We start from the raw sequence: 57497 nt of genomic DNA on the forward strand, positions 1-57497 counted from the left end.
GTAGCCGAAGCCCGGCTCCAGCGGCTCGATCACGAACCGGGAGCGGAATTCGTCGACGACCTCTTCGGTCAACGAGGGACGCTGAGCGATCAGCACGAAGTATTGCCTCCAAAATGGGGCGCCCGTTATATGACGCCGTGGACACGAGCAAGGGTACGGGCGGTCCTGCCCGCCCACGAGGTCGAACCGCCCATTGAGCCCCCGGAAGCAATTTTTCGCTGCCCGAGACCGACCACCCAGGCATGTACAAGGGATGAGCGCCACCGGCATCCGGCTGACGCTTGTCGAGCCGTGCACCTCAGCCGCCGCCCTCCTCGGCCACACCTTTGTGACCGAAACCTGACCGGTACCGGGGAGATGTCGCCCCGCATCGATGCTGGTCAAGCCCTCGTGGCCTAGCCGCAAACGGCGGCGTAGGAGGCGCGGCAGCGCGCGGAGGGCTCCCCGCCGCTGGGGACTATCCGGTCGTCGATTGGCCGCCGCCCCGCCGCCCACAGCCGGCCTCATGACCAGCAGGTACGCCAGGGTCCAAATGAGTGTGCGCCGGGTGGGACCGAAGAGCGCCTGCGCACACCGATGTGCCTCATGAGCCGCAAAGGTGCCGGTCAAGATCGCCTGCGCGGCTGCCGATGGGGTGGGCAGGACTGTTCGTGCTGGTCAGGAAGGGGCTGGTTCCTGTGACGTCGGTGTCGGTACCGCGGCTGGACGCGGGATTGGACGCGGTGACGGCCGCCATCGAGGAGCTGAGGGCGGGACGGCCGGTGATCGTCGTCGACGACGCCGATCGTGAGGACGAGGGCGATCTCGTCATGGCGGCGCAGTTCGCGACCGCCGAGGCCCTCGCGTTCTTCGTGCGCCACACCAGCGGTCTGCTCTGCGCGCCCGTGGCGCCCGAGATCGCTGATCGTCTGCGGCTGCCGCTGATGGTTCCGGAGGCGGGCGGGGTGGAGGCGACCGCGTACACCGTGTCCGTGGACGCGGTCGGCACAGGCTCCGGCATCTCCGCCCACGACCGGGCGCTGACGGCCCGGACCCTGGCCGACCCCCACACCCGGCCCGACCAACTCATGCGCCCCGGGCACCTTTTCCCGCTGCGCGCCCGGCCCGGCGGGATCAGCGAACGCCGCGGGCACACCGAGGCCACCATCGACCTGCTCCGCCTGGCCGGGTTGTGTCCGGCCGGGGTGATCAGCGAGGTCTGCAACGACGACGGCTCCCTCACCCGCGGCGTGCCTCTGCGCTCCTTCGCCGACGAACACCGCCTCACCCTCATCTCGATCGAGCAGATCGCCCACCGACTGCGGCCCGAGGCGGCCACGGTGTGGACCGGCTGATGCCGGCAACCGTGTTCGACCTCGACGACACCCTCATCGACACCGCCGGCCATTGGCCCCGGGCCTGCGCGGCGATCACCGCACATCACGGCCATGACTGGCAGGACGAAGACTCCGCCGCGCTGCACGGCAACGGACACTGGGCCGCCTACGTCACCGGCCTGTGCCGGGGCGCGGTGAGCACCGCCGACGTCATCCACGCCTGCACCGCCGCCATAGTGGACACCTGCGCCGCGGGGCTGCTGCACGCGCTGCCCGGCGCGCTGGAACTAGTCGACGAGGCCGAGCGGCACGGGCCGATCGCCGTGGCGACGGCCAGTCCTCGCCGCTTCGTCGTGACAGTCCTTGAGCAACTCGGCCTGGCGAAGCGACTGAGCGCGGTGGTGTGCGGCGAGGATGTCGCGCGGGCCAAACCCGCCCCGGATCCCTACCTGCGGGCTGTCGCGACGATCGGCGTGCCGCCCCATCAGTGCGTCGCCGTCGAGGACTCCCCGAGCGGCATCCGCTCGGCAGCCGCCGCCGGATTGGCCGTCCTCGCCATCCCCCGCTCCGGCACGCTGCTGCCCGCCGACGTAGCCGATCTGCCGACCGCACAAGCGGCCGACGCTACAAACGCCCTGCCCTTGCTGACGCGGCTCCTGTCCTCCTACCCCGCACCCGTCGGCTGACCCCCACGCTTCAACGGGAGGAGGGTGAGCCAGATCGAAGGGCGCGACGCTGAACGGCGTACTCCAGCGCCTCGATTGTCGCCTCGTCCGCTTCGAGTGCCGTGCGGGGCACTCAACAGCGGTTTGAGTCGCAGGGCACCAGCGCCGCGGAGTTGTAGGCGCTCGGAACCGGCCGGGCTGTAGGAGCGCCCCGCACCAGAGCGGCGGGACCGTCTGAAGGCCTACCCGCCGGAGTGTCCCGACCTTCACGGGTGAATGGTGCACTCCTCAGGCACTGGAGCTCGGCAGGCGCGCCACGTCGCAGTCGACGATCGCCGTGAGGACGCCGGCCGCCTGGGCGGACATGCACTCAGGCAAAGTCGTATGGAGCCCAGTCGGCGATCCGGCGGTATCCGAGGCGTGCGTAGAGGGCGTTGCTGGTGGGATTGCCCGCGTCCGTGTAAAGCACGACCTCTGTCGCTCCTGCGGCGCGCGCGGCCCGGCTCACCTCTGTGGTGACGGCGGCTGCGTAGCCGTGTCCGCGGAGGTGAGCCGGGGTGTATACGGGGTCGACCCTGACCATGCCGGCGACCATCGGGTTCACGCCTGCCATGGAGACGGGGGTGCCGTCGGCGGTCTCCCAGAAGGTGTAGCTCTTCTCAGCGAAGCGGGTGCTGGCCCAGGAGGCGGCATCGATGGTCACGGTTTCGCGAAGGTCAACCGCTAGTTCACGGCACCAGCGCATGAGCTGATCGTGGTCCTGCCGGCCCACCGGGCGACTGTGGCCGTCCGGGTGCGGGTTCGGCGGAGTGAGGGTGCCGAGGCGGTAGAGGTGCATCCGGACGCGGAGTGTCGGCGTCACGCCGGTGTGCCGCTGCCAGGCTCCGGCGAACGCGGTGGCCGTGTCGTGGTCCGCGGTGACGCCTGCGAGGGAGTGGCCGAGGCCTGTCAGATGAACAGCAAGGGTGTCGGCTTGCTCGGCGGAGAGCGGAGTAAGGATCAGCCGGCGGGTCGGCGGGCGATAGAAGATGGCTCGAGTCTCGCCCGCTGACTCCAGTCGTCCGAAGAGGACGGAACCCGGGGTGAACGCGCCCGGCTGGCTCCGCCACTTGTGCAGTGTGGTGAGCGGCGTGTTGTGCAGCGCCGGTCGCGAGCGGAGAAAGTCTCCGGCGCGGGCGAGGAAGTCCTCGATGTCGTCGGTGAGGAACCAGGTGTCCGGGAGCATGCTTCATGATCCCGGATGTACTCGACCCGGTTCAACGATGCACTTGGCGATACACCGTAGCCATGACCGGGCCGATGCCTTTGAGTCTCGTGCCGGAGTGGCTCTGAGCTCCTCCCGAGCGGTGGCCGCCACGCCCTCCGAGGCTGTCGCGCCGCCGGGGGACGGTGACCGTGCTGTGCGGCGTCACGTCGCCGTTGCGAAGCGGCTTGGCCCTGCCCCCGGATCCCGGGCTCCTCGCGGTTTGGGCCTACTTCCCCACGGTGATCTTTTCGTTGTCCAGGAGCGCAGTGTGCGTCGCGGCGGTGATGATCAACAGCACCATCAGGAATCCGGGCACAGGACTGTCGTCCTTCGGGTCCGGGCTGATCGCGAACGCCGCGGAGAACACAGCGATCTCCCCGATGACGTAGGTGATGGCCAGCCAGGGTTTGACAACACCCTTGACCGCAGCGACCACGAACGGGACCGCAGCTGCCAGTCCAGCGGAGACGATTGGCACCAGCGTCCACACGATCTTCGCGATGACGCTGCGGAACATGCGCGGGCGAACAGGTGCCAAGGGCTGGTTGAAGTACGGGTTGGTGGCCAAAGTGCGCTCCTCTACGACTCCCGAGTGTCAGGGCAGTTTGCTGTGATTGGGCTGGTCTGTCAGCCGTTTCGGGGGAAAAGGTGGTGCGACATCAGACGGCGATGCGCTGCTCGGGTAGCTTCGCAGCTTCGGCGGGCACGGTGATCGTCCCGGTCGGGCCGTGACATGAGAAAGGTCGCACAGGTTGGGAAGTTGCGAAGCCGGCCTGGGTCCGTGCGGCCTTGCCGAACCTGCCCTGTCCGGCATCTCACGCGCACGTTTCGGCGCGTTTGTTCGCCGTGTTCATCAGGCCATGGGAAGCCACACGGCAGTCCGCGCTCCGCGAGGGCCGGGGGGGAACGTCGGCGGGCGGAGGGCGCCGGCCGAGAGCCCGACCTGGTCTTCTCAATTTCTCCCAAGACCGCTATGGCATTGCCCTACACACCGGATGCCCATGTGCTACCTCTTCCGGCCGCCGTCCAGACCGATGCGGTTGCCGTCATGATGCCGACTGTCAGACCTTGTCGCTCGGCGGCCAAGGGAAGCGAGGGCGAAGAGCAGTCCACCCGCCATGAAGAATGGCTCGTATAGGAGGGTCGAGAATTTACTCATCGCGTCGAAATCGGTGCTCGTTCGAGTACCAGCGACCAGGGCCGCCCAGTCCGGGATGGACGGTGCAGCGTGGAGGAGCAGCAGTGCGGCAACGCCGAAGAGACCGGCGGTGAGCGGTCTGGCCGGCAGCCGTGTGCCCCAGTCCAGGTGGAGTGCCAGGGCCAGCGCAGCAGCCAGGGCGCAGAAGGGGATGGCAAGGATGTCGATGACGAGGAGCGGCGTGTTGCCGCGTATGGAGAGCCCGGACGGCAGACCGAACCGGCCGCCGAACAGCCAGTACAGGTGGACCAGAGAGAAGACGGTGGCCCAGGTGGCCGCTGCATAGGCAGCGACGCGGAAGGTCGATCGGGAATGAGCGGCGGCACGGGAGTCCACAGCAGCACGGGGCTCGTTGTTCATATGGTTCACCCTCACCGATCGCGCGCGCCCCGCGCATCATCCGGTTGGGCGGTCCCGATCCCCTGTCAGGAGGAGTAGGACTCATTCTGGAGGTCCACAACTTCCGGCAGCGCGGGCGCACTCACCTAGCCGCGCAGGAATCTCCATGTGGGGTGATTGGTTCAGCTCACGGCGCCGGGAGTAGCTCAGGACCTGTGGATCGGCCTGACGGCAGGAGGAGCACCTTCCCGATGGATCAACCGATCGGTCATCGAGATCGCTCTGCCGCGAGATCATGGCAGGCGCCGGACTACAGGAGGCCGCACGCAGCGGTGGCGGCTTCAACCCTCCTGACCACCACCCGGCCCTGATCTGGATCCTGTTCCACATGCTGCAGGAGTACGCCCGCCATGTCGGCCAGCTCGACGTCGTCCGCGAACTCACCGACGGTGTCACCGGCGAGTAGAGCAGCACCGGCCGAAACAAACCACGTACTCCACATGGGTGGGGGCCGTACCGTCACGACCACCCGCTCCCCCAGCCGGTGAACGTTCCCGGTCGGAGCACTGGCGCCGCATCCTCCACGGCCCGTTGCCCCGCGCCGAGGACACCGTCATCGCCCTGCCTGGCATATCCGTGGCGCGGCCAGTCGCGTCGCTGAACCGCGTTGACCGCGCCACAGTCCGTCAATGCCGGCAGGACGGCCGGACGCTGAGCAGCTCGGTCCGCAGCACAGGCGTGCCGTCGACAGGCGCCGGGTCCTGGGCAGTTGGTTCGATACCGCCGGCAGCGATCTTGTCCAGCGTCTGCAGGCCGGCGGCCCCGACCGTACCGAAGACCGTGTAGTTCGGTCGCAGCGCGGAGTCGCCGTAGACGACGAAGAACTGCGAACCATTCGTGTCGGGCCCGGCGTTGGCCATTGCCAGCAAGCCGCGCCCGTAGAGGCGACGGACGCCGGTCGGATCGCTCGGTGCCGGCGGCAGGTCCACCGGCAGCTCGTCCCTGTACTTGTACCCCGGCCCCCCTTCGCCAGTGCCCGTCGGGTCGCCGCACTGCAGGACCTTCAGCGTCGGATACGCCGTCAGCCGATGGCACACCGTACGGTCGTAGAACCGATGCCGTGCCAGATGCACGAAGCTCTGGGCGGTGCACGGCGCCTTCGCCCGGTCCAGACGTAGTGGGAGCGAGCCCTGGCTGGTCCGGACAGTCACGTCGACCATGCCGTGGCTGGGGGTACGTCGCGGATCGGGCGGCAGGGGAACCGGTCGCGCCGCCGGCTCGTCCGGGGTCTGGGTGTACTGGCAAGGACCATGCGTGGTTCGTGGCGGAGCATCGGAAGCGGAGGCGGTGGTGCTGCCCCCGGACACGACCAACGCGGCCGCCGCCCATGCGGTTATGAGCGCTCGGTTCATCCTGCACACCCTCCAGAAGATCGCCAGATTTCGGAGCGGTCGCAGTCTAGGGCGCGGCCTGACCGGCGAGAACCCGCCCGCCAGCCACATCAAGCCAACGTAGGGGCAGTGGTGGCCATCAGGTCTTCGATCGCCTGATCCTTCTCCCCGACGAGGGCCAGGATGAGGATGATGACAAACGACCGGGGGGCCATCGCGGCGTCGCACGGTGGGTACTCTGCCCCCTGACCTGCCGCGCCTGCGTGCGCTGCGCATGCGGCATGCGATGTGGCCGGCGCGGAGTCGACGCCAGGATTCCCCGGCTGCGGAAGCGGGAGGAGCAGCAGGCACGGGCGGCCGCTACAGCCGTCGAGCGGACCTCGGACTGCTGCTGGAGTACGAGCCGAACCGAGACGCCCCGGCGGCCGCCGACAGCTCCCGGTGACGTTTCGCGCCGCCTGTGCGCTGGCCAAGTACCAGGTAGTACCGGGCAGACCAGGGCTCACACCCGCCGGCTCCCGGCACCGCTGGCTCCCTGGCCGTGCCGCTTGTCACTCCCCCCGAGGGCGGCACGTCGAAAAGGGTGGCGGTCGGGAACCCGTCCACTGCACGGGTTCCCGACCGCTCTGCACACATCAGGTCGCACCCTGCGAGCGGAGCCGGGATCGCGCGATTCTTCCCGACCTGACCGAGGACGGCCCAGTCCGTCCCCGCGGCGTCTGCTGGCCGCCCGCATGCCTCGAAAGACCCGAGGGAGGGGTGGGATTGATACCGCCCGCGTACCGCGTTCACGTACTGCTTGGGCGCGTCGGCGCGCTCCTCGACCTGAGGCATGAGGGGAAACCTTCATCTGCATGCTGTGCCGTCCCCAGCCTTGCGCAGCAGTGCGACTTGGCTGGAGCGTCAGTTCCTCGACAATGCCGTGGCTGCTCGATACCGGCTGGCAGCCCGCGCCGCACGAGACCCAGACCGACGTCGTCCACACCGGCAACGCGTCGTGGTACCCGTACGCGTCTCGCCGGGTAGGCGGTGGTGCCCGACAGGCGGCTGGTGCTCCCGGAAGACGGCAGCTCCGGACGCGCCCAGCGGCCGGAGCGGCAACAGTCCCCTCCCAGGTAGACCCAGGACCTGAGAACCATTTCCCCCGACCCGGCCCGCCTGCATGACGATCCGCCTCAGGGGCACTCCAGCAGTGCAGGCATCACGGCTGCCGAGCGGAGCCCGGTTCGGAAGGAAGCCGAGCCCCGCCCGGTTCTCAAGACCTTCGCCGGCAGGTATCCGGCGGCGGACGCCAAGCCCTGGGACCCCGGTGGGGTCGAGCCCGTCCGCGGCCCTCAGGACTTGCGGCTCTCGCTCTCCGCCTTCGCCATCGCCTCCGCGTCGGACTCCGCCACGGCGACGGCGAATCCCAGTGCCTCGGTGATGTGCCCGGCCGCGGCCATCACACGCGCCGTTCCGACCACTGGGGCGATCGCCACCAACACGTCCTGCACCTGCTCCACTGTCAGATTCGCCTTGATCGCCGGATCGACGTGGGCGAGATAGGAGATCGCCGGAGCGTCCATGGCCGCAAGCGCGGCAATACGCGTAAGGATCAACGTCGCCGCGTCCATCCCACAGTGCTCGAACGAGTCCATCGTCATCGCCGCGAGCGTCTCGAAGACCGGAGCTTCGGACGAGGTAGCCATAGAGAGACCGCCTTCCTACTCAGCAAGGCACACGGCTACCAGCAGCAACACAGCGAGCCACGCACCAGCTTCCCCCCTGGATTGCCCTTTCACCGTAGAGGCCAACCCGACCAGCCGCACCCTGACCGAACACCGTCCTGCGGGTCGGCCGGTCAGGCCCGATCAACCACTCCGGGCGCCTGTCAGCATCGCGGCAGCCGCCGGCTGCTCGCAGTCCGCGGCGAATCTTTCAGCCAGGGCCGCCGGCTCCTGGTCGTGGCATGGAGAAACGCCGTCTTAGCCTGATGCGCGAAGCCGGAGCAGATATTCGGTTGCTGATCTGTGAACGTGGTCGATGCAATGGCCGGCATGGTGACTGAGGTCCGCCCGCCGAGAAACGACGAGATGTTCGCCTACTACCGCGCGTTGCCCTTCGCGAACGGACTTCCGAACTGGGAGCCCGCGGACGCGGCGGGACACGGCGGCCCCGAGCCGTGGCCCCCGCAACGGAGGCCCGCGAGCGCGGAGCAGCTCCAGAAATGGGCCGCGGCCGACATCGAGGACGATTCCTTCCACCCGATCGCGACGTTCGTCGACGGCCGATGCGTCGGTGCATCGGCAACCATCTCGTTCGAGGTGACGGTTCCGGGCGGCGGCACGGCGAGAATGGCCGGCGTCACCGCCACCGGGGTGATCGCGACGCACCGCCGGCGCGGATACCTGCGGCAGATGATGCAGAGCATGTTCGATGGGGCCTTGGAGCGAGGCGAGCCGTTGGCGATGCTCAGCGCCAGCGAGGGCGGTATCTATGGGCGCTTCGGATTCTCGCCCGCGACCTACCGCACCCGGTGGGAGCTGGCCCGGCACGAAGCCGCCTTGCTTCCGGCCGAGCCCGACCCCGGGTCGCTGGAGCTGGTCGACGCCGCTCAGGCGAGACAGGCATGGCCCCGGGTTCATGCGCACATACGTGCCCACCGGATCGGGGAACTCAGCCCTCTCCCCGGTCACTGGGACGGCCTGTCCGACGACCCGGACGGCACCAACGGGCCGCTGCGCTATCTGATCCACCGCGACCGGCTCGGCAATGTGGACGGCATCGCCAACTTCCGTCTGCCATGGTCCCCGACCGCGGACCGTGCGGGAACGCTCGTGATCGAGGCCCTGGAGGCGTTGAATCCGATTGCATACCGTGCCCTGTGGGGACTGCTGATCGACTTCGACCTGACCAAGACCGTGGTGGCGGCCGGCCGTCCGCGCGACGAACCCCTGCGGTGGATGCTCACAAACCCGCGGGCGATGCGCATCACCCGCCAGTCCGACAATCTCTGGGCGCGCCTCCTCGACGTCCCCCGAGCCCTGACGTGCCGCTCGTACCCGACGCCCGGCGAGCTGAGGTTCACCATCGGTGACGACCGTATGTGCCCGGCGAACAACAGAACGTGGCTTTTGAGGTCGGACGGCCCCGCCACGACGTGCGTTCCCACCGACGAGAGGTCAGATCTGACCATCGCGCTCTCAGCACTCAGCTCGGTCTACCTCGGCGGCATGTCGGCGAGTCACCTGGCGTCTGCGGGCCACATCACTTCGCATACCGATGGCGCGATCGGACGGCTGGCCCGGATGTTCCGGACCGACCCCGAACCACACAACTCCTTTGGCTTCTGACGAGGCCACGTCCGACAGTGGGGAGCGGTGGGTCGCCAGATCGCCAAGTTCCCTGGCAGCCAGCCCCGTTCAGCAACTCGTGACACCCGCGGTCACGCGTGTACAGGCGGCGGAGTGGACGCATGACGCCGAGAGGAGATGCCGATCTATCGAAGTGGCGCCTCCGCCGACACCGCCGCGTCGGCTTGAGAACGGTCTCCTGAACCGCCGACTCGCCAATTGAAGCGGTGCCTTAGCGGTCGCCCCGGGAGGCCCTTCGGGAGATTGACGACGAAGACGGGGGCGACCGGGGCTGGTCGGAAATGTCGGGAGCGGCAAGGTAGAGAGCAGGCGCAGTCCAAGGGTGTACCGCCTACAGCGCCCGGCGTCCTCAGACGGGGCGCTTGGCCATGACGACGACGCCCGGTCCGCTCCACTCGTCCGCGGGGAGCCGGAGTTCGGCGACCGGGTGCAGGCCGGCCTGCTCGATCAGGCCTACGAGCTGCTCCGGTCGCCACTTGTGCGTGGTCCAGCGAACCGGCACTCCCCCGTAGGCCTCGGTGCGCACCACGTCCTCGTCGCCTACGTGTGTGCCGGTGATGAGGTGCCCGCCCGGCTTCAGGGCGTACGCGAAATGGGCGAGGACCTGAGGAAGGACGTCGCGGGGGAGGTTGAACAGTGACCACCACCCGAGTACGCCGCCGAGGGAGGCCTCGTCGAGGTCGAGTTCGGTGGCGGAGGCGACGCTGAAGCGGCAACGCGGATGCAGACGGCGAGCGTTCTCGATCATGCGGGGAGAGAGGTCCACCCCGGACACGTCGAGTCCGCGTTCGGCGAGGTAGCCGGTCACCGTGCCGGGGCCGCAACCGACGTCGAGGACGGGCCCGAGGTCGCCGACGGTGTCGGCGAAGGCGTCGATCGACGCCTTGAGCCAGGGATGGCGACGGATGTCTCCCATGCCCGTCGTGAGCACCATGTGGGCGTATTCGTCTGCCACGTGGTCGTAGGACTCACGGACGACGTCGAGATCGGCCGGCCGGTCGATATGGCGTGCGCGCATCAGCCCACAATAGAACGATGGCCCGAAGTGCCGTTTTGTGGGCTGCCCTTGAGGCGTGATCGGACCCCAGCCAACACCTGAGAGCGGAGCGCGCGGCCACGGCGCAGCAGCCGGCGCAAGCCCCTGACCGCTCGTACAAGTGTGAGGCGCAGTGCTGGTAGTTGTTCTCGTCCTCGTCGAAGACGATGTGCGCGTCGCCGTGTGTGCTTACTCCCGGGTCCTCGTCGGGGGTGCGGACGCGGTACCGCCAGCTCTCGGGAAGCCGCAGGCGTTCCCCGAGCGTCGGTGCGCCCGGACTGCGGCTCGTCGGCGGAGTTCGCCGGTCGGCCGTACGAGTGCGGGCTACACCCCGACAGCGAGAAGAGGCCGGCACACGCCACGGCCGTCCCCGGGAGGAGTGACGGGTGCTCCCAGGCTGCATTGACCGGCATGGCGAGGGAGAATGGTCGCGGGGAGACGGATTCGCGCCGTCGGCGCGCCGGAGTGCATGCCCGCGATGCTCTTGAGCGAAATGGTGATGCTGACATGGCCGAGCCATCACAGACTCCTGCCTGGCGGCGGATCCCAGAAGACGCGGTCGGCGCGGCCGCCGCCGTGGCACGCGCCGCCGCGCATGCCACGCTGCACCCACGGTCCACGCTCGATCGCGCGCGCCGCCTGCCCGAGATCGTGCCGGCGCTGGGTCAGGCGGTGAAGACGCTGACCGGGCGAACGGACGACTGGCGTGTCGAATACGCCTACACCCTCGGTGAGCAGGCGTTCGTCTACGGGTTCCCGTACATCTACTACGCCCAGCTGAGACACGCCTGGGTGACGCAGCCGCGGAATCCCGCGACGATTCCGTACGCCCCGGTCAATCACTTCTGGCACGCGGAGCAGTTGCTCGACGCGACCTACCGCGACGGCGGGTGCCCCAACAATGACACGATGTACTCGGTGGCATGGGTGAACCTCGGCAGTGAGCCGGTGATCCTCTCGCATCCGGACATGGGTGATCGCTACTTCACCTTCGAACTGGTCGGTATGACGTCCGACAACTTCGCATACGTCGGTCAACGCACCACCGGCTCCGACGCGGGCAACTTCGCACTCGTGGGCCCGAACTGGAAGGGCAAGCCACCGCAGGGGGTCCGTCGCCTGAAGAAGGCGCCCAGTCCCTGGATCCTCATCCTCGGCCGCACCCTTGTGAACGGCCCCGACGACGTGCCACGGGTCCGGGAACTCCAGGAGCAGTACCGCCTCACCCCGCTCAGCCTGTACGGCCAACCGGAGGCGAAAGTCCCCGAAAGCCGTGACGTCCTCACGCCGATCCCCGTTGAAGAAGATCCCCTCGGGCCGTGGAAGACCCTGAACGCGATGCTGGCCGAGAACCCGCCACCGTCGCACCACCAACTCCTCCTCGAACAGTTCGCCCAGATCGCCGTAGGCCCCGGCCTCGACGTGGAAGCCCAGCCGGACGCCGTCAAGCAGAGCCTGATCCGGGCCGCCGCCGTCGGTCTGCCGCTGCTCAGACAGCAGATCCTCAGCGGCGACTGGGCCCATCTCGTCAACGGCTGGCGCTATCCGCCCACGCAGATGGGACGCTTCGGCGACGACTTCCTCAAACGCGCCGCCGACCAGGCGCTGCTCGGGGTCGCCGCCAACGACCCCGCCGAGGCCGTCTACCTGCTCAACTTCGATGACGCCGACGGCAACAAACTAGTGTCCGACGGCCGGTACGAACTGCATTTCCGGGCCGGCGCCCTGCCACCCGTCGATGCCTTCTGGTCGCTGAGCGCCTACCAGGAGGACATGAACCTCATCCCCAACGAAGCGGACCGCTACTCGATCGGAGACCGCACCACCGGCCTGCAGAGGGACGAGGACGGCGGCCTGACCATTCATCTGCAGACGGAGCCACCCGACCGGGGTCGGGAAAGCAACTGGCTGCCCACCGCGAAAAGCGGTACCTGGTTCGTGGCCCTTCGTATGTACCGGCCGCACGCCGAAGTGATCGACGCTGTTTGGGAGTGCCCTCCGCTGACCCGTGTCGCCTGAGTCTCGCTCCGGCGCTTCTCGTCATGGATGCCCTGCGTGACGGCGGCGGGACCATCTTCGCGGGCCCGTGGGGCACATGAGACCGGCACGATGATCTCCATGGGTTCCTCGCGCCTGTTGGTCGTCATCTGGTCTGTATCCCGGAGATTCACGACCTGGAGATTCACGACCTCGAAATCCTGTAATAGTCACCTCTGATGGAGCGCGGCGGGTTAGGTTCGGCCGAATAAGAATGGCCGGCGGCTGCGGATCACTTCGGTGGCGACCGGCTGGTCGTTGCCGGGCGCGATTCGCACCATGGGGACCTGATGAAGCTTCTCCTCACCGACTCCGGTATCAAGAACCCGAGCATCCGGGAGGCACTGGTCGACCTTCTGGGTAAGCCCATCGACGAGTCCAGTGCCCTGTGCATTCCCACTGCGGGGTACGGAGCACCCGACGCCGATCCGGGCGGACCGTGGCGCTTCATCAGCGGATCGTCTCCCCTTCTCATGACCGGGCTGGGATGGAAGTCGGTGGGTGTGCTGGAACTCACCGCGCTGCCCAGCATCGACGAAGCACACTGGGTCTCCTGGGTGAGGGAGGCCGATGTCCTGCTGGTCAATGGCGGTGACGCGCTGTACCTGTGCCACTGGATGCGCGCTTCCGGGCTGGCCGACCTCCTGCCGTCGCTGCCCGACACGGTCTATGTGGGACTCAGTGCCGGGAGCATGGTGATGACGCCTCGCATCGGGGAGGAATTCGTGGGCTGGAAGCCGCCGGCCGGTGGCGACGACACGCTTGGCGTTGTCGATTTCTCGATCTTCCCGCACCTGGATCATCCGGCGTGCCCGGACAACAGCATGGCCGCCGCGGAACGATGGGCGGCCCGGATCGCGGGTCCGGCATACGCGATTGATGAGCAGACCGCCATCAAGGTGACCGACGGCACCGTCGAAGTGATCTCCGAGGGGCATTGGAAGGCGTTCTGAGAAGCCCCGAGATACGCCGTTGGCGCTGACCGCCGAGGCCGGCTGAGCGTCGGACACGTGGGTGCCGCCAATGCGGCGAAGTTCTCGGCGGCGCGCGCAGCCTCGGCCACGACGCGTGAAAACCGGAAGCCCGCGGGGTGCGGCCGGTCGGCCGCGAACCCGCCCTGCACCCGCGGCGGCATCACTGCCGCCACACGTGCCCTCCCGACGCGGACGAGCGGCCGGTCAGCCGACCCAGGAACCGGTGAGGGCCTGCACGGCGGAGCCGTCCGCGTCGGCCAGCTTGGTGCTCACGAAGGCGCGGGCCCAGTCGGTGGTCTGGATGCGGAACGCGGGCCGCTCGGCGTCCAGGGCCTCGATGACCGCCTCCGCGGCACTGGCCGGGGTCTGCGCGGTGCCGTCCAGGAACTGCTCCACGGTGCGGTCGATGTAGTGGCGCAGCGGGTCGGTGTACGCGCCGGCGTCGATACCGGCTTCGAGGTCGACTCCGATGTTGTTGACGAACTCGGTCGCCACGGCGCCGGGTTCCACGACGGAGACGCTCACACCGAGCTTCTTGGCCACGGGGGCAAGACTCTCCATGTAGCCCTCGACGGCGAACTTGGCGGCACAGTAGGCCTCGTTGAACGGCTGGCCGATGACCCCGCCGACGCTGGTGACGGTGATCAGGCGACCGCCGACGGCGCGCAGGTGCGGCAGCGCGACCTTGGAGACGCCGAGCACGCCGAAGAAGTTGACCTCCATCACCTTGCGAATGTCCGCGAGGGAGTCGTTCTCCAAGGTGCCCAGGTGGCCGGCACCGGCGTTGTTGACGACGGCGTCCAGGCGACCGTAGTCGGCGATCACGCCCTCGATCGCCGCGGTGACGGAGTCCTCGTCGGTGACGTCGAGCCGGCGGATGTCGAGCTCGACGCCTGCCTCCACGGCGGCCTTGCGGAGCGCGTCGGCGCGCGTGGTGTCACGGAGGGTGGCGACCGTGCGCCACCCTGCGCGGGCTGCGGCAACGGCGGCGGCGAGGCCGATACCGGAGGAGGTACCGGTGATGAGGACGGTTCGGGGGGTGGCGGACATGGCGGGGCCTCTCTGACGGTGGACCGACTTTTATGTGCGTGCACACACAACATAGCGTTATGTGTGTGCGCACGCAACCCGCCTATACTCCGTCGCATGCCGAAGAAGCTGCCACAGGCCGAGATGCCCGCCGCCGACTACGCCTTCTACGGGCTTGTCTGGGCCGGCACCGTGATGACCGAACGCGTCGACCGGGCACTCGTCAAGGCGCACGATCTCCCGGTGTCCTGGTTCGAGGTCTTGCTCTGGCTGGCCTCCAGCCCCGATCCGGTGCCCGCGTCCATCCTCGGCAACAGCACCATGCTCAGTCGTAGCCAGGTCTCGCGGGTGGTCGACGCCCTGCAGGCCCGGGGTCTCGTCAGCCGCACCCCGTCCGTACGCGACGCGCGGTCGGTCGAGATTTCACTGACCGAGGACGGCCGCCGCCTCTTCGAACGAGCCGACACCACCCGCCGTGAGGCCCTGGCACCCGTGTTCACCGACCTCCTCGACGAGGACGATCTCGAGGCACTCGGCACGGTGTGGCGAAAGCTCAAGGCGGAGAAGGAACGGCTGACGCTGGAGCCGCCAAGCGGATCCGCCGGATCCCGGCGGTGAGCCGCACCGAAACGGGAGACGCCCCGCCAGGCCGACGCGCACTGAGGACGCCATCACGGAGGCTCTTCCGCTGTGGGGGCGGAACGAGCGCGCCGTCCTGCCACGCGAGGTGAGGCAGCGGTAAAGGCGTGAAGATGGGCGAGGACGTCGCCCGCTCCTCCCCCATCTGTACGCGTCCGGGTGCCAAGCCGCTCTGCCGAGATCGAGCCCAGTGGAGAGCCGGGTATCGGCGACGGCATCGACCACAGGGCCGGGCAGGCCTTGGGAGCGGCCTGACAGCCTCGCGGGGGACCTCGGGCAGCGGGGTTGCCGGCGGGCCCTGACCGCGTCGGCGAGGAGAGCACGCGTCGGCGGGCGGGGGCGGGCCGGGCCGCAAGGACGGTCAGGCCGTAGCGGGGCCAGTCGTCGCCGTGCACGTCGTAGCCGGGGTTGACGGTGATGGCGACGAGGCGTCCGCCGGGCTTGAGGGCTATGGACCGCTACTGATCCGGTCGTTCCGGTTGGCGCAGTCGGCACGGTGCTTTCGCGCCGGAGCGGCGCCCCTCTGGTCAACTCGACAGGCAAGCCCGGGCGAAATGCATTCGATGCAATATCGGTGCAAGTTGTTTCGGATAGCAGGAGCCGGTGACTGTGGACCTGCACGATCCACCAGCCGTGGATGGTGCGGGCGCCCCCGGCCGGGGGACGCCCGTGACCCAGAACGGGAGTGAGCGACCATGGCGCCCACGCACACAGTCCGCGAACGCCCCGCCGGTACGCGCGTGCACCCTCCTTGCGGTGACGCGGTGGATCTCCCGGACCGGTTCGCGGCCGGTGACGAGGCCGCACTGGCCGAGGTGTACCGGACATGGGGCGGGATGGTGCAGACACTGGCGCGCCGTGTGCTGGGTGATACCCAGGAAGCGGAGGACGTGACGCAGACCGTGTTCCTGGCGGCCTGGCGCGGCCGCGCCGGCTTCCGTCCTGACCGTGGCACCTTGTCGGCCTGGCTGGTCGGTATCACCCGGCGCAAGATCGCCGATGCGCTGCAGGCCCGCACGCGGCGAGCCGATCTCGTCGCTGTAGCCGGTTCTGCGCTCGCCGCGGACGGGGGACGCGGCGGGTCCGAACCGCAAGCGGTGCTCGACCGCGTTCTGGTGAGTCAGTCGCTGGCTCGGCTCAGCGGGCCGCAGCGCACTGTTCTGACGCTCTCCTTCTTCGAGGACCTCACGCAGACGCAGATCGCCCAGGTGACAGGCTGGCCCCTGGGGACGGTCAAGAGCCACGCACGACGGGGTCTGCAGCGCCTCGGTGACGCGTTGGAAAGCGCTCGGCCAGACGCCGTCTCGGCCTGAGCGCGCACTAACGCTGCAAGTCCGCTTGACGTGTCGCGGACGGGTCGCTCCCAGGCGGCACCGCATCCGCGCGCCTCACGACGTCCGAATCACCTGCATGACGAACGGTCGGGTCATACCCACGATGCAGCACGGTGATCTCGCCCCGGAGGCGCGGATGACCACTGGTCAGCTCGCCCGTCTGCTCGGGGTCTCCCCGACGACCTTGCGATCCTGGGACCGTCGTTACGGACTCGGGCCGGCGGTGCGGGCGGACGGCCACCATCGGCGCTGGTCGACCGACGACGTGGCGATGATGCGGGAGATGTGCCAGCTCACCGCCACCGGCATGTCACCGGCGGCAGCCGCCCGCGTGGCACAGCGACACGCACACCGCACGGACACGACCCAAGCACCGGCCGGAGGGGTCCCCCTCACTGCACATGACGACGAGGCCGAGGCCATGGTCCGTCACGAGCAGGCAGGAAGCGGGCTGCCGCTCGGACGTGTGCGGCGCGAATGCAGAGGTCTGGCACGAGCCGCGATGCGGATGGACGCCTTCGAGGTGCAGCAACGGCTGCGCGAGGCGGTGACCGCCCACGGGCCCGCTGTGGCCTGGGAGGAGGTGATGGCGCCCGCGCTGCGTGCGGTCGGCCGCAAGTGGCAGTCGTCCGGCGAGCGGTACGTCGAGGTCGAGCACCTGCTGTCCTGGCACATCTCGTCGACGTTGCGGCACCGGTACGTCGAATCCGCGGCTCGTGACGATCAGCGTGCCCTCGCCCTTCCCGTCGTACTGTCCTGTCCGGCCGGGGAGTACCACACCCTCCCTTTCGAGGTGCTGGCCGCAGTGCTGGCCGACGACGGGCTGACCGTGCTCATGCTGGGGACCGCCGTGCCTCCCGACGCGCTGATGAGTACGGTCCAGCGTGTCGCGCCTGCCGGAGTGGCCCTGTGGTCCCAGACCCGCCCCACGGCGGACCTCCGCCTGGCACGTCGCGTCGCAGCGGCCCGGTGGGGTGTCCACGGCGCGCGTACCAACTCCCCCGTGCTGCTGTGCGGCCCCGGGTGGCCCTCCCTGGCGGACGATTCGCTGGACCTGAGGCAGGTGACGAACCTGCGTGACGCCGTTCGTGTGCTGACCGAGCTCCACCGGGGCGCCATGCCAATGCGATGAGACCTGTGCTCGCTGCCTGGTCTCGCGGCGTCCTCGCTCCTGGAGTGATCATCGCCCGTTCCGACGACGGCACCGACGTCGGAACGGGCATGGAAGGCCGAAGGGTTCGCCGGAGTTACTGGACGGTTGAGTCGGGCGTTCGCCCTGTCCGGGCATACTCGTGGACCAGGGCGTCCGCCATGTCGGTCACCGCGAAGCGCGCCGTCGCCGTCTGGCGCGCGGCCCGGGCCAGACGCCGGCGTCGGCTTTCGGGCACGGCGGTGAGTCGGCGCAGCCCCTGGGCCAGTCCGGCCGGGGAAGCGGTGTCCATCAGCATCCCGTTGATGCCGTCGGCCAGGTAGTGGCCCACTCCCCCACGACGCGGGGCTGCCGCGGGCAGGCCGGCTTCCATGGCCTCGAGGATGGCGATGCCGAACTCCTCCTTGCTGCTGGGGCACACGTACCACGTCCGGATTCCTTCGGCCGGATCGGCCAGCGCCCGCTCCAGGCGGCGTACCCGGTCGTTGGGCATGGCCGGCAGGAGGGCCAGACGGCGTGCCGCCGCAGGGTGATCTTCGATGAGTTCGCGCAGGACGGTGCGCATCTGCTGTTCGGCCGGGGTGGGCCGGTCGGTGGCGCCGCCCACCAGGACCAGCGTCGTTCGGCGCCACAGCCCGGTGGCGAGCCAGGTCCGCAGCAACAAATCCTGCTGCTTCACGGGATGCAGGCGGCCCACGCAGAGCAGCAGGGGCAGCTTGCGGTCCCCCGGTGCCAAGGCGTCGCCCCGGTCACCGTCGCTGAACAGCTCGGCCAGCATCTCTCTCCGCAGCGTCGACTCGTGCGCGGCCGGGACGTAGGGGGCGATTCCCTCGGGTGGCGCGGCGGGGCCGGCCACCCCGTAGCGGGTGCCGAGGACGGGAAAGTACCGAACCAGCTCCTGAATGCCCTCGCGGCCGGGGATGCCGATCACGGTGTCGGCGTGGTCGACGAGGCGGTCGGCGAGGAAGACCCGGTGCAGATCGTGCCGGAGCGGTTCGGCTGCCTCCGCGTCGGACCGGCCGGCCCGGGCGTATTTCGCCGAGATCTCGCGGTGGGGATCCGGCGCGGCGGTGAAGACAAGGCGTGTGCCGATGCGGCGAGCCGCTTGGGCGAGGGCCAGGCTGCCGTCGTCCGCGTACCGCAGGTGCAGCACGTCCACCGGCCGCCGCAGGGCCCGCAGGAGCCGCGTGGCCCACCATGCGAGTGCCGCGCGGTGCTCGTGCATCCGGTGCTGCTGGGGCGCGGCCGGCGCGTCGACCGGTAGGTGCAGTACCAGGTGTCCTGGTCGGCGTTCGCGCAGCAGGCGGGGGTCGGCTATGAGTGCCTCGTGCCCGGCGGGCACCACGGTGATGACGGCCGCTACGTCCTGGTGTGCCGCGATGTGGTCGCCCAGGCCGCCCAGCAGGACGGACAGCCCGCCGCTTTGTCCTTGGCCCGGCGTGTCGAGTCCACCGACGAGCATGGCCTGAGCGATCACGAGGCCAGGCCGGGCCGGTTCTGCCGCGCGCACGGGAGGGAGGGGGCCGAGGAGGAGGCGTTCATAGACGTCGGCCGCTGCCCCGACGTCGGGCAGATATGCCGCCCCGTCGGGGTGCCGATGCAGGTAGCGCCATGCGGCGTGCCGCACGCCGCGGTCCCCGTCCGCGGCCAGGGCCGCCGCGTCGGCCGCGGTGACCGGGCACAGTCCGGTCGTCTCGGCGAGATCGAGCAGCAGGGCAGTGCGTTCGGCGCCGGACGAGGACGCCCGCAGCTCGCGGTGCAGGGCCTCTTCGGCCCACTCGGTCCCGTACCGCTGCACCGTCTGCGGCCACATCTCGCTGAGGACCGCGGTCGTACGAGGGCCTCCCCGGGCCTGGGTCAGCACCGCGTCGGGGGTGAGGGGGACGGCGAGGCGGCATGCCTGCCGCAGGGCCGCGGTGACGACGTCCTCGCGGCTGAGCCCCGAGTCCAGGTCCGTCGTCACGCTGCGGGGCCCGCAGGAGTACTCGGCCTCCAGCAGACGGCCGAGGTCACCCGGTGCCGCTTCCTCACCGTTCTGCGGGAGGGAGGGCTGGTGCGGGGTGCTCGCGCGGGGAGCTGTGTAGAACGCGTGGCGTGCGGCGATCAGCGGGTCCGCGTCCGCACAGCGCGTGGCACCATGCCGCGAAGGTGGTGCGGATACGGCTACGGCCACCGTCTCTCCTTGGTTGCTCGGGGGGTTCGCGGATGGTTTCGCCCGCCGCGCGTCGGGCGGATGCACCATCCGGACCAGACGGTGTGCCGGATGCCGGCCGACGGGCGGGACAGGGTGCCGGGCCCGTGCGCTGCGGGCAGAACACCGAGGTGCATCCGCAGGGGCGTCGGCCGGGGAAGCCGCGGTTATGCCACGTATCGTCGTCGTCAGCCCGCCCTTCGCCTCTCACGCCGCCCCCCTGTCCGTGCTGGCGGCGGCGCTCGGTGCGCGAGGTGCGGAGGTGTATTTCGCCTGCGCTCCCGCTTTCGAAGAGCTCGCGGTGCGTGCCGGCGTCGGCTTCGTGCCGCTGACCGTGACGCGCAACGCCAACACCGGTGTGGCGGAGGCCACCGAGCAGGCAGCGGACGAGGCCGCCCGGTTGTCCGAGTTCGTGCAGGCCACCGGGAAGGGTGCGGTCGAGGCGCTGGTCACCCAGGCGCGGCACCGGCAAGCGGACATGCTCGCCGACCCCGAGGAGGTTCACGCGGCACTGCGGGCTGTCGACGACCGGCTGCGGCCCGACTGGTACGTCGTCGACCAGCTCAGTTATCCAGTGACCCTGGCCTTGCACTGTATGGGACTGGCGTACGCGACGTTCTGCCCCGGACATCCGACCTACGTGCTGTCGGGACGGGACGCCTTGTTCGGCGTGCCCTACGACTGGCCGGGAGTCCTGCGTCCCCAGCCGTCGCAGCTGGCCGAGCTGCGGGCGGTCGCCGGGGCGAACGACCGTCTGTTCACCGAACTGTTCGCCGCCTTCGTCAACGACAAGGCGCCACATGCACCGGTCCCGCGTCGCGCTTTCGCTCTGACCTCACCCTGGGCGGTCGTCTACGCCTACCCCGAAGTGCCGTGGTTGCCGGCCCCACCCAGCGGTCCCGAGCACTTCTTCGCGGGACACATGACAGGTCCGGCAGCACCCTTGTCCTCGGAATGGGCAGGGCAATTGGAACTGCTGCGCGCGCGCTCCGGGAAGATCGTGCTCGTCGCTCTGGGAACGTTTCTGTCGGCCCGCGCCGACGTGCTGCGCTCCGTGGTGTCGGATGTGCTGGAGGGTTGCGCCGACACGGCTGTCGTCGTCGCCGCGGGTGACCGTGCGGAGGCGCTCGCCGACCTGGCCGGAGAACGCGTCGTCGTGCGGTCCACGGTTCCGCAGCAGCAGTTGCTCGGGCACGTGGACGCCATGGTGCATCACGGTGGGGGCAACTCGTTCACCGAATGCCTGCGCGCCGGGGTGCCGGCTCTGGTCCTGCCTCTGTCCAGCGACCAGTTCGCCATCGCACGGGACGCGGAGCGGGCGGGCGTGGGGCTCGTGCTCGACCCCAACGCGCTGGCGCGCGGTGACGTGGCGACGACGCTCGGGCTACTGGCCGCCACCGTGCGGCCGCGTATGCCACATTGGGCCCGTGAACTCGGCCGACGCGGCCCCGACTGGGCGGCCCGGCACCTCATGGCGACGATGGCTGATCGGGCGTCCACTCAGTGAACCGCGCGCCGGCCTCACTTGTGGCGCTTCCGACGACGCCACTGCGGTCCATTGAACCCGCCATGGCCCGCTCGCCGGATGCCGCCGCAATCGCCGTTACGAGGTCGAGCGGCGCAGCAACAGTTGCATCACCCCCATCGGGCCGGCCGACAAGCGGGTGTTCGTCAACGCCAACGCCCACTCCAACACCGAGACGGACCCGACGAAGTTCGACTACGGGCCCGTCGGCGCCAACTGCATGGACCAGATCCAGTGGCGCGACACCCGCACCGGCAAGCTACTGGCCGCCTCCGACTTCCACCCACCGTCGAACCCGGCCGGCACCGTGCCCCCCGGATACGGCGGCCTGATCTACGACATCCTCGGCTACGGCCGTGCCGTCGTTCTCGCCGTCCGCCCAGCCGGCGCGGGCGAACAGCCCTGACAGCCCCGCTGCTGCCCGGGATGGAGGCATCGAAGTCCGTCCCGGCGAGTCGGAGCGTCACTTCGCGGGTCACGGCCCCGGGTTCTCCGGCCAGGTGCGGCCGCGGCGGGCTGATTGCAGGGCGAGAACGGTGGCACGTATGTCCTTCACGACGCCGTCGAGGCGGTCGACGGTCTCGAGGATGCGCTCATGGAGGTCACCGGGTGCACGGACAGCCAGGCTGTTGAGTGTGAGGCCGATGCCGAAGACGTCCGTGACGACACGGTCGTGCAGAGCCTGGGCGATGCGTTCGGGGTCCTGGAGTCGGGCGACGGACTGCGTGTCGTTGCGTTGCGCGGCCAGGTTCCAGGCGAAGGTTGTTTGAGCGGCGAAGCCGGCCAGTGCGCCGAGTTGGGGCTCGTCGAAAGCGGGCCGCCCGGGTCGCCGAGTGACAAGCAGAACCCCGGTTGATTCGCCGTCGGCAAGAGGGACGAGCATGGCCGGCCCGAGGTGCGCCGACCAGGAGGTGTGCGGGCCAAGGGCGCGCTCGTCCGCAGCCAGATGGGAGCTCAGCCGCGGTGTGCCGCTGGTCAACACGCGACCGCACAGCGATCCCTGCCTGGGCAGGCGCCGCCCTGCCACGCCCGGGGCGTTCTGGCCGGCTGCGAGTACGATCACGAGGCGGTCGTCGCTCTCGGGCACAGCGATGGCAGCGAGGTCTGCGTCGGCGGCGCACCGGGCCCGGTCCGTGATCCACGCGAGCGCCTGATTCGTGTCGGCACCGGTCAGCAGGATGGCGGTGGCCCCGGTCGCGGCATGCAGCCAGGCCGTTTCGCGCCAGGTCTGCTGGAACAGGCGGGCGTTGTCGATGATCAGCCCGGCAGCCCGGGCCAGCACTTGTACCTGTTCCTCGTCCTCGTCGCTGAACAGCTCCGGCGCCGCGCCCGGTCCGGTCTTGTCACCCAGGCACAGTGCGGCCATGGTCTTGCCGCGGACACGAATCGGCACGCCGAGGAAGGTCCGCAGCGGTGCCGGCCCAGGCATCCAGCCGATGGGGATCACGTGGGCGGCCGAGTCCTCGATGCGGAGGGGCTGATGAGCGTCGGCGAGCTGCCGTACAACGCTCCGACCTCCGGTACCGCATGCCCTGGAAGCCTCGGAGGCCGGGGAGCGGGCGCATTCCGGGCGGAACCGGGGCGGGCCGTCGGCCGCGTCGAACATCGCGAGGGCGGCATGGCGCGCGTGCGACAGATCGCGGGCCGCGGTCACCAGGCGATCCAGGACGACTGGGGAGGTGGCATCGGCGCCGACGAGCAGAACGGCGCGGAACACTTCCCGGAGCCGACCCTGTGTGCGCAGCGCCTCATCGGCGCGGTCGAGCAGGTCCTGTACGGCACGGTCCGGCTCCGTGCGCCCGGGATCCATGAAAAGCAGCAGGTCAGATGTGCCGTCGGGCGGGCCGCGTACGGAACCGGCAGCGTCTGCGTTCGGGAACCGCGCCATCGGTTTCTCCGGAGAGTCGATGTCACCCTGTTACGGCGACAACAGCACTTTATCCCCTGTGCCGCCTTACCGACGCTCGCCGAGGACGCCTGGGCCGCCGCTGCGCCAGGCCCGGGAAGCCGTCCGCCGAGAGCGGGGCCGGCAAGCGGGAGACGAGGCCGTCCGCCGACCAGGAACGCTGATTCGACCAGAGAAGCGGCTCCGCCAGATCGCCGGCGCACCCCTGAGGCGAGGCTTGCTCCCGCGAAGCTGCCGCCGCACCTGGAGCGGAGGTGGCGCGTGTGTCGGCGCTCGCTGCCCGCGAACTTTCACCGATGAGGCACCCCTGGTCACTCACCGTCATCGCCTGGGGTGCGAGACCGCACGACTACACCTAACGTCCGAGGTGGGGGCCCAGACAGGGAGTGAACATGAGCCCCACCAAGCGCGGCAGGATATTCAGCGTGACGCGTATGCGGACACCGAGGATCGCGTCCCGCATCGTGCCGGATCCGACGGCACGCGAAACCGAGTCGTCGCGGCAGGCGCAGGACCCTGATGAGGCACTCCCTCACCATCCACGGCGCTCGTCCACTCGCATACGCATATCCGAGACCAATCCCTGGTCGATCACGGTGATGAGCTTCCTCGTCCTGGGGGGCTTGGGGGTGTGCGTCCTCGGCGTCGTGTTCGTCGCGTCGCTGGTGTTGTACGTCGTGGCCCCTGACGCGGCGCCGTCGCTGTCGCAGACGCTGGTCATCGCCGTCGTGGTCGTTGCCCTGATGATCCTGCTGGGCACCGTCGTGGCATGCATGTGCGGCTTCATGCACAACTACTCCGCACGACTCGGCCGTGGCTTCGAAGTGGGCCTCACCGGCCTCCGCAGCGCTCCGTCACTGGCGGGAGACCCAGGAGAGGACGGCCACGAACCACAGGCCGCGCCAGATCGCGACGACATCCGCAGGTGACACCAACGGCACCGGACACGGGCGTTCATGCACCGCCCGGCTCGTCCAACCCGGCTCTTGTGGTCGCTCGTCCAGCCGTCCACGAGGCCGACTCCGGCTCAGCACGCCAGCGTTCGCCGGGCGGCTTGGAGGTCCGACGCAGTAGGAAACGGTGAACATAAGCCGGTCGGCGCAGAAGTGAATCGATTTGCCGGGTGAACGGTCCACTTGGAGACCAATGCGGCCCCCTCTGAGCTGCGAGGCTCGTGCCCAACGGATCGGCAGCCACTTGCGATACGAGCTGCCGTCACTCGACCGTTTGGAGCCCTTATGCGTCTTCGTCGTCTGGCCACCGGTGCCCTCGGTTCGGTCGCTCTCCTGCTCACCTCCGCCGGCGCGGTCACCCTGAGCGCCGGTGAAGCCGCAGCGACTCCTTGCGGCTTCTACGAGACCCACTCCGACGCCTACTACAACCACTGCACCTCGGACGGTTCACACATCGTCATCGAGATCGACGACTGGGGGCCGAACAGCGAGCGGTGTGTGGGGCCGGGTGTGACCTGGATCGGTTCCGCTTCCGGTATCGACGGTGCCTGGTATACCGGCCGCACATGCTGATCCAGGGAGCATGGAAGCGCTGAGCGGGTGTCGTTGGGGGAACGGGCGCGGTGACCGTTCCCCCAACACCTGCGCCCCTTGGAGTCGGTTGCTCGTGACCGATCCTGGACGAAGCCGCCGCCCGCTGTGGAGGGGGCCCTGACCTCAGGTCACGAGGGCTCGCGCTTGGGGACCAGCGTGTAGCTCGCGGCGATCAGCACGTTGATGCCGATCAGACACAACATCCGCGACTGCCAGGCCCGCAGCGGGCCGGTGGTCCCGCCGTCCCCGCCCACGTACCAGACCGCCCCCTGCAGCAGGGCCAGGGCGACCACCGAGGCGAGGATCCAGCGGCCCGCGACCTTCCATTCGTGGACGGCGCGGGCCATACCGTACTTCGGGGGCCGCTCGGGCGGCGGGCCGTCGGCGAAGCGGTGGGCGACGCGGGCGTCCGCCCATTTGATCGTCGAGTGACCGAGGCCGACGGTGAAGCCGATGTACACGGCGGCGAGTCCGTGCCGCCAGTCGGGCTCGGCTCCGTTCTTCAGGTCTATCGCGGTGACCACGAACAGCACGACCTCCAGCAGCGGTTCGCAGAGCAGCAGCGCGAGCCCGGTGCGGGGCATCCGCAGCGGGTAGCGGAAGGCCAGTCCGGCGGCCAGCAATACCCAGAAGGCCACCTCACAGGCGGCGATGAGTCCGACGATCACGGACCGCTCCCTTCACTCGGCTTCCAGCTTCGCGTGGCCCGGACGCTGGGCCGTCGCCGGTGGCGACGACTTCCGGGTAAGCGAAAGATGCAGTTCGGGACCCTTCCCGGGGTGCAGGCGCGGCAGTTGCGGGTCGTGTTGGATGGAGCCATGGCCCTCACACTCCCCCGCCCGCACCGCGACGACTGGCGCATCGCCGTAGGCGGCCTTCTCGGCGGGGTGCTGCTCTGGGTTCTCGGCATCCGTCCGCGCACGCCCTCGGACGGTCTCGTGCTCTGGGACGTCTCATGGGCGCCGCTGGTGCCGCTCGCGGTGACCGCCGCCTGCGAGCCGCTGCGCCGCACCGCGCCCCGCGCCGGTCTGCTGATCGGCACCGCCGCGCTGATCCTGGACACGGTGACCTGCGGCAGCATCGTCACCGTCGTGCTGTACACCGATCTGGTGTACGCGGCTGTCCTCTACGGCACCCCGGCCTCCGCCCGCCGCATCCCCTGGATCACCGGCATGCTGACGGTCGTCGGCGGGGTCCTGCCGGCCGCGCTGTGGCGCGATCCGCAGGCTCTGCTGATCGGCGTGGGCATCGGCGTGGTGGCGTTCGCGCCCGCCGCCACCGGCTGGGTGGTCCGCAACCATCGCGACGCGGCCGAGGCTGCGCGGCTGCGGGCCGAACAGATCGCGCTGCTGGCGGAGATGGACCGGGCCCAGGCGGTCACCGCCGAGCGGGCGCGGATGGCCCGGGAGCTGCACGACGTGATCGCCAACCACCTGTCCGCGATCGCCATCCACTCCACCGCCGCGCTCTCCCTCGGCGACCCGGAGACGTCGAAGGGCGCGCTGGGCGTGATCCGGGAGAACAGCGTGGCCGGACTGGCCGAGATGCGGCGGCTCATCGGGATCCTGCGGGACAACGACGGCGATCTCGAACCCGCGGCCACCCCGACCCTCGACGGCCTCGGGGGACTCGTCGGCGGGGCCCGCGCCAACGGCCTCGACGTGACCCTGGACGCCGGTCACGACGCGGTGCCCGCCCCCGTGGAACTGGCCGCGTACCGGGTCGTGCAGGAGTCCCTCACCAATGCCCTCAAGCACGCGGCGAAGGGGCGCGTCCACATCGGCCTCCGGCAGCGAAGCGGCACCTTGGACGTGCGCGTGACCAGCCCCTACCGGTCCGGTGATACGGCCCGCGCACCCGGATCGGGTGCCGGTCTGACGGGGATGCGGGAGCGGGCGACGCTGCTCGGCGGCACCTTCGCCGCCGGGCCCGACGGCGACGTGTGGACCGTACACGCCACCTTTCCACTCACCGAGGGAGACGCCGCATGATCCGAGTACTCGTCGCCGAGGACCAGGCAGCCGTCCGCGCCGGACTCGTCCTGATCCTGCGCAGCGCGCCGGACATCGAGGTGGCCGGCGAGGCGGCGGACGGCGAGCAGGCGGTGGAACTCGCGCGTGAGCTGCGCCCCGACCTGGTCCTGATGGACGTGTCGATGCCACGCCTGGACGGGGTGGCGGCGACCAGGCGTATCAGCGACGAGGGCCTCGCGGATGTACTGGTGCTGACCACGTTCGATCTCGACGAGTACGTCTTCGGGGCGCTGCAGGCGGGGGCGGCCGGGTTCCTGCTGAAGAACACCGAGGCCGCGGACCTGCTGGCCGCTGTCCGTACGGTGGCGCGCGGGGAGGGGATCGTCGCCCCCGCGGTCACCCGGAGGCTGATCGCCGAGTTCGCCGCGAGGCCGGTGCGCGGGGCGAACGGTGACCCCGCCGTGCTGGACGGGCTCACCCGGCGCGAGCGGGAGGTGCTGTCCTGCGTCGGCGAGGGCTTGTCCAACGCCGAGATCGCCCGGCGCCTCTCGATGGCGGAGGGCACTGTGAAGACGCACGTCAGCCGTATGCTGGCGAAGCTCGAGCTGCGCAGCCGGGTGCAAGCGGCCGTGTTGGCGCAGGATTTGGGGATCTAGGCTCTACTGGGACGCGGCCGCTGCCGCGGTCACGCTCGCCGTCGTAACTCACGGCCGGTCCGCCGTCGTCCGCGCTCGAGGCGCAGGACGCCATCGCCGTCGTCCACCGCGGACGTCGACGTCACAGTCACCCTTGGCACCGGCACCGCCCTGCCCGGGAACACCGCCGAACACGCTGCCCACCGGCCGCCCCCTCCGTAATTCGTTTGCCATGGCTGCGGGGCAACGCTGCACTGGGGCCGGACACCGCGCAGTCGCGGTGCCGAAATCCGAGGAGGCCACGGCGGCAATGGAGATCCGTTCAACGACCGATGAGGACCTCGAGGGCTTCATCTCCACAGTCCATGCCGCGTTCGGGCGCTTTCCGGAAACCCCGATCGAAGGTGGTGGGCTCTGGTGGTCGGCGCTCGAGACGGACCGCTGTCTGCTCGCCGTGACGACCGACGGGCTGCCTGTCGGCACCGCCGCCGCTTACTCCTTCGAGCTCACCCTGCCCGGTGAGACCCTCGTCCCGGCCGCCGGGGTGACCGCCGTCGGCGTCCTGCCGTCGCATCGGCGCCAGGGCGTACTGACCGCGATGATGCGGCATCAGCTGGCCCAGTTGCGGGCCCGTGACGAATTCCTCGCCGTACTGCTGGCCTCTGAGGCCCCGATCTACGGCAGGTTCGGCTATGGGCCTGCTACCTACACGGCGCGGCTGACGGTACCGCGCCATGAGGCTGCCCTCGCCGTTCCGCGGGCGCGTGGCGGGGCCGGCGCTCCCGCGACCGGCTCGGACGGCGGCTCCATCGAGGTGCTCAGACGTGCCGAATGCGGACACATACTGGAAGAGGTCTACGACAGGTATCGCCGCTCACAGCCCGGCGCGCTGTCCCGACCGCACCGATGGTGGACCTTGCGAGCGGGGCAGCCCCCCCATCTCGCCGGCCCCACGATATGTGGTCGTTCACCGCGACGCCGAAGGGGTCCCCGACGGGTACGCCAGCTACGCGATCGAGTCCGGCACCCTCACGGTCGATGAGACCATCACCACTGGCGACGCAGTCTTCACAGCCATGGCCTGGTTCCTACTCGGACACGACCTCGTCTCTCGGGTGGTGTTCAAACACGTCCCGCCCGATCATCCACTTCGCTGGCAGCTCTTGGACTTCCGCGCCGGTGAGGTGAGCGGCGACACCGACTGGCTCTGGGTCCGGCTGCTGGACATTCCGCGTGCTCTGACGGCGCGCGGCTGGTTCGTGGACGGCGAGCTCGTCCTCGACGTGGAAGACCCCTTCCTTGGCGAGCACGGCCGCTACCTGCTGACCGTCCAGGACGGCAAGGCCGACTGCGTTCCCACGAATCGGGAGCCCGACCTGTCCCTGGACGTGAGCGACCTCGGTTCGGTGTACCTCGGCGGCGTCGCCCCGAGCACGCTTGTGCGGGCCGGACATATCCGGGCCCACAGCCTGGGCGCTGCCGCCCAGGCCGACGCACTCTTCCGCGCCGAGCGCTCCCCCCAGTGCCTGCACTGGTTCTGACCACGCCCCCGCCGGTCGCATGTGGGTCGATCCAGGCACGCCGCAGGTTGGCGTTGCTCTGCTCCGGGCGAGCGCCTGTCGGGCAGCCGTCCCCACAGTGGCCGGACGTCGGGGCATCGACTCAGTTCCACGCTTGGCGCGTCCGCTCTCGCCTCCCCTTGCGTGCGCAGGTCCCGCGCGAGTCCGTTCAGGGCCTGGGCGCGTCCAGCTTCGGCTTCCGCTTCACGTCGGTCACCTTCACGTCCTCCGCCTCCGGGACCCCGAACATTTCGACGATCGCCCCGCTGCTGGTGCCGGTGACCTCCAGAACCAAGTGGTCGCCCATGAAGCGCAGGTCGAGCCTTGCCCGTGGCGCGCCCGCGTGGTTCGGCATCTGGTGAATCCGCGACGCCGGGTAGTTCAGGCCCGTCAGCTGCTTCTGCATCGCCTGATAGCTGGTCGTCTCCGTGTTGTCGAACGCCTCACGGACCCGCCTTGCGTGCGCTCTACCGCTGCACTTCTCGGTGCCGGTCAGCGGCACCTCCCGGAGCGACGGCTTGGCGCTGGACGGGGTCGACTCCGGCGGCCCGGGAGCATCCGAAGGAAGTGGAACGCGAATGTCGCCGTCGGCGTTCGCGACCCCAGGCGGAGTCTCGCCCGGCCCGTATCTCGGTGCGGGCGCATTCTCCCAACCGGGCAGGTCCTCCGGCTCGGGCGGTGCACCATCACCCTTGTCGACGGCAGCGTCTGGGGCGCACTCCAGCGTGACGCGGTTGATCAGCCCGAGGAACCGCATCTCCGGACCGTTTCGCGGAGCATCCAGCGGGGTCGTCGTCGCCGCGACGGCGCTGCTCGCGGGAGTTCGACCAGCGGCGGCGTGCCGCGTTCCGCAGCCGGACAGGACGACGCAGCCGAGCGCGGCCACCAGAACAGGCTTCGAGAGGTATGTCGATCGCATGCACGCAACATGCAGGAAGCCGATCACTGCCCACATGAGTACCCATACTCACCTCCAGCCGGGTAACTCACGCCGTACTCAACTCTGCTGAGGGCCTCGCATCGCGATCGTGGGAGCCGTTTGGCGACGTGAGGGCGCTCGGCACCCTTGTACTGGTAGTACTGCCACTGCTGTGCGACGGTGGGATGCGGTTGGCCCGTAGAACGCGATTCACCCTCGGCGATATCCCGGGCATCTGCATGGGCGGGCACACCAACGTCCCCCAGTACGCCGGGGACGCCGCAGCTCACTTCTTCACTCGACACCTGAAGTGAGCCCGGGCCGCCGGGCATCGAAGGCAGGCCGGGGCTCGCTACGGTGCTGTTGCCGCCCCGGGCGGGGCGGCCCGCAGGGCAGGAACCCGCGCCGGCCGATGCGTGGACTGTCCGCTACAGGGGGTGGCGACCCGCGATGGCGCCGCCCGGATCGTCCATCAGGGCGATTCGGGCCGTGATGCGCTTGCCGACCGGCTCCCGCTGGGCTTCGAAGCCCTGGCAGACTGCCATGACGATCTCCAGGCCGTGCTGCCCGACACGGCCGACGTCCGCGGCCCGGGCGATGGGCAGCACCGGGTCGGAGTCCCACACCGCGACCTCGACGGTGTCTCCGGCGATCCGCAGGTCCAGGAGCACCGGTCCCGGAGCGTACTTGCGTGCGTTGGTGACCAGTTCGCTGACCACCAACTGGGTCAGATCCATGGCGCGCTCGGAGACCGGCAGTCCGTGGGAAGCCTGGACGCGGATGAGGAAGTCGGCAGCCAAGCGGCGCGCCTGAGCGATGACCGAGCCGTCCCCTTCCAGGGCCGCGGTGGCCTGCAAGGCCTGCTCGCCCGGCGTGCTGCCACTGGGACCCGCCGGCGCCGGCCGGATCGCGGTCATCTTCGATATCCCGTTCACAGTTCCGGCGAATACCCCCTCCGGCAGGAATGATGCCCGGTGGGCCGAATTACCCTGGGGCGGGTGAGCCCGCCGGGTGGTTGCTGACCTCTCACGCCGCGGTCACCGCCTTCGCTCCTACTCGTTCCGTCCAAGCGGTCAGCTCGGTATGTGCGGACCAACGCGCCGTTTGCGTACGTGAGGCGGTCCAGCCGCTCGGCGAAGCCTGTCCGCAAGTCGCGCCGACTGAGCGAATCAGCCTCTTGCCCTCGCTCGAATCACCGGCCGACGACGTTCCCGCTGTTGCCTCCCGGTGCTGGTGGCGGTGGCACCGCAGGGACGCGAGAGGGACCGCTCCGTGCAGCCCGTACCGGGCCCCTCAGAGCCTCCACGGAAGCGCGGACCCACCGGCCACGAACCCGCCGCAGGACCGGTGTCGCCGACCGGTGGCTGCCCGCTGCGATGCAGCAGGACGGAAGCAAGGGGCACGTGCAGAGAGCGCTTCCATGCCGTTGTCGCTCGTGAAGTAGGGTGACGACGCGAAAGGAGCGTGAGCAGTGCGAGAGCAGGTCACCATGGCGGACGTCGCACGGGTCGCCGGCGTATCGACCGCTACGGTTTCCTATGTCCTGTCCGGCAAGCGGCCTGTCTCCCCGGTGACGCGTGCGGCGGTCGAGGCCGCCATCGCCGACCTCGGGTTCGCCGTGAACACCGCGGCGCGCAGCCTGAGGACCGGACGGTCGAGCCTGGTGGCGCTGATCGTGCCCGACATCGCCAACCCGTTCTTCGCGCAGCTCGCGGCCACGCTCCAGGAAGAACTCCGCGGCCTGGGCATGCACGTCGTCGTCTGCAACACCCGGGCCGACCGCGAGGAGGAGCGGGCGCTGTTGGCGGAGGCCGTGCAGCAGCGCTTCGCCGGGGTGGTGATCACTCCGTTCCGGCTGCTGCCCAAGGATCTGGACACCCTGTCGAGGGCCGGCATCCCGACCGTCGTGAGCGCGGATGTGCCCTTCGGGGCCGTCGATCAGGTGACGCCCGACGCCAGGGCCGCGACCCGGCAGGCGCTGGAGGGGGTGACCGCCGCGAAACGCCGCCGCATAGCGGTGATCGCCGGGCCTCGGGACGCCACCGGCGGCGACCCGCGTCTGGAGCTTCTGCGTGCACTCGCCCGCCAGTTCGGCACCTCCCTGCCCGGAGCGCTCGTGGTGCGCGGCGAGCACACCCGGGAGGCGGGAGCCGCCGGGTTCGCCGAGCTGATGAGCCGGCGCTACCCGCCGGACGCGGTGTTCTGCTCCAACGACGTGATCGCGGTCGGTGCCCTGGACAAGGCGCACGAGCTCGGCATCGACGTACCCGGCGACGTGGCGCTCGTGGGTCACGACGACGCCTCCTTCGCCTCGTTGGTGCGGCCGCAGCTGACGACGATCCGCTATCCCGCGGAGGACGTCGGCCGCGCGGCCGCCCAGCTGCTCAGGGAGCGTTTCGAGGGGCGGCGCGTACCCAAGACCGTCCGGGTGAAGGCCGAGTTCGTCGCACGGGCCTCGGTCTGAGCGGTGCACGCCCGCCGAGGCGTCCCACCCACCCCGACACCACACCGCCGTGGCCCGGCGCCCACCGTAGCGTAATCGATTGCGCCTGACGAGAGTGATGTGCGACGCATGCTCATCGACACGGTGAATCGCAGGTCATGGCGTGTTTGAGGGCTCGTTCTCGATCCCGTCGAGTGCGTCACGAAGTGGACTCGTTGCAAGAAATTTTCGCTCGACCTGTTGACTTCTGTGGATTCCCGTTGTGAAGGTTGCCGCCATTGCTTGTCGGAGCGGGACAACCGGTGCAAGGAGCAACCTCATGGCGACACGCGAGCACACTTCATCCCTGATCAGACGGTCGCTGGTCAGGCGCTGCATGATCGGTGCGGCGGTCATGGCACTCGCCATGACGACCGGCTGCGGCAGCGGTGGCGGCGGAGAGGACGACGCCGCGGCAGGCTCGTCCTGCAAGCCGTCCTCCGGCAAGGTGACACTGCAGTACTGGTCGTGGGTCCCCGGCATGCAGAAGGCCGTGGACCTGTGGAACAGCGAGCACCCCGACGTGCAGGTCAAGCTGAAGACCACCCCGGCCGGCAACGCGGGCACCTACCAGAACATGTCCAACGCCCTGAAGGCCGGCAACGCCCCCGATCTCGGCCAGATCGAGTACGACTCACTGGCGAGCTTCCGTCTCAAGGACGGGCTGCGCGACATCGCCAAGTGTCCCGGAGTGGACGCCGCCCAGAGCAAGTTCGTCGACTGGACGTGGTCGCAGGTCGGCTTCGGAGCCAACGGCAAGGACGGCATCTGGGCGGTCCCCCAGGACACCGGCCCGATGGCGCTGTTCTACCGCAAGGACATCTTCGACAAGCTCGGCCTGAAGGCCCCCAAGACGTGGGACGAGTACGCGGCCGACGCGGTCAAGATCAAGAAGGCCGGCAAGTACATCACGCACTACTCGCAGACCGACCCGAACTGGTTCACCGGCCTGCTGTGGCAGAACAAGGCCAACATGTTCCAGCGCAGCGGCGACTCCTGGAAGGTCACGGTCGACCGGCCCGAGAGCCGGCAGGTGGCCGACTACTGGCAGAAGCTGATCGACGACAAGCTCGTCGCCACCGACCTGCAGGGCTTCTCGCCCGCGCTGTACAAGTCCTGGAACGACGGCGAGGTCGTCACCTGGATCAGCGCGGCCTGGGGCTACAGCACCATCCGCGACAACGCCAAGTCCACGGCGGGCAAGTGGGCGGTGGCCCCCATGCCGCAGTGGCACCCGGGCGACCAGCAGGCCGGCAACTGGGGCGGCTCGACCACGGCCGTGCTCTCCGGCAGCAAGCACCCCGCGGAGGCCGCCCAATTCGCGCTGTGGCTCAACAGTGACCCCAAGGCACTGGAGATCCTCAACCGTGAGGGTGGGCTCTATCCGGCCGCGAAGGGGGGCCTTGACCTCCCGGCGCTGAAGCAGCCGGTCGACTTCTACGGCAAGCAGCGGATCTTCGACGTCTTCGCCAAGGCATCGGCCAACGTGGACAACGGCTTCACCTGGGGGCCGACGATGACCGACACCTATCGCTTCATCAGCGACGGCACCGCGGGCGCCGTCGGCGGCAAGGGCACGCTGGCCGACGTACTGAAGCAGACCCAGTCCCAGAGCGTGGAGTCGCTGCGCAAGCAGTCCCTCGACGTGACCGGCTGACCCGGTCGTCCCCACCCCGGAGCGTCCCCGCCGCCCCCACCGCGGCGGGGGCGGTCCCCTCCCTGCCGAAGGCCCTCTCGTGACCACCACCGCCCCTCCCCGGGCGCGCCGCAGACCCGCGCGCCAGGCCCTCGCCCCCTACGCCTTCCTCCTGCCCTTCCTCATCCCGTTCGTCCTGTTCACCCTGGTGCCGGTCGGATACGCCTTCTGGCAGAGCCTGCACAAGACCGAGCGCACGGGCGGCACCTTCGGGCACACCCACTCGGTGTTCGCCGGCTTCGAGCAGTACGCCGACGTCGTGCACGAGCCCTTCTTCGGCGACAGCGTCGTGCGCGTCGGTGTGTTCGCACTGGTGCAGATACCGGTCATGCTGCTGCTCGCGCTGGTCCTGGCCCTGCTGCTGGACTCCACCGTGGCCCGGCTCAGGCGCTTCTTCCGCCTGGTGTACTTCGTCCCGTACGGCATTCCCGGCGTCGTCGCGGCAGTGATGTGGGCCTTCCTCTACGACCCCCGGCTCTCGCCGATCGTGGAGATGCTGAGGTCGGCCGGCGCGCAGGTCGACCTGCTCGGCTCCCACCTCATCCTGTTCTCCATCGGCAACGTGGTGACCTGGACCTACACCGGCTACAACATGCTCATCCTCTACTCGGCCCTGCAGGCCCTCCCGGCCGACATCGGCGAGGCGGCCCGCGTCGACGGAGCGGGCGGCTGGACGATCGTCACCCGGATCAAGATCCCGATGATCCGCCCGGCACTCGTGCTCACCGGGGTGTTCTCCATCATCGGCACCTTCCAGCTGTTCACCGAGCCCCAGGTCTTCCGGACCATCTCCACCAGCGTCACCAGTACCTACACGCCCAACCTGGCGGCCTACTCGCTGGCGTCGGGCGACAACTACAGCGAGGCGGCCGCCCTGTCGGTCCTGCTCGCCGTCGTGACCTTTCTGCTGTCGTTCGCGTTTCTGCGCCTGACCTCCAGGAGGCAGGGATGAGCATCCTCACCCGCGTCGAAGGAGCCCACGCCACCACCAAGCGGGGCCGGGGCGCTCCCGGGCGGCTCTCCGTAGTGGCCGCGGTGGCCTTCATGGTCCTGGCCGCCTGCTACATGCTGCTGCCGGTCTACTGGCTGCTCGTCTCCTCCACCAAGAGCCAGGGCGACCTCGTCTCCACCCCCGGACTGCTGCCCGCGCACTGGCACCTCGGTGACAACCTCGCCGCGCTGTTCGCGCAGCAGGACGGCGTCTTCGCCCGCTGGCTGCTCAACAGCCTGCTCTACGCCGGAGCTGGCTCGGCGGTCGCCACCACGCTGGCCGCGGCTGCCGGGTACGCCCTGGCCAAGTACGAGTTCCGGGGGCGCGAGGCGGTGTTCTCCGTCGTTCTCGGCGGGGTCCTGGTGCCCGCGAGCGCCCTCGCCCTGCCGCTGTTCCTGCTGTTCGCCCAGGTGAACGCCACCAACACCTTCTGGTCGGTGTTCCTCCCCAGCATCGTCAGCCCCTTCGGTGTCTACCTCGCCCGGATCTTCGCCACGGCCTCGGTGCCGGACGAGGTGATCGAGGCGGCCCGCATGGACGGCGCCGGCGAACTGCGCATCTTCCGCACCATCGCCCTGCGCCTGATGTCCCCGGCACTGGTGACCGTCTTCCTGTTCCAGTTCGTCGTCATCTGGAACAACTTCCTGCTGCCCCTGGTCATGCTCCAGGACGACGATCTCTACCCCGTGACCCTCGGCCTGTTCACGTGGCAGTCGCAGACCAGCCGGCTGCCCCAGCTCCAGACCCTGACCATCGTGGGTGCCCTGATCTCGGTCGTACCCATCGTGCTCACCTTCCTGCTCCTGCAGCGCTACTGGCGGGCCGGCCTCGCCGCAGGGGCGGTGAAGTCGTGACCCGCACCCCGGACCACCCGCCGACCGTCCACCCCCTGACCGCGCTCACCCGCAAGCTGGGCTCCATCGCCTACGGCGGGGACTACAACCCCGAACAATGGCCGAGGCACGTATGGCAGGAGGACGTCCGCCTCATGCGGGAAGCGGGCGTCAACCTCGTCACCGTCGGCGTCTTCTCCTGGTCGCGCATCCAGCCGCGCCCCGGCACCTACGACTTCGGTCTGCTGGACGAGGTGCTCGACCTGCTCCACGCCAACGGCATCGCCGTGGACCTCGCCACCGCGACCGCGGCCCCGCCCCCGTGGTTCACGCACCTGCACCCGGACGCCCGGCCGGTCACCGCCTCCGGCACCCGGCTCGCCCACGGCAGCCGCCAGGTCTTCTGCCCGAGCCACCCTGCCTACGCCGAGGCCGCCGACGCCCTCGTCACCGCGCTGGCCGAGCGGTACGCGAGCCACCCCGCCGTCGTCCTGTGGCACGTGCACAACGAGTTCGGCAACCACAACGCCCTGTGCTACTGCGACACCAGCGCCGCCGCGTTCCGGCGGTGGCTGCGGGAGCGCTACACCACCCTGGACACCCTCAACGAGGTGTGGGGCACCGACTTCTGGGGCCAACGCTACGGCGACTGGGAGGAGATCGACCCGCCGCGGGACACGACCGCCTTCCGCAATCCCGGGCAGGACCTGGACTACCGCCGCTTCTCCTCCGACGCGCTCCTGGCACGCCACCGTGCCGAGGCCGCCCTGCTGCGGCGCCTCGCGCCCGGCATCCCGCTGACCACCAATCACCTGGGTACGCTGGAGAAGAAGGTGGACGCCCACTCCTTCGCCGCGGACTGCGACCTCGTCTCCCTGGACCACTATCTGCCCGCGGCCGACCCGGACGGCCACATCGACCTGGCGCTGAACGCGGACCTCGCGCGGGGCATGGCCGGCGGACGCCCGTGGCTGCTCATGGAGCACTCCACCTCCGCCGTCAACTGGCAGCCCGTCAACGTGGCCAAGCAGCCGGGGGAGATGCGCCGCAACAGCCTCACGCACCTCGCCCGCGGCGCCGACGGCGTCATGTTCTTCCAGTGGCGGCAGTCCCGGGCGGGCGCCGAGAAGTGGCACTCCGCGATGCTCCCGCACGGCGGCACGGACACCCGGATCTGGAGAGAGGTGCGCGGCCTCGGCGCGGACCTGGCCGCCCTCGGCGAGGTGACGGGGACCCGGGTCGAGGCGGACGTCGCGCTGCTCTTCGACTGGCACAACTGGTGGGCGCTGGAAATGGACGCCCGCCCCTGCGGACCCATGCGCTACCTCGACACGGTCCGTGACTGGTACGAGGCCCTGTGGCGGCTGAACATCACCTGCGACGTGGTCGCGCCCGGTGCCGACCTCACGTCCTACAAGGCCGTCGTCGCGCCCAACCTCTATCTGCTGGCCGACGAGCACGCCGACGCCCTCACCGGGTACGTGCGCGACGGAGGGCACCTCGCGGTCGGCTGCTTCAGCGGAGTCGTCGACGCCCATGACCGAGTCCACCTCGGCGGCTACCCGGGCGCACTGCGAGAGGTACTCGGACTGCGGATCGACGAATACCTGCCGCTGCGCCCCGGTGACACCGTCTCCCTCAGCGACGGCTCGACGGCCGGGCAGTGGGCCGAACGCGTCGAGCCGCGCGGCTGCGCACCGGTGCTGCGCTTCGCGAACGGCTCCGACGGCGGTCCGGCCGCAGGTGGTCCCGCGCTCACCCGGCACACCTACGGCGCGGGGACGAGCTGGTACGTGGCCACCCGGGCGTCAGGGGCGACGCTGCGGGAGCTCGTCCGGCGAATCGGCGAGGAGGCCGGACTGCGGCCCGTCGCCGACGTACCCGACGGGGTCGAGGCGGTCCGCCGGTCCGGCCCGGACGGCTCCTACCTCTTCCTCGTCAACCACGGCGAGGATCCCGTCAAGGTCCTGGTCGAGGGGACCGGTCTCCTCGACGCCGCCGGTGACGGCTCCTTCACGGAGATCCCCGCGGGAGGCGTGGCCGTCGTCCGCGAGGGTCCCGCCCAGCCGCGTTCCTGAACAGCGCGCCGACACCCGCCGCGTCCCCCGTCCGTCACCGAGGAGTGTCCTCATGCCCGCCCCCGTGTCCTCACCAGCACCGCCCGCAAGCGTGGAGTTCGACGAACCCAGCGGCACGGTGGTGCTGCGCACCGACGCCTCCTGCTACGTCCTGCGGGTGGACCGCGCGGAGGGCACTGTGCGTCACGTCCACTGGGGGGCTCCCGTCCCCCCGGCCGACGCGGCGGCGCTGCCGGTGTGGGCCGGCCACGACAACAGTTTCGAGGGACGCCACGACGGAGTCGAGGAGTACCCCGTAGAAGGGGGCGCCCGGTTCGGCGTCCCGGCCCTGGAGGTCCGGTTCGCCGACGGCAGCAGCCCCCTCGAACCCCGCGTCGAGGACGTCCGGATCGCCGACGGCAACCACCTGGTGGTCGCACTGCGCGACCGATCCCGGCCCCTGGCCTGGGAGCTGCACTACCGGGTGCCGCCCGGCGGGGACGTGATCGAACGCTGGACGGAACTCACCCACACCGCCGAACCGGACGCGGAGCCGCTGCACCTGACGCGGTATTCCTCCGCCCACTGGCCGCTGCCTCAGCGGCCCGGCTGGCGGCTGTCATGCGTCCACGGCGGATGGTCAGCCGAGAACCGTCTGGAGCGGACGACGCTGGCGGTCGGGGAGACCACGCTGACCACTCGGCGCGGCCACACCGGCCACCACGCCAGCCCGTGGGTCGTGCTCGACGCCGGGCACGCCGACGAGGAACACGGCGAGGTGTGGGCCACGGCACTCGCCACCAGCGGCAGTTGGCGACTGACGGTCCAGCGCACCGCGGCCCGCCGTGCCGGTGTCGTAGCCTCGGAGGGACACGAGGGTGTCGAGATCCCCCTCGCACCCGGTCAGCGGTACGTCTCCCCCGTCAGCGTGGCGGTGTACGCCGCGGGCGGCTTCGGCGGCGTCAGCCGTGCCCTGCACACCTACGTACGGCGGCACGTCCTGCCGCACCCGGACGAACTCCGGCCGGTGCTCTACAACTCGTGGGAGGCCACCTCCTTCGAGGTGGACGAGGACAACCAGCTCGCGCTGGCCCGCCGCGCCGCGTCACTGGGCGCGGAAATGTTCGTGGTCGACGACGGCTGGTTCGGCGCCAGGGACGACGACCGCGCGGGACTCGGCGACTGGACCCCGCACCGGCGGCGGTTCCCCCGCGGACTGCGACCCCTGGCCGACGAGGTGCACCGGCTGGGCATGTCGTTCGGCGTGTGGGTGGAGCCGGAGATGGTCAACACCGACAGCGACCTGTTCCGCGCCCACCCCGACTGGGTGCTGCACCTCCCCGACCGTGACGCCACCGAGCTGCGCAACCAGCTGGTGCTGGACTTCTCCCGGCCGGAGGTGACCGACTGGGCCTACGGGTGGCTGCACGCTCTGGTCGCCGACAACGGCGTGGACTTCCTCAAGTGGGACTTCAACCGCTCGTTCACGGAGGCGGGCGGCCACGGCGGCCGGCCCGCCCGGCAGGTGTACATCGAGCATGCCCGCGGGGTGTACCGGCTGCTCGACCGGCTGAGAGCCGCCTTCCCCGCGCTGCGCGTCGAGGCGTGCGCCGGCGGCGGCGGCCGGACGGACCTGGGCATGCTCCGCCGCACCGACCAGGTCTGGACCTCGGACAACACCGACGCGGTGGACCGGCTGACCATCCAGCACGGCTTCAGCCAGGTGTACCCGGCGGGAGTCATGTCCGCCTGGGTGACCGACAGCCCCAACCCGCTGACGGGGCGCTCGGTCCCGCTCGCCTTCCGCTTCCACTCAGCCATGGCGGGAGTCCTCGGCATCGGGGGCGACCTGACCCGGTGGACGGCCGCGGAGCTCGAGGAGGCGGCCCGGCTGGTCCAGCGGTACAAGGACGTCCGTCCGCTGGTGCAGCACGGCCGCCAGGACCGGCTGCTGGCTCCGGGCGAGGGGGCGCTGACGGCCGTCCAGTACACCGACTCCGAGGCCGGCCGTGCCGCGGTGTTCGTCTGGCGGTGCAGCGCCTCCTTCGGGCCGTCCCACCCTCCGCTGCGGCTGCGCGGCCTGCACCCCGAGGCCCGGTACCGGGACGAGGACACCGGGGTCGAGTGGTCCGGGGCCACACTGATCGGCTACGGCCTGCCGGTCCCGGCCCTTCCGGACGGTGACTGCGCGAGCACCCTGGTGGTACTGCACCGGACGACGTAGACGGCCCTGATCCGTCCACCGTGTCGCGCGGCCTGCCACGGCACGCCTGTGTGGCGCTGCTCCCGGCTGCGCACGAGACTGAGAGGTACCAGGTCCGGTAGGCGACGACGTGTGGCGAGACGGGGGTGACACATGGCGGGACACATGTCGGAGACGATGGGGGCGTGGGAGGTGGCGGAGCCGGGCCCCGTGGAGGCGGCGCCGCTGCGCTTCGTCGAGAAGCCCGTGCCGGTTCCGGGCCCCGACGAACTCCTTGTGCGTGTGCGCACCTGTGGCGTGTGCCGGACCGATCTCCACGTCGTCGAGGGCGATCTGCCGCTGCACCGGCACCATGTGACGCCAGGTCACGAGGTCGTCGGTCTGGTGGCGGCCATGGGCGAGGCGGTCACCGGGTACGCGGCCGGGGACCGGGTCGGCGTCGCCTGGCTGCGGCGCACGGACGGTACGTGCGTGTACTGCCGGCGCGGGAACGAGAACCTCTGCCCGGACTCGCAGTACACCGGCTGGGACGCCGACGGCGGCTACGCCGAGTACACGACCGTGCCGGCGGCGTTCGCCTATCCGCTGCCCGGTGGCGTCGAGGATGTCGCACAGTCTCCACTGTTGTGCGCGGGCATCATCGGCTATCGCGCACTGCGGCGGGCATCGCTGCCCTCGGGCGGGCGACTCGGCCTGTACGGGTTCGGAGGCAGCGCCCATCTGTGCGCCCAGGTGGCGCTGGCGCAGGGCGCGACGGTGCACGTTCTCACACGTGGCGAGGCGTCACAGCGGCTCGCGCTCGAACTGGGCGCGGCGTCCGCCGGAGGCGCCTACGACATGCCGCCGGAACCGCTCGACAGCGCGATCCTCTTCGCACCGGCCGGCGAACTGGTCCCCGTCGCGCTGCGCGCCCTGGACCGCGGCGGAGTACTGGCGGTGGCGGGCATCCATCTCACCGACACCCCGCCACTGGACTACCAACGAGAGCTGTTCTACGAGAAGGAGTTGCGCAGCGTCACGTCCAACACCCGTGACGACGGACGCGAGTTCCTGGCGATGGCTGCGCGCCACGGGGTCCGTGCCACCACCCACCCGTATCCCCTGTCCCAGGCGCCGGACGCGTTGCGGGACTTGAAGGCGGGGCGGTTCGACGGGGCAGCGGTGCTGGTCAACGACATCTCGGGCCCGTCGTAGCCGTCCCTGAGAGCGTCTCCCCCGCTGCGACAGGGGTGGCTGGTGCTGTCCGACGGGGCGACGATCTTTCGTCACCAGCCGACGAATGCGCGGCCGTGGGCGACGCCGCTCCGACGGAGAGCCGATCTCCGCCCCCACGCGTGACCGACGAGGGCGCTGCGCTTCCGATGCACAACCCGCCACAACGGCATGGTGATTGGCGGAGCTCGATCGCGTGCTCCGAGTGACGCACGAGGTCTGGACACACTCCCGAGGGCGTGCTGTCATGCTTCCGGTTACACGTTTCCAACGTTGTAAGTCACCGCTGGCCCCGGCAGGGACTCGACGCTCAGGCACCACCGGCCGGGCAGGCGGCAGCGACAGCCGCCCGCTCCGCCGTACTCGCTGAGACGCAGTGACAGGAGGATCTGTGAGACGACGTAAGCCATGGCACACCCTGGGTCCCGGTCGCCGGCGCTGCCGCGTGCTGGCGTCGACGGCGGCGGCCATTGGACTTGTCGGCGCGCTGTTCGTGGGTCCCGCCGCGGCCAGTCCTGACCGTGGCTCCGGCGCGGCCGCCCAAGGCTGGACCCCCAGGACGCCACCGCTCACGACTCCGTGGACGGACGAGGTCGGCCCGGACAACGCCCACCCGGAGTATCCACGGCCACAGTTGACGCGTAAGCGCTGGCAGAACCTCAACGGTGTGTGGCAGTTCGCCGGCGCCCAGGCCGGTGACGCGCCCCCCGTCGGCAAGGACCTGGACGAGCGCATCCTCGTGCCGTACCCGGTGGAGTCAGCGCTGTCCGGCATCAAGCGCCACGAGGACCGGATGTGGTATCGCCGTACCTTCACGGTCCCGCGCGACTGGACAGCCGTGCCCGGCCGGCGACTCCTCATGAACTTCCAGGCCGTGGACTACGACGCCACGGTCTGGGTCAACGGCCACCAGGTCGCTACTCACCGAGGCGGCTACGACGCGTTCTCCGCGGACGTCACCGACGCACTGAAGGGCACCGGCCCGCAGGAGGTCGTGGTCGGCGTCACCGACGAGACCGACAAGACCTGGCAGCCGGTCGGCAAGCAGCGCAACGTGGCCGACCGCGGCATCTTCTACACCTCGAACTCCGGCATCTGGCAGACCGTCTGGATCGAGCCGGTGTCCAGCGGGCACATCGACTCACTGCGCACCACGCCCGATCTGGACACCGGCACTGTGTCCGTCGCGCCGCGCCTCACCGGCGCGGACGGCATGACGGTGCAGGCGACGGCGTACGACGGCGACGAGGCCGTGGGCAGGGTCACGGGACCGGCGGGGTCGACGCTCACGGTGCCGGTCCCACACGCCAAGTTGTGGAGCCCCGACTCGCCGTTTCTGTACCACCTGCGGGTCCGGCTCCTGCGCGGCGGCAAGCCGGTCGACGAGGTGGGCTCCTACTTCGGGATGCGCGAGATCGGCACCGCCAAGGGCTCCGACGGCAGGATGCACATCACGCTCAACGGCAAGCAGACGTTCCTGCTGTCCACGCTCGACCAGGGTTTCTGGCCGGACGGCATCTACACCGCACCGACCGACGCGGGCCTGAGGTTCGACCTGGCCGAGCACAAGCGGCTCGGCTTCAACACCGTCCGCAAGCACATCAAGGTCGAGCCCGACCGCTGGTACTACTGGGCGGACAGACTCGGTCTGATGGTGTGGCAGGACATGCCGTCGATGAAGGTCGACTTCTCGAAGTCCCGGGCCGAGAACACCCCGCCCGAGGACGCCCGGCAGGAGTTCGAGCGGCAACTGCACACCATGGTCGACCAGCACGCCGGCTGGACCTCGATCATCGGCTGGATACCGTTCAACGAGGGGTGGGGCGAATGGAGCCGTGAGGCCACCGGCCGGATCGCGGACGACGTGGCCAAGCAGGACCCGACCCGTCTGGTCAACGCCCACTCCGGGGTCAACTGCTGCAACTCGCTGGGCGATTCCGGCAAGGGCGACGTCGTCGACTTCCACCAGTACGTGGGGCCCGCGTCACCCGTACCGGAGGGACGGCGCGTGGCCATCGACGGCGAGCACGGCGGCTTCGGACTCGAGGTCCCCGGCCACATGTGGTTCGGCGACGGCGGCGCGTACGAGATGGAACCGGACGCGGCGACACTGACCAGGCGCTACGTCGAGAACCAGCGCGACCTGCTCACCGCCGCCCGGCAGTGCGGCATCTCGGGCAGCGTCTACACCCAGATCACCGATGTCGAGCACGAGGTCAACGGCTTCTTCACCTACGACCGGCAGGTGAAGAAGATGGACTTCGACCAGGTGCGGGACATCAACGAGAAGGTGATCAAGGGCGCCGACGGCTCCGCCCCGCCGCCGCAGTTCCCGCCCGGGACACCCGGCCTGAGCGGCAAGAACGCCTGGCCCCTGGACGAAGGCAGCGGAACCGTCGCCAAGGACGCAGCCGGTGATCACGACCTGAGCCTGCGTCAGGGCGCCGTCTGGGGCACCGGTACATCCGGTGGGGACCTCCAGTTCGACGGGGTCGACGACCACGCCGAGACGGCGGGACCCGTCCTCGACACCTCCGGCAGTTTCACGGTGTCGGCCTGGGTGAAGCTGGACCGTCTCGACGGCTGGCGCACCGCGGTCGGCCAGGACGGGGAGGTCCAGTCGGCCTTCTTCCTGCAGAAGACCGGCGACACCGACAAGTTCGCGTTCAGCACGAGTGGTGGGCGCGCCCTGTCGACGTTCACGCCGCAGACCGGCAAGTGGTACCACCTGGTGGGCGTGCGGAACGCCGAGACGGGCGAGCACTCGCTCTACGTCGACGGTGTGAAGCAGGGCTCGTTCAGTCAGTGCCTGGACCCGGCGTCCGACGGCCCGCTCTCGGTCGGCCGGGCCCGCTTCAACAGCGGCAAGGTCGACTTCTGGCCGGGCGGTGTGGACCAGGTGCGTGTCTGGGACCGGGCACTCGGCAGTGCCGAGATCTCCCAGCTGTACGCCTCGGGCAAGTAGCCGAGCCAACACCTCCACGAGGGCCGGGCGGCGCCGTGCCGCCCGGCCCTCCGGCACCAACACGTCATGCGGGGTCCGGCGCCTCACCTGCCGGAGCTGAGCCAGTGGTGCAGGGCTTCGTGCACGCTGTCGGGCAGTACGCTGAGCTCCTCGATGACTTCCCGGTCCCCCGGCCAGGGAGCGATGCCGGCGGCGGTCAGCACCGCGTACAGGTTGAGGCGCCGCAGGTCTCGAGGATCGACGCGGCAGGCAATGCGGTCTGCGGACTTGGGCGGCGCCAGCAGGAAGTCCTCCGCCGCGGCGTCGTCCCGCACTCGTTCGGTTGATGCGGTCGTGGTCTGCATGATCTCGCTCCGTTCTGCCTCTGCTTCGTTCGCACGCCTCGCGCCTCCGGCGCCGAGTGTGCTGTGCGCTTGGTTCGCTACCAGTCCTGGCCTTCTTGCGCGGCCGCCGTCCATTGGCCCCGTGACAGTGATCGGCACCAAGGACAGTCCATTTCCGCCCAGCCGTCGCGGCGATCGCCATCGAGGCGACAGTCGTCCGCCGGCCGGCGACGGCTCCAGAGTGGATTGGGGACGAAGAGCCCGACCGTCGCCGAAAGAGCACGACTCAGGCGGTGCCAACACTCTGGGAGGCGGCGCGGGCCCTTCACCTCATCGGTCACCGACACCGCATCCCGGTGGCGGGCGTTCGCCGGTCGAGCGCTGTCACCGAGGGGGCACAGCGCCCACGCACTGCCCCTCGCAGGCCAGGACACGTCCATGGCGTTGTGCCGGTACCGGGCGCGAAAGCGGAAATGCGCACTGGCTCTCCCTGAAGGGCAGGGCGCCATCCTCCCGCGGCCACAGGCCGTGAGCAGGGTTGACGCGAAGGCGGTGAACGGCCGGCTGGCCGCACACCCCACCCTCCCCACCGGCACGCCGAGCACGCGCGGTACATGAGCGTTGTTACACATCGCCCATATTTCCGTGACTCTCGCCTTCATCCTCCATCAACACCCGAAATTCACCTTTTGGCCCCTCGCCAAGCCGTCCCACCGCCGCGAACGCCGCTCCGCAGCCCCGCTCAGCCGCCCAGCCGACACCCGAAAGTGAGTGACGACCACCCGCACCCGACGACGGGCGACGGCAGTGGCGCGACAAGCTCTGCGACGGCCACCACGCTCCGTTCGTCACTCGGCGCGGACGGCTTCCCGACGGAAATGACGGGGGCGCCTTGACCGTTGGTCTTTTGGGGCTTTCGGCTGTGCCGATCCGGGCTGTCCGGCAATATGCCTGTTCGTGGGGCGATTGCCGGTAGGGGTGGACAAGCTGGTCGAGCAACGAGTCCTACCCGGCGGCGGGTTGAAGCCCGTGACGGTCAAGAAGCGCGCGTTACGGGTCCGGCTCGCCCCCGGTTCACTCCCGGCCTTCGGTAGGCACGCACCAAGGGGTGAGGGCGGATGACTCGGGCGCAACCGGACACTCGTCGCGGGGTGTTCGAAGCCGGGGCACAGCCGCGACCGACCGTCGTGATCCTCACGGCACTGCCTCTCGAGTATGAGGCGGTACGGGCCCACCTCATCGACGTCGAGACACTTGTCCATCCCTCCGGCACCCGAGCCGAGCGCGGCCGGCTCGCCGGGACCCCCTGGTACGTGGCGATCGCCGAGATCGGCGAGGGCACTCTGACCGCCGCCGCCCTCACCGAGCGCTTCCACACCTGGCTGGACCCACAGGCCCTGCTCTTCGTCGGCGTCGCGGGCGGGCTCAAGGACGACATCAAGGTCGGGGACGTCGTGGTCGCCACCAAGGTGTACGGCGTCCACGGCGGCAAACAGACCACTCAGGGATTCCTCGTACGCCCCCAAGCCTGGCCCGCCTCCCACCGGCTCGAACAGGCCGCCCGGCACGCCCTGCGCGGCAAGGCCCACTTCAAGCCGATCGCCGTCGGAGACGTCGTCCTCGCCGACTCCGCCTCCGCGATCGCACGCCACCTCAACGAGCACTACAACGACGCCGTCGCCATCGAGATGGAGGGCGCCGGCGTCATGCAGGCGGCCCACCTCACCGGAACGCTCGGCGTCCTGATCATCCGGGGCATCAGCGACAACGCCGACGCACACAAACACGAACGGGACGCCGCAGGGAGCCAGTCGGTCGCCGCTCACAAGGCGGCCCACGCCGCAGTGGCCCTCCTGAGAGAACTCAGCGCCCCTCCAACGAAGTCGGCGGAGTTGCTGCTCGCCTACCTACGCAAAGCCGGCCTGGTCGCCGACCGGCACCCCGCTCCGGGGCTCGCCCGCTGGCCGGTGCCGACCTTCTCCAAGGTCTACCTGCCCCAGCGCAATGTCGGCTTCGCCTCCCGGCCCGCGAATCCGGTTCCGGACACGTGCGCAGACCGGGATGACCCGGCCACGAAACGGATCACCAATGGCGCTGTCCTTCACCCGTCGACCGTGCTGAGCGGCGGCAACTGCCTGGTGCTGGCCGGCCCCGGCGGCGGCAAGTCCAGTCTGCTGCAAGCGGTGCTGCTGGAAGGGCTACGGGCACCGGAGGCCGCAACTCCCGTGCCCGTTCTGCTGCCGGCCCGTGCACTGGCCAACAATCACCCGCTGCCCCTCGCGATCGCCTGCCACGTGGAAACCGATCTGGGTCGCCTCTGCGAGCTGTATCCGAGCACGGCCGCCGATCCGGATCCGAACACAGTCGTGCTCTTCGCCTCCCGCCCCCGTCCCGAAGCGCACTGGCTACTCCTGATCGACGCACTGGACGAGATCATCGACCCCGTCCAGCGGGGGGTGGTCCTGGATCGTCTGCGCGCCTTGACGGAAGACGACGCTCCTGTACACCAGTTCGTCGCGACGAGCCGTCCCCTGCCGGGCTGGGAGTGGGAACGCCTGGGTGACAGGGTGGACCGCCGTGAACTCCAGCCCTTCGACCGTACGGAGCTGCGGAGCTTCGCCGTCGACTGGTTCGAGAGTCGGAACGTACCCTCACCGGAAGCGCGTGCGGAGGACCTGCTCGCCCTGACGGAACAATCGAACTATGCGGCCATGGTGCGGGTTCCCCTCATGGCCACGATCCTCTGCCACCTGTGCCAGGTACCCCTGCAGAACAACGGGACCGCTCCGGCTCCGGAGGAAGGCCACCCGTCCGCGGTGGGCGTTACCCGACGCCCCGGCTCCCGTGGCGCTCTGTACCAGTGGTTCACCGACCTGTTGTACACGCAGCAGGTCGCAGCGGGCCTGCACGAGCGGGTGCGGACAGCACTGAGGGACTGTGGCGGCGGTCTCACCGAGCATGCCATCTCGCAGGCGCAGCGACGCATCGGTGAGATGGCCGTACGCCGGGTGTCCAAGGGCGCGGGCCCTCAGGCCGGCCGGGAGGAGCCCTGCCCGCCGTGGGTGCCGCCGCCGCTGTGGGAGGCGGTGCTACGGGACATCATGCTGGGCACCGGCCTAGTGACGGAACAGGCAGGACAGTTGGTGTTCCTCCATCACACCCTTGCGGAATACCTGGCAGTACGGCACCTCGCGAGCGATCCGCCGGCACTCGCCAGAACCGTCCGCGCTGTCCTGAAGACCGGCCGGCTGCAGAGCGTCCGACTGCGACTGGCCGACTGGCAGTCGTACGACCGGCCGGAAGGCGACTCATACACCGGTTTCCTGCTCGACTGCGCGGCCCGGGGAGACGTCGACCGCGCCGCCCATCTTCGACGGATCACCGCCCTTGCCGGTGTCGGCGGCAGCGCCTTCGTGATCCGGCAGCACCTGCTGGGGACCCACGTCGAGCCGGACGTGGTGAAAGACGCCGCCGACGTACTCGCCAAGGGAGCCATGGACCCTCGGGCAATGGGGTGGTCCCGTGTCGGAGCCATTGAGCTGCTCATCAGGTGCGGCGACGAGCGCGGCGCGGAAGCTCTCGCCGAGGTGGCCAAAGCGCCGCTACGCCTACTGATTCCCCGCCACAGAGAGTCGTCGGAACTGACTTTTGGGGCCGGGGCCGCCGATCATTGGCATGACTTGAAGCACTACGAGGATCTGCTGACGGACCTCTCCCGGATCGTTTACGACCCGGATCTGCCCGGCACCGCGCGCGTGCACGCCGCTATAGCCATGGCGGCCGTGGAGCGCAAGCACGTGCGCGACGGCAGCGGCCTGGACGCGCTCCGCGCGCTCAGCCTCGGTGCACCCGATCCGCAGGATAGGAAGATGGCCAAGTGGGCACTGGGTAACGCCCGTCGCGGCCGGCGGTGAGCGTCCCACGACAGAAGTCCACGGCCTGACGGCCGGCATCCCGGCTGTCGGGTCCGGGCCGACGGGCTGAGCGTAGCCGAGCCCAGCCGTGGCACTGCCGCCCTGTTGCTCCACGTTGCCCGATGACTCCCCCGCCCTCCCTGCTCGGCTGCTCGGTTTGCTCCACGACGATTCCAGGGCTGCCCGACATGCCGTGTGGCTCGAGGCGGCCGTCATGGACGATCTGCCCGGGCGGCGGGCCTAGTTCGTCGACCGGCTCGGGCTGACCCCGCCGCCGCTCGGCCGTGTCGCTGTACCCGGCTCGCCAGGCCGCAACGCCCTCGTACATCCTCCTCAGAGAACAGAGTCGGCCCGCGGGTCAGGAACTCAGGCCCGCCTGCGCGTGAGGGCAGATCGTCAGCTGCCTGCCTGGCTGGATTCGCTGTCTTGGTCGGCTGCCGTCAGTGCTGTGTGCACGGTGGTGAGGATCTCCTCGGAGAGTGGGGAGCCCTTGGTGGCGCGGGCCAGGACGAGGGCGCCGACCATGGTGCACAGGCGGGTGATGCCCTCCGCGTTTCCGGCACCGTCGGTGTCCTCGGGGGTGAGGAACTCGGCGAAGTCGGCCACGCCCCCGGTATACGTGCGGCGGGCCTCGTCATTGCCGGAGTTGCGTGCGATGTCGGTGGCGAGGGCTGCCGCGGGGCATCCTCCGGCGGCGTCGTCCCGGTGCTCCACGGAGAGATAGGTGTCGATGGCCGCCTTCCGGGCCGCCTCGCGCTGTCCGGTGTGCCGGGCGAGCCCGTCGAGGTGATGCCGGGCGAGCTCGGCGAAGGCGAAGGCGGTGGCCTCGTCGATCAGGGCCTCCTTCGAGGCGAACTGCTTGTAGAAGCCGCCGTGGGTCATCCCGGCCGCCTTCATCAGGTCGGCGACGCTGACCTGGGTGCCCTGTTCCCGCAACAGCCGGGAGGCGGTTTCCACGACCCGTCGGCGGTTCTCCTGCGCCTGCGCCTGAGATACGCGGCCCATCGGCCACCTCCCTTATGGATGTCGAGTGGCATCTATCGTAGCCCTGTGTTTAGATTATTAGTGTCATCTAAGTAGGACGGGCCGCTCAAGGCCGCACGGATCAGGAGAGCAGCATGGAGCTTAAGAACGCGGTCGCAGTGGTCACCGGTGCCAACCGAGGGCTCGGGCGGCACCTTGCCGGCCAGCTCGTGGAGCGCGGGGCGAAGGTGTACGCGGCCGCCCGCCGCCCGGAGACCGTGGACCTGCCGGGCGTGACCCCGCTGGCTCTGGACGTGACGGACCCGTCGTCGATACGGGCCGCGGTCGATGTCGCCTCGGACGTTTCGCTACTGATCAACAACGCGGGCATCTCCACCGGCTCGTCGCTGATGACCGGCGACCTGGACGCCGTACGACTGGAGATGGAGACCAACTTCTACGGCCCGCTCACCGCGACCCGGGCCTTCGCCCCGGTCATCGCCTCCAACGGCGGCGGCGCGATACTCAACGTCCTGTCCGTCCTGTCCTGGCTGCACCCCGCCCAGCTCGGCTCCTACGCCGCCTCCAAGGCCGCGGCCTGGGCCCTGACGGACGCGACCCGCGAGGAGCTGGCTCCCCTGGGTATCACCGTCTCGGGGCTGTACGTCGGATTCATGGACACCGACATGGCCGCGAGCGCTCCCACCGATATGAAGTCCGACCCGGCCGACATCGCCGCCCAGGCCCTGCACGGAATCGAGACGGGGCTGCCCGAGATCCTCGCCGACGACACCACGAGGCAGGTCAAGCGGAGCCTCGCAGGCGCACCGACCCTGAAGTGAGGCGGAGCCCCACCGCACCGGCAAGGTGACGGCAAGCAGCCGAGAACCAGACGCCGCGCAGACAGCCCGCCCCGGCAAAGAACGGGGACGGAGGCCGGGACGGCCTGGTATTCAGATCTCAGCGCACGCAGGGCGTCAACCGGGGAGGGGTTGCATGACGGGCAATGGCAAGCGGGGTTCGGCAATCATCGATGAACGCTCTTGGTACCTGGCGAACGAGCTGCTGGCTTTCCTGATCGAGATCGCCGCGCTGGGGCTGCTGTGCTGGTGGGGATTCACCGCGAGCGGCAGCGCGGCAGCCAACGTGCTCCTCGGTCTCGGCGCGCCGGCCGTCGCCGCGGTGCTGTGGTGGCTGTTCGCCGCACCCCGGGCGCCCTTGCGTCCGCCGCTGCCTGGCGTCCTGATCGTGAAGGTGCTGGTGCTGGGCGGCGGCGCACTGGCGTGGTACGGGATCGGTCATCCGGTCGGGGCGCTGGTCATGGCGGTGGTGACGATCGTGAACATCACTGTGGCGGAAGTCTTCCGCCGACCCGCACCGGGGGGTGCGCAGCCTGTTCCCAATGTGGCGCGCCCTGGCGGCTGAGGCAACGCATCCGCCGGCAAGCGGCGCTCGCCGGCGACGGTGTCTCCACCTGGTGAGACCGTCGGGTGCAAGTCGCCGTGCCCAGACGCGGCCACAGTGTGATCGCCGTCGTCATGGGATCGCCATGACGACCATCAGTCGGCGCCAGGTCGATGGCCAAGGCTGTCGCGGGGGTCCGCACGCTTCGTCACGATGGGGAGGTGAGGTCGAGAGGAGTCACACCGGGTGCTCCGGCACGGCTCTGCTGGGCAAGAACGTCAGTGAGAACGTCAGCGATGGTGGTCAGTTCCAGCTGAGCGCGTACCGCGCCTTCCAAGCCCTCGTAGACGCGCTGTAGTGCGGGCTGGATTCCGAAGCCGACCGGGCAGGACTGGTTGGGAAGAGTGTGGTGCATTCCCAGTACGGGGCCTGCTTCGACGGCCTGGTACACATCGAAGAGGGTGATCTTCGCAGGGTCGCCGAGCAGTGACCAGCCGGCTCCGGGCCCCCGTCGGGACTCGACCAGTCCCGCCTTGCGCAGATCCCCCAAGGATCGCCTGATGACGACCGGGTTGGTGTTGACGCTTTCGGCGATCTGGTGCGAGGTCACCACGTCCCGCCCCAGACGCCGGTTGAGCTCCATCCAGGCCAGTACGTGGGCCGCAACAGTCAGCCTGCTGTTAGCACTCATGCTCACCCCATCCTCGGTGCAACCGTACGAGTTTTCGTCGGTACGTCCCAAACAGGGGCGGGAGGTCGGCACGGCGCCTGGGCCCACCGAGTCTCTCGACACCATCTCGACCACTCCGCGCATGCCGCCTGCCCATGCGACTGCCAAGCGGCCAGCGGATACTTCTGGCAACGATCCCTGGAGGCCTTCATGGGGCAGCTCGAAGGAAGAACGGCTGTTGTCACCGGCGCGACCAGCGGCATCGGGCTCGCAACCGCCAAGCGTCTCGCGGAGGAGGGCGCCTACGTCTTCCTCACCGGTCGCCGAGAGTCCGGAGTCGACGACGCGGTGGCGGCCGTCGGCCCGGACAGTGCCACTGGTGTGCGCGGCGACATCGCGGTGATGACCGACCTGGACCGGTTGTTCGAGACGGTCACGGGCCACGGCAGGCGCATCGACATCCTCTTCGCGAATGCCGGCGGGGGCGAGTTCTGTCGTCTGGAAGACGTCACCGAGAAGCACTTCGACGACACCTTCGGGGCGAACGTCAAGGGGATGCTCTTCACCGTGCAGAAGGCTCTCCCGCTGCTGAACGACGGAGCCTCGGTCATACTCACCGGCTCGACGGCAGGCAGCGGCGGGGAAGAGGCGTTCGGGGTCTACAGCGCCTCAAAGGCGGCCGTGCGTTCCTTCGCGCGGACTTGGGCCAACGAACTCAAGGGGCGGGCGATCCGGGTGAACACCGTCAGCCCTGGACCCATCGACACCCCCGGGATCAGCGGGTTGGCACCCGATGACGAGCAGGCCCGTCAGCTGAAGAGGTCCCTGATCGGCACGGTGCCGCTCGGTCGCATGGGGCGGCCCGAGGAGGTCGCTGACGCCGTCGTCTTCCTCGCCTCGGATCACAGCAGTTTCATCACCGGGGTGGAGTTGTTCGTCGACGGAGGCCAGCAGCAGGTGTGACACCCAAGCGGTCACGGCTTCTGTGCGCTGCGCGGCCGACTGGCCGGGTTCACTCCTCGGGCTGGGGCCAGGCCTGGAGGGCGAGATCCACGATCTCGTGCAGCCGCTCGCGGCTGGCTCCGCCGGCGGCCTGGACGGCGATGCCCTGGTAGACGGTACTGAAGTACGCGGCGAGTCCGGCGGGGTCGCTGCCGGGTGGCAACTCACCGCAAGACTGGGCCAGCTCCAGCCGGTGGTGCAGCGCGACTTCGCCGGCTTTCCGACGCGCGGCCAGTTCCTCCTGAGCCGCCTGACTGGCAGGGGCGCAGGCCAGGCCGCCCTGAACGGTCATGCAGCCGCTCGGGTACCGGGGGTCGGTGGTGGCGTCTGCCGCACCGTGAAGCAGCTGCTCGACGATGGTGCGGGCGGTGGGCTGCGAGAAGGCTTCCTGGATGTAGTGGGCGGGCCCTTCGGCGTAGCGGTCGAGCACCTTGCGGAACAGTTCCTGCTTGTTGCCGAAGGTGGCGTACAGGCTCGGCGGGTTGATCCCCATGGCGTTGGTGAGGTCCGAGATCGAGGTGCCCTCGAAGCCTTGGCGCCAGAAGACCTCCATCGCACGGTCGAGCGCCTGGTCGGCGTCGAAGGCGCGTGGTCGTCCTCCTGCCATGAGGGCCTCCTGGGTGCCTGTTCGTGGTTCGCGACACATCTGTAGTGGTCACTATGTTACCGCTTGACAGCCCTTCTCGGTCAACCCTAGTTTCTTAGTGAGCGATACATAACACTCAGGGTCGCACGGACTGCGGGCCCGCACCGCCGGACGCCGACCGCACCCCTTCCCGGTCGTCGGGCGGCCCGGATCCACCATCCGCAAAGGGGCGAGCCCCGCGCCACCTCGACACCCGAGGGGCAGCCAGGGCGCTTGACACCCCAGAGGGGCGGAGTTAGTTTTTTATCAGTCGATACAAAACAGCGTCATGGTTCGGGAATTTGTCGTAACAGTTCTTGTTACAACACTGCAGCCCCTCTGGCTCCGCCCGGGCTCTCCGAGCCTGAGACGGATCGCCATCACCACAGCAGCATCAGAATTGATTGGGAAAAAATCATGGGACAGCTTGACGGCAAGACGGCCATCGTCACCGGTGGCACCAGCGGCATCGGTCTGGCCACCGCGCAGCGGTTCGCCGCCGAGGGCGCATACGTGTTCATCACCGGACGCCGCAAGGAAGCGCTCGACGCAGCGGTCGAGTCCATCGGCGCGGGCGTCACCGGCATTCAGAGCGACGTCTCCGACCTGGCCGGCCTCGACCGTCTCTACGCGGCAGTGGAGCAGCAGGGCCGCCGTATCGACGTGCTGTTCGCCAACGCCGGCGGCGGCGGCTTCTCCACGCTGGAGCAGGTCACCGAGCAGCACTTCGACGAGACCTTCGGCAACAACGTCAAGGGCATGCTCTTCACCGTCCAGAAGGCGCTGCCGCTGCTGAACGAGGGCGCCTCGGTGATCCTCACCGGCTCCACCGCGGCTTCCGTCGGCAACGAGGCCTTCGGCGTGTACGGCGCTTCCAAGGCCGCCGTGCGCTCCTTCGCCCGCACCTGGGCCAACGAGCTCAAGGGCCGCACGATCCGTGTCAACACCATCAGCCCCGGCCCCATCGACACCCCCGGTATCGACGGCCTGGCCCCCGACGCCGAGCAGGCGGCACAGCTCAAGGGCTTCCTGGCCAGCCAGGTGCCTCTCGCCCGCATGGGCCGCCCCGACGAGGTCGCCTCCGCGGCGGTCTTCCTCGCCTCGGACCAGAGCACCTTCATCACCGGCATCGAGCTCTTCGTCGACGGCGGCATCAACCAGATCTGATCCACCACCGGTCAGGCTGCCCGGCCTGAAGCGGCCGCCTTCCCGCCATCACCTACCGCCCGTGGTGACGGGAAGGCGTCCCCCCTCTTCCACAGCCTCTTCAACAGCCGCCGGCCCGCCGCCCATGGCGCTCGCACCGCGGCGTCCGATCCCGCGCGGCGCGGCCGTGCGAGCACAAGCAGGGAAGACACGATGACACTTGGTCGAGTAGGCATCTGGAGCACCGAGCTACGCATGGCAGACCCGGGAGAGATCCGGGAAGCCGCAGCCGAACTCGACGAGCTGGGCTACGGCGCGCTGTGGATTCCCGGCCTGGGGGGCGGGGACATCATCGGCGATTCCGAACGGCTCCTGAAGGCCACCCGCGCGACCAAGGTCGCGGTCGGGGTGCTGAGCATCTGGCGGCACGACGCCGCCGAAATGGCCGCCGGCCACACCAGGCTGCACCGCGACCACGACGGCCGTCTGCTCCTCGGCCTCGGGGTGAGTGACCCGGCCGCGGCGCACGCGGTCGGACGCCCCTACCGGCCGCTCGCGGACATGGGTGCCTACCTCGACCAGCTCGAACAGGCCCCCGATCCGGTACCGGCCGACCTGCGACTGATGGCCGCCCTGGGGCCGAAGTTGGTCCAGCTGGCCGGGCAGCGCACCGCAGGCGTGCACCCGTTCATGATCACCCCTGAGCAGTCCGCGGCAACCCGAGACCTGCTCGGTGCCGGCCCGATCCTGGCCCCGTACCAGGCTGTCGTGCTGGAGACCGACCCCGACACGGCGCGCACCGCGGCGCGCGGCTTCCTCGGCATGTTCCTCGGCATGGACCACTACGCCCGCAACATGCTCCGCCAGGGTTTCACGGAGGACGACCTGACCGGCGGCGGCAGCGACCGGCTCATCGACAGCGTCGTCGCCTGGGGCGACCCCGATGCGATCAACAGGCGCATCCGCGCGCACCACCAGGCGGGTGCCGACCACGTCTGCCTGCACGTGGTCGGCGCCTCCTCCCCCGTGCCTCGGGCCGAGTGGCGCGAACTGGCCCACCTCATCCCCTGAGCCCGTCCCTACGCTCCTGCGATGCGCAGATCCACTGCGCATCGTCACCCAGGGCGGCCCTCACTCGGCCGCCCTGACCCCTTCCTGCCTCAATCCGCGGCGCCCACAGGCGAGCCCGCCCTCTGGTCTCGGCGCCTGGGGCCACGCACCCTTTGCAGCGTTCGACGCGCTCGCCCGCACGGTGCCTGCGAACACTCGAGAGGTGATCGCACCGGGGCAAGGATGGCGCGCCCCATGAGCAGTGCTCGCGCACTGTCTGCGCTTCGCGGGCCGGGCATCAGCGCGGTCCAACGCCGAGGGCCTGATTGTGGTGGTCGGCTGCGCTTGCCCGGGCGCGGCCACGGGTCCGGCGAGCGGTCAGGACGGCTCCGACGGTCAGAGCGGCGGCTGCCAGCAGTGCAGGGCCGCTGAGAGTGATGGCACGCTGCAAGGACGTGGCTGCCGCGAAGCCGGCCATGGCTTCGGCACCGGCCCACAGGGGGGCCGCCAGCAGGCTGTAGGGGGCGATACGCCGGTAGGGCAGTCCGGTCGCGCCCGCCAGGTGCGGGGCCAGCGTGCGTACGACGGCAACGAATCGGGCGAGGAAGATGGCCTGGCCACCGCGTCGGGTCATCAGAGTCTCGGCTCGCTGCCAGGCGGCGGCGGGAATGCGGCGGCCCAGACGACCGGTCCGCAGGCGGCTGCCCAGCAGGCGTCCGGTGCGGTGGCCGATGGCATCACCGGCGACGACCGCGCACGAGGCGATGGCGATGACCAAGGTCAGACTCAGGCCACCGGCGCGAGCCAGCGCACCGGAGGCCAACAGCAAGGTCAACGTCGGGACGAAGGCGCCGATCAGCAGCACGGATTCGGCCAGCACCGCGGCCGCCACCAGGGCATAGGCGGCCGGAGGAGGAACCTGGCTGATCAGGCCGGGCAGCACATTCACCGGCTCGCTCCGGTCAGGGCGGTGAGGGGGGCCGCCGGCGAGGCTTGAGGTGCGGGACGGCGCAGGTGCCAGACCCGTGCCGGGGGCAGGTTGGCCCACACGGTCCAGCAGCCGGTCGCGTACGAGCGCTGGTAGTCCGCGAGTATCTCCTCGACGTCGTGGTGACGGCGGGCTTCGGCGCGGGTCGCGGTGACGGCGCGGGCGTAGCGGCTGCCCCGGTAGGCGAAGTAGGCGAGGGTGCCGCCGGGCTCCAGCAGATCCATGTACCGCTCCATGATCTTTGCGACCTGAGCAGGAGTGAAGTTGGTGAAGGGCAACCCGGAAACGATCACGTCGTAGCGGTGATCGGTGTCGAGTTCTTCCACGAGAGCGTGGTGCACGCGGACGCGTTCGCTGTGACCTGCCAGATGCGGGTGAGCGCGGACGAGTTCGTGCAGTTGGGCGGCGAACCGGGGGTTGGCCTCGACTACGTCCAGGCGGCTGCCGTGGGCGAGGCGGGGGATGAGGGTGCGGGTGACCGATCCGGTTCCGGCGCCGACCTCCAGGACGTTGGAAGGACCCGAACCGGGATCATCGACGGGATCGGTGAGCAGACGGGCCAGTGCCTTGCTGCTGGGGGCGACGGCGCCGGTGGTGCGCAGGTCGCGGGCTGCTTCGAGGAGGAACATCCAGCCCTCGGCATGGCGCTGCGCGAGGACCCGGTCGTGTGAGGTGGTCCAGTTGTCCATGGATTCGAAGCTAGGCACTGGGCTGCGCGAGCAGATCCGCCGTTGTGCGCCGGTGCACCCCTACGAAAGTAGGGGGCGGTGAGGGAAGAACGTCGGAGGAGGGCTTTATGGCCTCGCCTTAGGCTCTTCCGCATGAGCGGGAAAGAGAGCTCCCGATGGGCCGTGTACGGGCGCTACGGGCTGGTGCTGGTGCTGACCGCCGCCGCCGTGCAGAACGGTGCCGCTTCCTTCGGCGGCCAGTACCTGACGGTCCGTACCCTGGCGGCTGTGCTGTGCGGGGTGGCTCTGGTGGTGCGCCGACTGCCCTGGCTTGTCGCTCCTC

At 69.7% G+C, this 57497-nt stretch carries 47 protein-coding genes and 2 pseudogenes (1 of these 49 running past the window's edge); 31 read left to right on the plus strand and 18 right to left on the minus strand.

Translation table 11 applies throughout. From position 1 onward, the window contains the following. The first annotated feature begins 650 nt into the window (after positions 1–650). Both ribB and ACWCPN_RS33015 read left to right on the plus strand, forming a co-directional pair. On the plus strand, positions 651–1334 hold the full coding sequence (gene ribB / locus ACWCPN_RS33010) for a 3,4-dihydroxy-2-butanone-4-phosphate synthase (protein ID WP_451213866.1): 684 nt from the start codon (positions 651–653) through the stop codon (positions 1332–1334). Further along, positions 1334–2002, plus strand: coding sequence for an HAD family hydrolase (locus tag ACWCPN_RS33015; protein ID WP_451213869.1), 669 nt, complete (start codon positions 1334–1336; stop codon positions 2000–2002). Before ribB ends, ACWCPN_RS33015 begins: the two co-directional genes overlap by 1 nt. Before the next feature lie 349 nt (positions 2003–2351). On the opposite strand, the gene ACWCPN_RS33020 is transcribed toward ACWCPN_RS33015, so the two are convergent. The 3 genes from ACWCPN_RS33020 to ACWCPN_RS33030 all read right to left on the minus strand — a co-directional run bounded on the left by ACWCPN_RS33020 (position 2352) and on the right by ACWCPN_RS33030 (position 4785). Beyond that, positions 2352–3206, minus strand: coding sequence for a GNAT family N-acetyltransferase (locus tag ACWCPN_RS33020; protein ID WP_451213872.1), 855 nt, complete (start codon positions 3204–3206; stop codon positions 2352–2354). Between the two features lie 247 nt (positions 3207–3453). Continuing rightward, a complete protein-coding gene (locus ACWCPN_RS33025; protein WP_451213875.1) occupies positions 3454–3795 on the minus strand; it encodes a hypothetical protein in 342 nt (113 codons plus the stop codon). A 438-nt stretch (positions 3796–4233) separates the two neighbouring features. Beyond that, the gene (locus tag ACWCPN_RS33030) at positions 4234–4785 is read right to left on the minus strand and encodes a DUF3995 domain-containing protein (RefSeq protein WP_451213878.1); all 552 of its coding nucleotides are present in this window, start codon (positions 4783–4785) and stop codon (positions 4234–4236) included. Positions 4786–5059: 274 nt separating this feature from the next. On the opposite strand from ACWCPN_RS33030, the gene ACWCPN_RS33035 reads away from it, so the two are divergent. Beyond that, positions 5060–5230 carry a mycothiol transferase gene (locus ACWCPN_RS33035; RefSeq protein WP_451213882.1) on the plus strand — a complete coding sequence of 57 codons (171 nt, stop codon included), beginning with the start codon at positions 5060–5062 and terminating at the stop codon, positions 5228–5230. Positions 5231–5450: 220 nt separating this feature from the next. On the opposite strand, the gene ACWCPN_RS33040 is transcribed toward ACWCPN_RS33035, so the two are convergent. Further along, positions 5451–5984: a peptidylprolyl isomerase gene (locus ACWCPN_RS33040; RefSeq protein WP_451213885.1), complete on the minus strand. Its 534-nt coding sequence runs from the start codon at positions 5982–5984 to the stop codon at positions 5451–5453. Positions 5985–7489: 1505 nt separating this feature from the next. Beyond that, positions 7490–7843: a carboxymuconolactone decarboxylase family protein gene (locus tag ACWCPN_RS33045; RefSeq protein ID WP_451213887.1), complete on the minus strand. Its 354-nt coding sequence runs from the start codon at positions 7841–7843 to the stop codon at positions 7490–7492. A 348-nt stretch (positions 7844–8191) separates the two neighbouring features. Here ACWCPN_RS33045 and ACWCPN_RS33050 point away from each other — a divergent pair, with 348 nt between their 5' ends. Further along, positions 8192–9487, plus strand: coding sequence for a GNAT family N-acetyltransferase (locus ACWCPN_RS33050; protein WP_451213890.1), 1296 nt, complete (start codon positions 8192–8194; stop codon positions 9485–9487). 370 nt (positions 9488–9857) lie between these two features. On the opposite strand, the gene ACWCPN_RS33055 is transcribed toward ACWCPN_RS33050, so the two are convergent. Then, on the minus strand, positions 9858–10526 hold the full coding sequence (locus ACWCPN_RS33055) for a class I SAM-dependent methyltransferase (RefSeq protein WP_451213895.1): 669 nt from the start codon (positions 10524–10526) through the stop codon (positions 9858–9860). A 525-nt stretch (positions 10527–11051) separates the two neighbouring features. Between ACWCPN_RS33055 and ACWCPN_RS33060 the strand changes: the two genes are divergently transcribed. Further along, the gene (locus tag ACWCPN_RS33060) at positions 11052–12563 is read left to right on the plus strand and encodes a DUF1254 domain-containing protein (RefSeq protein WP_451213898.1); all 1512 of its coding nucleotides are present in this window, start codon (positions 11052–11054) and stop codon (positions 12561–12563) included. A 308-nt stretch (positions 12564–12871) separates the two neighbouring features. After that, positions 12872–13534, plus strand: coding sequence for a Type 1 glutamine amidotransferase-like domain-containing protein (locus tag ACWCPN_RS33065; RefSeq protein WP_451213901.1), 663 nt, complete (start codon positions 12872–12874; stop codon positions 13532–13534). 225 nt (positions 13535–13759) lie between these two features. On the opposite strand, the gene ACWCPN_RS33070 is transcribed toward ACWCPN_RS33065, so the two are convergent. Next, entirely contained in the window at positions 13760–14605 is an 846-nt protein-coding gene (locus ACWCPN_RS33070; RefSeq protein WP_451213904.1) for an SDR family NAD(P)-dependent oxidoreductase, read from the minus strand. Between the two features lie 96 nt (positions 14606–14701). Here ACWCPN_RS33070 and ACWCPN_RS33075 point away from each other — a divergent pair, with 96 nt between their 5' ends. The 3 genes from ACWCPN_RS33075 (at position 14702) to ACWCPN_RS33085 (ending at position 17689) form a co-directional block, all read left to right on the plus strand. Next, on the plus strand, positions 14702–15202 hold the full coding sequence (locus ACWCPN_RS33075; protein ID WP_392403970.1) for a MarR family winged helix-turn-helix transcriptional regulator: 501 nt from the start codon (positions 14702–14704) through the stop codon (positions 15200–15202). Positions 15203–15918: 716 nt separating this feature from the next. Next, on the plus strand, positions 15919–16536 hold the full coding sequence (locus tag ACWCPN_RS33080) for an RNA polymerase sigma factor (protein WP_451213907.1): 618 nt from the start codon (positions 15919–15921) through the stop codon (positions 16534–16536). A gap of 97 nt (positions 16537–16633) precedes the next feature. Beyond that, a complete protein-coding gene (locus ACWCPN_RS33085) occupies positions 16634–17689 on the plus strand; it encodes a MerR family transcriptional regulator (protein ID WP_451213910.1) in 1056 nt (351 codons plus the stop codon). 115 nt (positions 17690–17804) lie between these two features. On the opposite strand, the gene ACWCPN_RS33090 is transcribed toward ACWCPN_RS33085, so the two are convergent. Further along, positions 17805–19880 carry a glycosyltransferase family 4 protein gene (locus ACWCPN_RS33090; RefSeq protein WP_451213912.1) on the minus strand — a complete coding sequence of 692 codons (2076 nt, stop codon included), beginning with the start codon at positions 19878–19880 and terminating at the stop codon, positions 17805–17807. Between the two features lie 187 nt (positions 19881–20067). Here ACWCPN_RS33090 and ACWCPN_RS33095 point away from each other — a divergent pair, with 187 nt between their 5' ends. Both ACWCPN_RS33095 and ACWCPN_RS33100 read left to right on the plus strand, forming a co-directional pair. Beyond that, on the plus strand, positions 20068–21405 hold the full coding sequence (locus tag ACWCPN_RS33095) for a glycosyltransferase (RefSeq protein WP_451213915.1): 1338 nt from the start codon (positions 20068–20070) through the stop codon (positions 21403–21405). A 157-nt stretch (positions 21406–21562) separates the two neighbouring features. Beyond that, positions 21563–21829 (plus strand): hypothetical protein, encoded by a 267-nt coding sequence (locus ACWCPN_RS33100; protein WP_451213918.1) that lies wholly within the window; start codon positions 21563–21565, stop codon positions 21827–21829. 69 nt (positions 21830–21898) lie between these two features. Here ACWCPN_RS33100 and ACWCPN_RS33105 read toward each other — a convergent pair whose 3' ends face one another. Further along, the gene (locus tag ACWCPN_RS33105; RefSeq protein ID WP_451213921.1) at positions 21899–23311 is read right to left on the minus strand and encodes a GAF domain-containing protein; all 1413 of its coding nucleotides are present in this window, start codon (positions 23309–23311) and stop codon (positions 21899–21901) included. Positions 23312–23721: 410 nt separating this feature from the next. On the opposite strand from ACWCPN_RS33105, the gene ACWCPN_RS33110 reads away from it, so the two are divergent. Both ACWCPN_RS33110 and ACWCPN_RS33115 read left to right on the plus strand, forming a co-directional pair. Then, complete coding sequence (locus tag ACWCPN_RS33110) at positions 23722–24258, plus strand: hypothetical protein (RefSeq protein WP_451213924.1); 537 nt, start codon at positions 23722–23724, stop codon at positions 24256–24258. Positions 24259–24567: 309 nt separating this feature from the next. Continuing rightward, positions 24568–24855 (plus strand): DUF6355 family natural product biosynthesis protein, encoded by a 288-nt coding sequence (locus ACWCPN_RS33115; protein WP_451213927.1) that lies wholly within the window; start codon positions 24568–24570, stop codon positions 24853–24855. A 149-nt stretch (positions 24856–25004) separates the two neighbouring features. Here the strand turns inward: ACWCPN_RS33115 and ACWCPN_RS33120 are convergent, their stop codons facing one another. After that, positions 25005–25544, minus strand: coding sequence for a hypothetical protein (locus tag ACWCPN_RS33120; protein ID WP_451213930.1), 540 nt, complete (start codon positions 25542–25544; stop codon positions 25005–25007). Positions 25545–25694: 150 nt separating this feature from the next. On the opposite strand from ACWCPN_RS33120, the gene ACWCPN_RS33125 reads away from it, so the two are divergent. From ACWCPN_RS33125 to ACWCPN_RS33135, 3 genes and pseudogenes are all read left to right on the plus strand, one after another. After that, positions 25695–26867 (plus strand): sensor histidine kinase, encoded by a 1173-nt coding sequence (locus ACWCPN_RS33125; protein ID WP_451213932.1) that lies wholly within the window; start codon positions 25695–25697, stop codon positions 26865–26867. Further along, positions 26864–27505 carry a response regulator gene (locus tag ACWCPN_RS33130; RefSeq protein WP_451213935.1) on the plus strand — a complete coding sequence of 214 codons (642 nt, stop codon included), beginning with the start codon at positions 26864–26866 and terminating at the stop codon, positions 27503–27505. The genes ACWCPN_RS33125 and ACWCPN_RS33130 overlap by 4 nt, the downstream gene beginning before the upstream one ends. 289 nt (positions 27506–27794) lie before the next feature. Further along, a pseudogene (locus tag ACWCPN_RS33135) lies at positions 27795–29025 on the plus strand (GNAT family N-acetyltransferase). 187 nt (positions 29026–29212) lie between these two features. On the opposite strand, the gene ACWCPN_RS33140 reads toward ACWCPN_RS33135, so the two are convergent. Together ACWCPN_RS33140 and ACWCPN_RS33145 are read right to left on the minus strand one after the other, a co-directional pair. After that, positions 29213–29962, minus strand: a complete 750-nt coding sequence (locus ACWCPN_RS33140; protein WP_451213938.1) for a hypothetical protein — start codon at positions 29960–29962, stop codon at positions 29213–29215. Positions 29963–30390: 428 nt separating this feature from the next. Continuing rightward, complete coding sequence (locus tag ACWCPN_RS33145) at positions 30391–30879, minus strand: ATP-binding protein (RefSeq protein ID WP_451213941.1); 489 nt, start codon at positions 30877–30879, stop codon at positions 30391–30393. Between the two features lie 554 nt (positions 30880–31433). On the opposite strand from ACWCPN_RS33145, the gene ACWCPN_RS33150 reads away from it, so the two are divergent. The 8 genes from ACWCPN_RS33150 (at position 31434) to ACWCPN_RS33185 (ending at position 44401) form a co-directional block, all read left to right on the plus strand. Further along, on the plus strand, positions 31434–32426 hold the full coding sequence (locus ACWCPN_RS33150) for a LacI family DNA-binding transcriptional regulator (protein WP_451213944.1): 993 nt from the start codon (positions 31434–31436) through the stop codon (positions 32424–32426). A gap of 298 nt (positions 32427–32724) precedes the next feature. Further along, on the plus strand, positions 32725–34101 hold the full coding sequence (locus ACWCPN_RS33155; protein ID WP_451213947.1) for an ABC transporter substrate-binding protein: 1377 nt from the start codon (positions 32725–32727) through the stop codon (positions 34099–34101). A 79-nt stretch (positions 34102–34180) separates the two neighbouring features. After that, complete coding sequence (locus ACWCPN_RS33160; protein ID WP_365127964.1) at positions 34181–35092, plus strand: carbohydrate ABC transporter permease; 912 nt, start codon at positions 34181–34183, stop codon at positions 35090–35092. Then, positions 35089–35985, plus strand: coding sequence for a carbohydrate ABC transporter permease (locus tag ACWCPN_RS33165; RefSeq protein ID WP_451213950.1), 897 nt, complete (start codon positions 35089–35091; stop codon positions 35983–35985). The genes ACWCPN_RS33160 and ACWCPN_RS33165 overlap by 4 nt, the downstream gene beginning before the upstream one ends. After that, positions 35982–38042: a beta-galactosidase gene (locus ACWCPN_RS33170; RefSeq protein ID WP_451213953.1), complete on the plus strand. Its 2061-nt coding sequence runs from the start codon at positions 35982–35984 to the stop codon at positions 38040–38042. Before ACWCPN_RS33165 ends, ACWCPN_RS33170 begins: the two co-directional genes overlap by 4 nt. A 52-nt stretch (positions 38043–38094) precedes the next feature. Continuing rightward, positions 38095–40245 carry an alpha-galactosidase gene (locus ACWCPN_RS33175; RefSeq protein ID WP_451213956.1) on the plus strand — a complete coding sequence of 717 codons (2151 nt, stop codon included), beginning with the start codon at positions 38095–38097 and terminating at the stop codon, positions 40243–40245. 156 nt (positions 40246–40401) lie between these two features. Then, positions 40402–41418 carry a zinc-binding alcohol dehydrogenase family protein gene (locus ACWCPN_RS33180; RefSeq protein ID WP_451214068.1) on the plus strand — a complete coding sequence of 339 codons (1017 nt, stop codon included), beginning with the start codon at positions 40402–40404 and terminating at the stop codon, positions 41416–41418. Between the two features lie 652 nt (positions 41419–42070). Then, positions 42071–44401, plus strand: a complete 2331-nt coding sequence (locus tag ACWCPN_RS33185; RefSeq protein ID WP_451213959.1) for a LamG-like jellyroll fold domain-containing protein — start codon at positions 42071–42073, stop codon at positions 44399–44401. An 83-nt stretch (positions 44402–44484) separates the two neighbouring features. On the opposite strand, the gene ACWCPN_RS33190 is transcribed toward ACWCPN_RS33185, so the two are convergent. Then, positions 44485–44745: a hypothetical protein gene (locus ACWCPN_RS33190; RefSeq protein ID WP_365127976.1), complete on the minus strand. Its 261-nt coding sequence runs from the start codon at positions 44743–44745 to the stop codon at positions 44485–44487. Positions 44746–45842: 1097 nt separating this feature from the next. On the opposite strand from ACWCPN_RS33190, the pseudogene ACWCPN_RS33195 reads away from it, so the two are divergent. Continuing rightward, a pseudogene (locus ACWCPN_RS33195) lies at positions 45843–46586 on the plus strand (5'-methylthioadenosine/S-adenosylhomocysteine nucleosidase); the annotation flags it as partial. Between the two features lie 2448 nt (positions 46587–49034). On the opposite strand, the gene ACWCPN_RS33200 reads toward ACWCPN_RS33195, so the two are convergent. After that, the gene (locus ACWCPN_RS33200; protein ID WP_451213962.1) at positions 49035–49643 is read right to left on the minus strand and encodes a TetR/AcrR family transcriptional regulator; all 609 of its coding nucleotides are present in this window, start codon (positions 49641–49643) and stop codon (positions 49035–49037) included. 113 nt (positions 49644–49756) lie between these two features. Here ACWCPN_RS33200 and ACWCPN_RS33205 point away from each other — a divergent pair, with 113 nt between their 5' ends. Both ACWCPN_RS33205 and ACWCPN_RS33210 read left to right on the plus strand, forming a co-directional pair. Then, complete coding sequence (locus ACWCPN_RS33205) at positions 49757–50443, plus strand: SDR family oxidoreductase (protein WP_451213965.1); 687 nt, start codon at positions 49757–49759, stop codon at positions 50441–50443. Positions 50444–50597: 154 nt separating this feature from the next. Further along, the gene (locus tag ACWCPN_RS33210) at positions 50598–51026 is read left to right on the plus strand and encodes a YrdB family protein (RefSeq protein WP_451213968.1); all 429 of its coding nucleotides are present in this window, start codon (positions 50598–50600) and stop codon (positions 51024–51026) included. A 187-nt stretch (positions 51027–51213) separates the two neighbouring features. On the opposite strand, the gene ACWCPN_RS33215 is transcribed toward ACWCPN_RS33210, so the two are convergent. Continuing rightward, positions 51214–51696, minus strand: coding sequence for an Rrf2 family transcriptional regulator (locus ACWCPN_RS33215; protein WP_451213970.1), 483 nt, complete (start codon positions 51694–51696; stop codon positions 51214–51216). A 189-nt stretch (positions 51697–51885) separates the two neighbouring features. Here ACWCPN_RS33215 and ACWCPN_RS33220 point away from each other — a divergent pair, with 189 nt between their 5' ends. Then, positions 51886–52638: an SDR family oxidoreductase gene (locus ACWCPN_RS33220; protein WP_451213973.1), complete on the plus strand. Its 753-nt coding sequence runs from the start codon at positions 51886–51888 to the stop codon at positions 52636–52638. Between the two features lie 49 nt (positions 52639–52687). On the opposite strand, the gene ACWCPN_RS33225 is transcribed toward ACWCPN_RS33220, so the two are convergent. Continuing rightward, positions 52688–53284: a TetR/AcrR family transcriptional regulator gene (locus ACWCPN_RS33225; RefSeq protein WP_451213976.1), complete on the minus strand. Its 597-nt coding sequence runs from the start codon at positions 53282–53284 to the stop codon at positions 52688–52690. 435 nt (positions 53285–53719) lie between these two features. Here ACWCPN_RS33225 and ACWCPN_RS33230 point away from each other — a divergent pair, with 435 nt between their 5' ends. Both ACWCPN_RS33230 and ACWCPN_RS33235 read left to right on the plus strand, forming a co-directional pair. Then, on the plus strand, positions 53720–54469 hold the full coding sequence (locus ACWCPN_RS33230) for an SDR family oxidoreductase (RefSeq protein WP_199209115.1): 750 nt from the start codon (positions 53720–53722) through the stop codon (positions 54467–54469). Positions 54470–54661: 192 nt separating this feature from the next. Further along, positions 54662–55519: a TIGR03620 family F420-dependent LLM class oxidoreductase gene (locus ACWCPN_RS33235; protein ID WP_451213979.1), complete on the plus strand. Its 858-nt coding sequence runs from the start codon at positions 54662–54664 to the stop codon at positions 55517–55519. Between the two features lie 277 nt (positions 55520–55796). Here ACWCPN_RS33235 and ACWCPN_RS33240 read toward each other — a convergent pair whose 3' ends face one another. Further along, a complete protein-coding gene (locus ACWCPN_RS33240) occupies positions 55797–56447 on the minus strand; it encodes a DedA family protein (RefSeq protein ID WP_451213982.1) in 651 nt (216 codons plus the stop codon). Beyond that, positions 56444–57175 (minus strand): class I SAM-dependent methyltransferase, encoded by a 732-nt coding sequence (locus tag ACWCPN_RS33245; RefSeq protein ID WP_451213983.1) that lies wholly within the window; start codon positions 57173–57175, stop codon positions 56444–56446. The genes ACWCPN_RS33240 and ACWCPN_RS33245 overlap by 4 nt, the downstream gene beginning before the upstream one ends. Before the next feature lie 132 nt (positions 57176–57307). Here ACWCPN_RS33245 and ACWCPN_RS33250 point away from each other — a divergent pair, with 132 nt between their 5' ends. Further along, on the plus strand, positions 57308–57497 hold the start of the coding sequence (locus ACWCPN_RS33250; protein ID WP_451213986.1) for a sensor histidine kinase. Its footprint extends 956 nt past the window's final position; 190 of the gene's 1146 nt are visible here — the first part of the coding sequence; the start codon lies at positions 57308–57310; its stop codon lies off the right edge, out of view.

The organism is Streptomyces sp. NPDC002386, from assembly GCF_053593175.1.

Bases quoted from the DNA above. Each gene is read 5' to 3' on its own strand.
- ACWCPN_RS33015 (WP_451213869.1), top strand. From the start codon at position 1,334: ATGCCGGCAACCGTGTTCGACCTCGACGACACCCTCATCGACACCGCC.
- ACWCPN_RS33020 (WP_451213872.1), bottom strand. From the start codon at position 3,206: ATGCTCCCGGACACCTGGTTCCTCACCGACGACATCGAGGACTTCCTC.
- ACWCPN_RS33030 (WP_451213878.1), bottom strand. From the start codon at position 4,785: ATGAACAACGAGCCCCGTGCTGCTGTGGACTCCCGTGCCGCCGCTCAT.
- ACWCPN_RS33035 (WP_451213882.1), top strand. From the start codon at position 5,060: ATGGCAGGCGCCGGACTACAGGAGGCCGCACGCAGCGGTGGCGGCTTC.
- ACWCPN_RS33040 (WP_451213885.1), bottom strand. From the start codon at position 5,984: ATGGTCGACGTGACTGTCCGGACCAGCCAGGGCTCGCTCCCACTACGT.
- ACWCPN_RS33045 (WP_451213887.1), bottom strand. From the start codon at position 7,843: ATGGCTACCTCGTCCGAAGCTCCGGTCTTCGAGACGCTCGCGGCGATG.
- ACWCPN_RS33050 (WP_451213890.1), top strand. From the start codon at position 8,192: ATGGTGACTGAGGTCCGCCCGCCGAGAAACGACGAGATGTTCGCCTAC.
- ACWCPN_RS33055 (WP_451213895.1), bottom strand. From the start codon at position 10,526: ATGCGCGCACGCCATATCGACCGGCCGGCCGATCTCGACGTCGTCCGT.
- ACWCPN_RS33060 (WP_451213898.1), top strand. From the start codon at position 11,052: ATGGCCGAGCCATCACAGACTCCTGCCTGGCGGCGGATCCCAGAAGAC.
- ACWCPN_RS33065 (WP_451213901.1), top strand. From the start codon at position 12,872: ATGAAGCTTCTCCTCACCGACTCCGGTATCAAGAACCCGAGCATCCGG.
- ACWCPN_RS33070 (WP_451213904.1), bottom strand. From the start codon at position 14,605: ATGTCCGCCACCCCCCGAACCGTCCTCATCACCGGTACCTCCTCCGGT.
- ACWCPN_RS33075 (WP_392403970.1), top strand. From the start codon at position 14,702: ATGCCGAAGAAGCTGCCACAGGCCGAGATGCCCGCCGCCGACTACGCC.
- ACWCPN_RS33080 (WP_451213907.1), top strand. From the start codon at position 15,919: ATGGCGCCCACGCACACAGTCCGCGAACGCCCCGCCGGTACGCGCGTG.
- ACWCPN_RS33085 (WP_451213910.1), top strand. From the start codon at position 16,634: ATGACGAACGGTCGGGTCATACCCACGATGCAGCACGGTGATCTCGCC.
- ACWCPN_RS33095 (WP_451213915.1), top strand. From the start codon at position 20,068: ATGCCACGTATCGTCGTCGTCAGCCCGCCCTTCGCCTCTCACGCCGCC.
- ACWCPN_RS33105 (WP_451213921.1), bottom strand. From the start codon at position 23,311: ATGGCGCGGTTCCCGAACGCAGACGCTGCCGGTTCCGTACGCGGCCCG.
- ACWCPN_RS33110 (WP_451213924.1), top strand. From the start codon at position 23,722: ATGAGCCCCACCAAGCGCGGCAGGATATTCAGCGTGACGCGTATGCGG.
- ACWCPN_RS33115 (WP_451213927.1), top strand. From the start codon at position 24,568: ATGCGTCTTCGTCGTCTGGCCACCGGTGCCCTCGGTTCGGTCGCTCTC.
- ACWCPN_RS33125 (WP_451213932.1), top strand. From the start codon at position 25,695: ATGGCCCTCACACTCCCCCGCCCGCACCGCGACGACTGGCGCATCGCC.
- ACWCPN_RS33130 (WP_451213935.1), top strand. From the start codon at position 26,864: ATGATCCGAGTACTCGTCGCCGAGGACCAGGCAGCCGTCCGCGCCGGA.
- ACWCPN_RS33140 (WP_451213938.1), bottom strand. From the start codon at position 29,962: ATGCGATCGACATACCTCTCGAAGCCTGTTCTGGTGGCCGCGCTCGGC.
- ACWCPN_RS33145 (WP_451213941.1), bottom strand. From the start codon at position 30,879: ATGACCGCGATCCGGCCGGCGCCGGCGGGTCCCAGTGGCAGCACGCCG.
- ACWCPN_RS33155 (WP_451213947.1), top strand. From the start codon at position 32,725: ATGGCGACACGCGAGCACACTTCATCCCTGATCAGACGGTCGCTGGTC.
- ACWCPN_RS33165 (WP_451213950.1), top strand. From the start codon at position 35,089: ATGAGCATCCTCACCCGCGTCGAAGGAGCCCACGCCACCACCAAGCGG.
- ACWCPN_RS33175 (WP_451213956.1), top strand. From the start codon at position 38,095: ATGCCCGCCCCCGTGTCCTCACCAGCACCGCCCGCAAGCGTGGAGTTC.
- ACWCPN_RS33180 (WP_451214068.1), top strand. From the start codon at position 40,402: ATGGGGGCGTGGGAGGTGGCGGAGCCGGGCCCCGTGGAGGCGGCGCCG.
- ACWCPN_RS33190 (WP_365127976.1), bottom strand. From the start codon at position 44,745: ATGCAGACCACGACCGCATCAACCGAACGAGTGCGGGACGACGCCGCG.
- ACWCPN_RS33200 (WP_451213962.1), bottom strand. From the start codon at position 49,643: ATGGGCCGCGTATCTCAGGCGCAGGCGCAGGAGAACCGCCGACGGGTC.
- ACWCPN_RS33205 (WP_451213965.1), top strand. From the start codon at position 49,757: ATGGAGCTTAAGAACGCGGTCGCAGTGGTCACCGGTGCCAACCGAGGG.
- ACWCPN_RS33210 (WP_451213968.1), top strand. From the start codon at position 50,598: ATGACGGGCAATGGCAAGCGGGGTTCGGCAATCATCGATGAACGCTCT.
- ACWCPN_RS33215 (WP_451213970.1), bottom strand. From the start codon at position 51,696: ATGAGTGCTAACAGCAGGCTGACTGTTGCGGCCCACGTACTGGCCTGG.
- ACWCPN_RS33220 (WP_451213973.1), top strand. From the start codon at position 51,886: ATGGGGCAGCTCGAAGGAAGAACGGCTGTTGTCACCGGCGCGACCAGC.
- ACWCPN_RS33225 (WP_451213976.1), bottom strand. From the start codon at position 53,284: ATGGCAGGAGGACGACCACGCGCCTTCGACGCCGACCAGGCGCTCGAC.
- ACWCPN_RS33230 (WP_199209115.1), top strand. From the start codon at position 53,720: ATGGGACAGCTTGACGGCAAGACGGCCATCGTCACCGGTGGCACCAGC.
- ACWCPN_RS33235 (WP_451213979.1), top strand. From the start codon at position 54,662: ATGACACTTGGTCGAGTAGGCATCTGGAGCACCGAGCTACGCATGGCA.
- ACWCPN_RS33245 (WP_451213983.1), bottom strand. From the start codon at position 57,175: ATGGACAACTGGACCACCTCACACGACCGGGTCCTCGCGCAGCGCCAT.